The sequence below is a fragment of the Nocardia sp. NPDC004151 genome (assembly GCF_042874235.1).
Taxonomy (GTDB): domain Bacteria; phylum Actinomycetota; class Actinomycetes; order Mycobacteriales; family Mycobacteriaceae; genus Nocardia.
Window position 1 is genome coordinate 54,136 of sequence record NZ_JBIAMR010000018.1, and the last position, 53,880, is coordinate 108,015.

The 53,880-nt window shown below is 68.1% G+C and carries 64 protein-coding genes, 1 tRNA gene and 1 pseudogene (2 of these 66 cut by a window edge); 41 read left to right on the top strand and 25 right to left on the bottom strand.

Annotation, left to right across the window (positions count from 1 at the left end):
• On the top strand, positions 1-356 hold the 3' portion of the coding sequence (locus ACFYTS_RS30845) for a hypothetical protein (protein WP_387309027.1). The gene continues 319 nt to the left of window position 1, outside the view; the window shows 356 of its 675 coding nt (coding positions 320-675); its start codon lies beyond the left edge, outside the window; its stop codon occupies positions 354-356.
• Here ACFYTS_RS30845 and ACFYTS_RS30850 read toward each other — a convergent pair.
• The 4 genes from ACFYTS_RS30850 to ACFYTS_RS30865 all read right to left on the bottom strand — a co-directional run bounded on the left by ACFYTS_RS30850 (position 341) and on the right by ACFYTS_RS30865 (position 2,426).
• Complete coding sequence (locus tag ACFYTS_RS30850; RefSeq protein ID WP_387309028.1) at positions 341-751, bottom strand: PIN domain-containing protein; 411 nt, start codon at positions 749-751, stop codon at positions 341-343. The genes ACFYTS_RS30845 and ACFYTS_RS30850 overlap by 16 nt on opposite strands.
• A complete protein-coding gene (locus ACFYTS_RS30855; protein WP_387309029.1) occupies positions 748-966 on the bottom strand; it encodes a type II toxin-antitoxin system VapB family antitoxin in 219 nt (72 codons plus the stop codon). The genes ACFYTS_RS30850 and ACFYTS_RS30855 overlap by 4 nt, the downstream gene beginning before the upstream one ends.
• A 75-nt stretch (positions 967-1,041) precedes the next feature.
• Positions 1,042-1,506 carry a hypothetical protein gene (locus ACFYTS_RS30860; RefSeq protein WP_387309030.1) on the bottom strand — a complete coding sequence of 155 codons (465 nt, stop codon included), beginning with the start codon at positions 1,504-1,506 and terminating at the stop codon, positions 1,042-1,044.
• 323 nt (positions 1,507-1,829) lie between these two features.
• Positions 1,830-2,426: a TetR/AcrR family transcriptional regulator gene (locus tag ACFYTS_RS30865; protein WP_387309031.1), complete on the bottom strand. Its 597-nt coding sequence runs from the start codon at positions 2,424-2,426 to the stop codon at positions 1,830-1,832.
• A 106-nt stretch (positions 2,427-2,532) separates the two neighbouring features.
• Between ACFYTS_RS30865 and ACFYTS_RS30870 the strand changes: the two genes are divergently transcribed.
• From ACFYTS_RS30870 to ACFYTS_RS30915, 10 genes and pseudogenes are all read left to right on the top strand, one after another.
• Entirely contained in the window at positions 2,533-4,272 is a 1,740-nt protein-coding gene (locus ACFYTS_RS30870; RefSeq protein ID WP_387309032.1) for an amidohydrolase, read from the top strand.
• Positions 4,269-5,585, top strand: a complete 1,317-nt coding sequence (locus ACFYTS_RS30875) for an ArgE/DapE family deacylase (RefSeq protein WP_387309033.1) — start codon at positions 4,269-4,271, stop codon at positions 5,583-5,585. The genes ACFYTS_RS30870 and ACFYTS_RS30875 overlap by 4 nt, the downstream gene beginning before the upstream one ends.
• Before the next feature lie 38 nt (positions 5,586-5,623).
• Positions 5,624-6,481: pseudogene (locus ACFYTS_RS30880) on the top strand (nitrilase-related carbon-nitrogen hydrolase); the annotation flags it as partial.
• 69 nt (positions 6,482-6,550) lie between these two features.
• Positions 6,551-6,763 carry a hypothetical protein gene (locus tag ACFYTS_RS30885; protein WP_387309105.1) on the top strand — a complete coding sequence of 71 codons (213 nt, stop codon included), beginning with the start codon at positions 6,551-6,553 and terminating at the stop codon, positions 6,761-6,763.
• A gap of 42 nt (positions 6,764-6,805) precedes the next feature.
• The gene (locus tag ACFYTS_RS30890; RefSeq protein ID WP_387309034.1) at positions 6,806-7,117 is read left to right on the top strand and encodes a transposase; all 312 of its coding nucleotides are present in this window, start codon (positions 6,806-6,808) and stop codon (positions 7,115-7,117) included.
• A gap of 294 nt (positions 7,118-7,411) precedes the next feature.
• Entirely contained in the window at positions 7,412-7,642 is a 231-nt protein-coding gene (locus ACFYTS_RS30895; RefSeq protein ID WP_387309035.1) for an IS3 family transposase, read from the top strand.
• Positions 7,643-7,777: 135 nt separating this feature from the next.
• Complete coding sequence (locus ACFYTS_RS30900) at positions 7,778-7,915, top strand: hypothetical protein (protein ID WP_387309036.1); 138 nt, start codon at positions 7,778-7,780, stop codon at positions 7,913-7,915.
• 360 nt (positions 7,916-8,275) lie between these two features.
• Complete coding sequence (locus tag ACFYTS_RS30905) at positions 8,276-10,057, top strand: alpha/beta fold hydrolase (RefSeq protein ID WP_387309037.1); 1,782 nt, start codon at positions 8,276-8,278, stop codon at positions 10,055-10,057.
• Positions 10,058-10,432: 375 nt separating this feature from the next.
• The gene (locus ACFYTS_RS30910; RefSeq protein ID WP_387309038.1) at positions 10,433-10,729 is read left to right on the top strand and encodes a hypothetical protein; all 297 of its coding nucleotides are present in this window, start codon (positions 10,433-10,435) and stop codon (positions 10,727-10,729) included.
• Between the two features lie 94 nt (positions 10,730-10,823).
• A complete protein-coding gene (locus ACFYTS_RS30915; RefSeq protein ID WP_357285511.1) occupies positions 10,824-11,330 on the top strand; it encodes an STM3941 family protein in 507 nt (168 codons plus the stop codon).
• Here the strand turns inward: ACFYTS_RS30915 and ACFYTS_RS30920 are convergent.
• Both ACFYTS_RS30920 and ACFYTS_RS30925 read right to left on the bottom strand, forming a co-directional pair.
• Complete coding sequence (locus ACFYTS_RS30920) at positions 11,318-11,779, bottom strand: MarR family transcriptional regulator (protein ID WP_357285509.1); 462 nt, start codon at positions 11,777-11,779, stop codon at positions 11,318-11,320. The two genes, ACFYTS_RS30915 and ACFYTS_RS30920, sit on opposite strands and share 13 nt — an antisense overlap.
• Positions 11,780-11,875: 96 nt before the next feature.
• Complete coding sequence (locus ACFYTS_RS30925) at positions 11,876-12,448, bottom strand: hypothetical protein (protein ID WP_357285506.1); 573 nt, start codon at positions 12,446-12,448, stop codon at positions 11,876-11,878.
• Positions 12,449-12,824: 376 nt separating this feature from the next.
• Here ACFYTS_RS30925 and ACFYTS_RS30930 point away from each other — a divergent pair, with 376 nt between their 5' ends.
• Both ACFYTS_RS30930 and ACFYTS_RS30935 read left to right on the top strand, forming a co-directional pair.
• Entirely contained in the window at positions 12,825-13,814 is a 990-nt protein-coding gene (locus ACFYTS_RS30930) for an endonuclease/exonuclease/phosphatase family protein (RefSeq protein ID WP_387309039.1), read from the top strand.
• Positions 13,815-13,842: 28 nt separating this feature from the next.
• Positions 13,843-14,520, top strand: coding sequence for a cytochrome P450 (locus ACFYTS_RS30935; RefSeq protein WP_387309040.1), 678 nt, complete (start codon positions 13,843-13,845; stop codon positions 14,518-14,520).
• Here ACFYTS_RS30935 and ACFYTS_RS30940 read toward each other — a convergent pair.
• A complete protein-coding gene (locus tag ACFYTS_RS30940; RefSeq protein WP_387309041.1) occupies positions 14,441-14,665 on the bottom strand; it encodes a hypothetical protein in 225 nt (74 codons plus the stop codon). The two genes, ACFYTS_RS30935 and ACFYTS_RS30940, sit on opposite strands and share 80 nt — an antisense overlap.
• Positions 14,666-15,003: 338 nt before the next feature.
• Here ACFYTS_RS30940 and ACFYTS_RS30945 point away from each other — a divergent pair, with 338 nt between their 5' ends.
• Complete coding sequence (locus ACFYTS_RS30945; RefSeq protein ID WP_387309042.1) at positions 15,004-16,203, top strand: cytochrome P450; 1,200 nt, start codon at positions 15,004-15,006, stop codon at positions 16,201-16,203.
• A gap of 113 nt (positions 16,204-16,316) precedes the next feature.
• Positions 16,317-16,388: transfer RNA gene (locus ACFYTS_RS30950), tRNA-Val, on the top strand.
• A gap of 219 nt (positions 16,389-16,607) precedes the next feature.
• On the opposite strand, the gene ACFYTS_RS30955 is transcribed toward ACFYTS_RS30950, so the two are convergent.
• Positions 16,608-17,057: a hypothetical protein gene (locus ACFYTS_RS30955; protein WP_357285496.1), complete on the bottom strand. Its 450-nt coding sequence runs from the start codon at positions 17,055-17,057 to the stop codon at positions 16,608-16,610.
• A gap of 261 nt (positions 17,058-17,318) precedes the next feature.
• Between ACFYTS_RS30955 and ACFYTS_RS30960 the strand changes: the two genes are divergently transcribed.
• Complete coding sequence (locus ACFYTS_RS30960) at positions 17,319-17,918, top strand: DUF4822 domain-containing protein (protein ID WP_357285493.1); 600 nt, start codon at positions 17,319-17,321, stop codon at positions 17,916-17,918.
• Between the two features lie 69 nt (positions 17,919-17,987).
• Here ACFYTS_RS30960 and ACFYTS_RS30965 read toward each other — a convergent pair whose 3' ends face one another.
• On the bottom strand, positions 17,988-18,269 hold the full coding sequence (locus ACFYTS_RS30965; RefSeq protein ID WP_387309043.1) for a hypothetical protein: 282 nt from the start codon (positions 18,267-18,269) through the stop codon (positions 17,988-17,990).
• Between the two features lie 154 nt (positions 18,270-18,423).
• On the opposite strand from ACFYTS_RS30965, the gene ACFYTS_RS30970 reads away from it, so the two are divergent.
• Positions 18,424-18,648, top strand: coding sequence for a ribbon-helix-helix protein, CopG family (locus ACFYTS_RS30970; protein ID WP_387309044.1), 225 nt, complete (start codon positions 18,424-18,426; stop codon positions 18,646-18,648).
• The gene (locus tag ACFYTS_RS30975; protein WP_387309045.1) at positions 18,645-19,079 is read left to right on the top strand and encodes a type II toxin-antitoxin system VapC family toxin; all 435 of its coding nucleotides are present in this window, start codon (positions 18,645-18,647) and stop codon (positions 19,077-19,079) included. Before ACFYTS_RS30970 ends, ACFYTS_RS30975 begins: the two co-directional genes overlap by 4 nt.
• Positions 19,080-19,103: 24 nt before the next feature.
• Here the strand turns inward: ACFYTS_RS30975 and ACFYTS_RS30980 are convergent, their stop codons facing one another.
• The 4 genes from ACFYTS_RS30980 to ACFYTS_RS30995 form a co-directional block, all read right to left on the bottom strand.
• A complete protein-coding gene (locus ACFYTS_RS30980; protein ID WP_387309046.1) occupies positions 19,104-19,811 on the bottom strand; it encodes a S1 family peptidase in 708 nt (235 codons plus the stop codon).
• A gap of 186 nt (positions 19,812-19,997) precedes the next feature.
• A complete protein-coding gene (locus ACFYTS_RS30985) occupies positions 19,998-20,306 on the bottom strand; it encodes a hypothetical protein (protein ID WP_357083903.1) in 309 nt (102 codons plus the stop codon).
• A gap of 122 nt (positions 20,307-20,428) precedes the next feature.
• Complete coding sequence (locus ACFYTS_RS30990; RefSeq protein ID WP_387309047.1) at positions 20,429-20,578, bottom strand: hypothetical protein; 150 nt, start codon at positions 20,576-20,578, stop codon at positions 20,429-20,431.
• Between the two features lie 94 nt (positions 20,579-20,672).
• The gene (locus tag ACFYTS_RS30995) at positions 20,673-22,052 is read right to left on the bottom strand and encodes an MFS transporter (protein ID WP_387309106.1); all 1,380 of its coding nucleotides are present in this window, start codon (positions 22,050-22,052) and stop codon (positions 20,673-20,675) included.
• Between the two features lie 208 nt (positions 22,053-22,260).
• Here ACFYTS_RS30995 and ACFYTS_RS31000 point away from each other — a divergent pair, with 208 nt between their 5' ends.
• Both ACFYTS_RS31000 and ACFYTS_RS31005 read left to right on the top strand, forming a co-directional pair.
• Complete coding sequence (locus ACFYTS_RS31000; protein ID WP_357285476.1) at positions 22,261-22,467, top strand: heavy metal-associated domain-containing protein; 207 nt, start codon at positions 22,261-22,263, stop codon at positions 22,465-22,467.
• A 208-nt stretch (positions 22,468-22,675) separates the two neighbouring features.
• Positions 22,676-23,065, top strand: a complete 390-nt coding sequence (locus tag ACFYTS_RS31005; RefSeq protein WP_387309048.1) for a helix-turn-helix domain-containing protein — start codon at positions 22,676-22,678, stop codon at positions 23,063-23,065.
• A 96-nt stretch (positions 23,066-23,161) separates the two neighbouring features.
• Here the strand turns inward: ACFYTS_RS31005 and ACFYTS_RS31010 are convergent, their stop codons facing one another.
• Positions 23,162-23,944, bottom strand: a complete 783-nt coding sequence (locus ACFYTS_RS31010) for an SDR family NAD(P)-dependent oxidoreductase (protein WP_379097335.1) — start codon at positions 23,942-23,944, stop codon at positions 23,162-23,164.
• A gap of 115 nt (positions 23,945-24,059) precedes the next feature.
• Here ACFYTS_RS31010 and ACFYTS_RS31015 point away from each other — a divergent pair, with 115 nt between their 5' ends.
• The 12 genes from ACFYTS_RS31015 (at position 24,060) to ACFYTS_RS31070 (ending at position 35,558) form a co-directional block, all read left to right on the top strand.
• Entirely contained in the window at positions 24,060-24,683 is a 624-nt protein-coding gene (locus tag ACFYTS_RS31015; protein ID WP_357285467.1) for a TetR family transcriptional regulator, read from the top strand.
• Positions 24,684-24,755: 72 nt separating this feature from the next.
• Entirely contained in the window at positions 24,756-25,163 is a 408-nt protein-coding gene (locus tag ACFYTS_RS31020; protein ID WP_357285465.1) for a DUF6153 family protein, read from the top strand.
• A 103-nt stretch (positions 25,164-25,266) separates the two neighbouring features.
• On the top strand, positions 25,267-26,823 hold the full coding sequence (locus ACFYTS_RS31025) for a multicopper oxidase family protein (RefSeq protein ID WP_387309049.1): 1,557 nt from the start codon (positions 25,267-25,269) through the stop codon (positions 26,821-26,823).
• Positions 26,824-26,994: 171 nt separating this feature from the next.
• Positions 26,995-27,567 carry a TetR/AcrR family transcriptional regulator gene (locus tag ACFYTS_RS31030; protein WP_387309050.1) on the top strand — a complete coding sequence of 191 codons (573 nt, stop codon included), beginning with the start codon at positions 26,995-26,997 and terminating at the stop codon, positions 27,565-27,567.
• 482 nt (positions 27,568-28,049) lie between these two features.
• The gene (locus tag ACFYTS_RS31035) at positions 28,050-29,015 is read left to right on the top strand and encodes an AraC family transcriptional regulator ligand-binding domain-containing protein (protein ID WP_387309051.1); all 966 of its coding nucleotides are present in this window, start codon (positions 28,050-28,052) and stop codon (positions 29,013-29,015) included.
• Between the two features lie 227 nt (positions 29,016-29,242).
• Positions 29,243-29,995 carry an SDR family oxidoreductase gene (locus ACFYTS_RS31040; RefSeq protein ID WP_387309052.1) on the top strand — a complete coding sequence of 251 codons (753 nt, stop codon included), beginning with the start codon at positions 29,243-29,245 and terminating at the stop codon, positions 29,993-29,995.
• Between the two features lie 8 nt (positions 29,996-30,003).
• Positions 30,004-30,987: an NADPH:quinone oxidoreductase family protein gene (locus ACFYTS_RS31045; protein WP_387309053.1), complete on the top strand. Its 984-nt coding sequence runs from the start codon at positions 30,004-30,006 to the stop codon at positions 30,985-30,987.
• Between the two features lie 18 nt (positions 30,988-31,005).
• Complete coding sequence (gene fabG / locus ACFYTS_RS31050; protein WP_387309054.1) at positions 31,006-31,767, top strand: 3-oxoacyl-ACP reductase FabG; 762 nt, start codon at positions 31,006-31,008, stop codon at positions 31,765-31,767.
• A gap of 36 nt (positions 31,768-31,803) precedes the next feature.
• The gene (locus ACFYTS_RS31055) at positions 31,804-32,256 is read left to right on the top strand and encodes a MaoC family dehydratase (RefSeq protein WP_387309055.1); all 453 of its coding nucleotides are present in this window, start codon (positions 31,804-31,806) and stop codon (positions 32,254-32,256) included.
• Positions 32,256-33,299 (top strand): phosphotransferase family protein, encoded by a 1,044-nt coding sequence (locus ACFYTS_RS31060; protein WP_387309056.1) that lies wholly within the window; start codon positions 32,256-32,258, stop codon positions 33,297-33,299. Before ACFYTS_RS31055 ends, ACFYTS_RS31060 begins: the two co-directional genes overlap by 1 nt.
• 385 nt (positions 33,300-33,684) lie before the next feature.
• Positions 33,685-34,917 carry an acyl-CoA dehydrogenase family protein gene (locus ACFYTS_RS31065; RefSeq protein WP_387309057.1) on the top strand — a complete coding sequence of 411 codons (1,233 nt, stop codon included), beginning with the start codon at positions 33,685-33,687 and terminating at the stop codon, positions 34,915-34,917.
• A gap of 41 nt (positions 34,918-34,958) precedes the next feature.
• Positions 34,959-35,558 (top strand): TetR family transcriptional regulator, encoded by a 600-nt coding sequence (locus tag ACFYTS_RS31070; protein WP_387309058.1) that lies wholly within the window; start codon positions 34,959-34,961, stop codon positions 35,556-35,558.
• A gap of 1 nt (position 35,559) precedes the next feature.
• On the opposite strand, the gene ACFYTS_RS31075 is transcribed toward ACFYTS_RS31070, so the two are convergent.
• Positions 35,560-36,750 (bottom strand): Ig-like domain-containing protein, encoded by a 1,191-nt coding sequence (locus ACFYTS_RS31075; protein WP_387309059.1) that lies wholly within the window; start codon positions 36,748-36,750, stop codon positions 35,560-35,562.
• A 150-nt stretch (positions 36,751-36,900) separates the two neighbouring features.
• A complete protein-coding gene (locus ACFYTS_RS31080; protein WP_357285431.1) occupies positions 36,901-37,386 on the bottom strand; it encodes a DUF4232 domain-containing protein in 486 nt (161 codons plus the stop codon).
• A 504-nt stretch (positions 37,387-37,890) separates the two neighbouring features.
• Here ACFYTS_RS31080 and ACFYTS_RS31085 point away from each other — a divergent pair.
• The 3 genes from ACFYTS_RS31085 (at position 37,891) to ACFYTS_RS31095 (ending at position 40,400) form a co-directional block, all read left to right on the top strand.
• On the top strand, positions 37,891-38,730 hold the full coding sequence (locus ACFYTS_RS31085; protein ID WP_357285429.1) for a helix-turn-helix domain-containing protein: 840 nt from the start codon (positions 37,891-37,893) through the stop codon (positions 38,728-38,730).
• Positions 38,731-38,769: 39 nt separating this feature from the next.
• Complete coding sequence (locus ACFYTS_RS31090) at positions 38,770-39,624, top strand: universal stress protein (RefSeq protein ID WP_387309060.1); 855 nt, start codon at positions 38,770-38,772, stop codon at positions 39,622-39,624.
• Positions 39,625-39,785: 161 nt separating this feature from the next.
• Positions 39,786-40,400 carry a hypothetical protein gene (locus tag ACFYTS_RS31095; protein WP_357285422.1) on the top strand — a complete coding sequence of 205 codons (615 nt, stop codon included), beginning with the start codon at positions 39,786-39,788 and terminating at the stop codon, positions 40,398-40,400.
• A gap of 29 nt (positions 40,401-40,429) precedes the next feature.
• Here ACFYTS_RS31095 and ACFYTS_RS31100 read toward each other — a convergent pair whose 3' ends face one another.
• On the bottom strand, positions 40,430-40,918 hold the full coding sequence (locus ACFYTS_RS31100) for a hypothetical protein (protein WP_357285419.1): 489 nt from the start codon (positions 40,916-40,918) through the stop codon (positions 40,430-40,432).
• Between the two features lie 287 nt (positions 40,919-41,205).
• On the opposite strand from ACFYTS_RS31100, the gene ACFYTS_RS31105 reads away from it, so the two are divergent.
• From ACFYTS_RS31105 to ACFYTS_RS31120, 4 genes are read left to right on the top strand one after another with little or no spacing between them, the layout of a single operon-like run.
• Complete coding sequence (locus tag ACFYTS_RS31105; protein ID WP_387309061.1) at positions 41,206-42,114, top strand: ATP-binding cassette domain-containing protein; 909 nt, start codon at positions 41,206-41,208, stop codon at positions 42,112-42,114.
• A gap of 31 nt (positions 42,115-42,145) precedes the next feature.
• Positions 42,146-42,847: an ABC transporter permease gene (locus ACFYTS_RS31110; protein ID WP_387309062.1), complete on the top strand. Its 702-nt coding sequence runs from the start codon at positions 42,146-42,148 to the stop codon at positions 42,845-42,847.
• Positions 42,848-42,875: 28 nt separating this feature from the next.
• Positions 42,876-44,003: a histidine kinase gene (locus ACFYTS_RS31115; protein WP_357285410.1), complete on the top strand. Its 1,128-nt coding sequence runs from the start codon at positions 42,876-42,878 to the stop codon at positions 44,001-44,003.
• A 37-nt stretch (positions 44,004-44,040) separates the two neighbouring features.
• Positions 44,041-44,688: a response regulator transcription factor gene (locus tag ACFYTS_RS31120; protein ID WP_357285407.1), complete on the top strand. Its 648-nt coding sequence runs from the start codon at positions 44,041-44,043 to the stop codon at positions 44,686-44,688.
• 10 nt (positions 44,689-44,698) lie between these two features.
• Here the strand turns inward: ACFYTS_RS31120 and ACFYTS_RS31125 are convergent, their stop codons facing one another.
• Complete coding sequence (locus tag ACFYTS_RS31125) at positions 44,699-45,319, bottom strand: class I SAM-dependent methyltransferase (RefSeq protein WP_387309063.1); 621 nt, start codon at positions 45,317-45,319, stop codon at positions 44,699-44,701.
• A 213-nt stretch (positions 45,320-45,532) separates the two neighbouring features.
• Here ACFYTS_RS31125 and ACFYTS_RS31130 point away from each other — a divergent pair, with 213 nt between their 5' ends.
• Complete coding sequence (locus tag ACFYTS_RS31130) at positions 45,533-47,089, top strand: amino acid permease (protein WP_357285401.1); 1,557 nt, start codon at positions 45,533-45,535, stop codon at positions 47,087-47,089.
• Here the strand turns inward: ACFYTS_RS31130 and ACFYTS_RS31135 are convergent, their stop codons facing one another.
• From ACFYTS_RS31135 to ACFYTS_RS31155, 5 genes are all read right to left on the bottom strand, one after another.
• Entirely contained in the window at positions 47,090-47,854 is a 765-nt protein-coding gene (locus ACFYTS_RS31135; protein ID WP_357083809.1) for a 3-oxoacyl-ACP reductase, read from the bottom strand.
• 37 nt (positions 47,855-47,891) lie between these two features.
• The gene (locus tag ACFYTS_RS31140) at positions 47,892-49,253 is read right to left on the bottom strand and encodes an aldehyde dehydrogenase family protein (protein WP_357285399.1); all 1,362 of its coding nucleotides are present in this window, start codon (positions 49,251-49,253) and stop codon (positions 47,892-47,894) included.
• On the bottom strand, positions 49,250-49,993 hold the full coding sequence (locus ACFYTS_RS31145; RefSeq protein ID WP_387309064.1) for a gamma-glutamyl-gamma-aminobutyrate hydrolase family protein: 744 nt from the start codon (positions 49,991-49,993) through the stop codon (positions 49,250-49,252). The genes ACFYTS_RS31140 and ACFYTS_RS31145 overlap by 4 nt, the downstream gene beginning before the upstream one ends.
• Positions 49,974-51,329, bottom strand: coding sequence for a glutamine synthetase family protein (locus tag ACFYTS_RS31150; RefSeq protein WP_387309065.1), 1,356 nt, complete (start codon positions 51,327-51,329; stop codon positions 49,974-49,976). Before ACFYTS_RS31150 ends, ACFYTS_RS31145 begins: the two co-directional genes overlap by 20 nt.
• A 288-nt stretch (positions 51,330-51,617) precedes the next feature.
• On the bottom strand, positions 51,618-51,914 hold the full coding sequence (locus ACFYTS_RS31155) for a DUF222 domain-containing protein (protein WP_387309107.1): 297 nt from the start codon (positions 51,912-51,914) through the stop codon (positions 51,618-51,620).
• A gap of 14 nt (positions 51,915-51,928) precedes the next feature.
• Between ACFYTS_RS31155 and ACFYTS_RS31160 the strand changes: the two genes are divergently transcribed.
• A complete protein-coding gene (locus tag ACFYTS_RS31160) occupies positions 51,929-52,912 on the top strand; it encodes an AAA family ATPase (RefSeq protein WP_387309066.1) in 984 nt (327 codons plus the stop codon).
• Positions 52,913-52,945: 33 nt separating this feature from the next.
• Here ACFYTS_RS31160 and ACFYTS_RS31165 read toward each other — a convergent pair whose 3' ends face one another.
• Positions 52,946-53,494, bottom strand: a complete 549-nt coding sequence (locus ACFYTS_RS31165; RefSeq protein WP_357285388.1) for a hypothetical protein — start codon at positions 53,492-53,494, stop codon at positions 52,946-52,948.
• Positions 53,491-53,880: the 3' end of a hypothetical protein gene (locus tag ACFYTS_RS31170; protein WP_387309067.1), read on the bottom strand. The gene runs 732 nt beyond the window's last position; only the last 390 of its 1,122 coding nucleotides appear in the window; its start codon lies off the right edge, out of view — the gene reads right to left on this strand; the stop codon is at positions 53,491-53,493. The genes ACFYTS_RS31165 and ACFYTS_RS31170 overlap by 4 nt, the downstream gene beginning before the upstream one ends.

Genomic DNA, 53,880 nt, shown 5'->3' on the forward strand with positions numbered 1-53,880 from the left:
CGGGCGGCGACTTCCTCGTCTGCTACAGCACCAGCATCATGACGCCGGACACCGCATACTGGGCGAGCGTCCCCGAGGAGATCTTTGTCCCGGGTGAGAAGCGAATCAACTCGTGCCGATACCCCTACAGTGGTGCGCTCGGATACCAGTTCGCCACCGCGGACGGGCGCCATAACGGCTCGCGGGTGATGCGACCGGGCGACCAGCACGGCATCGGCGAGCGCCAGAGCCGTCGACGAACACAGGTCAGTGATCTGCGGCTTTGTTGCTTTCGTGTAGTTACCCGAATCGTTCGCACGAAGGGGACTGGCCGGCGGCCGGGGCAGAGCGGGCAGGGTCTTCAGGCGATGTCGTGAATGTTGTGCTGCCGCAACTCGGGTGCGTGGCGTGCCACGGTCGCGAAGTCGTTGTCGTCGTGCAGCACGGTCAATCCGTGGTGCGCGGCGGTCGCGGCGATGATGAGATCGATTGCTGCGGCGCTGCGGTGTTCGCCTGCCCGCGACATCCGATACTGCGTTGCCGCAACCCATCGATCGGCATGCTTGGGAACCGTGACGTCGGGGTACAGGTCGGAGAACATCTCAGCGATTTCGTCGTATTCGGTGCGATCCCGAGCGCTGTACAGGAACTCCGCACGCTGCGGAAAGCAGGAGCCGATGGCTTCGGCATCGATCGCGTCGAACCACGTATGCTGCAATTTCTCGTTCGACAGCAGCCGGACCAGGGCCGAGGTGTCGAGCAGGTAGATCACCGGGCCTTTTCCTCCTCGTGTCGGCGAGCAGCGTCGTCGATCGCTCCCCAATGCCGTGCTCGCTCGAAGTGGTGGGCGATGCGAGCGGCACGCTCCTGCTTCTCCGCGTAGAACCGCAGGGCCAGGTTCACCGCGTCCTTTTTCGTTTTCGCTTTCGATAGGGCCATCGCGCGCTGTAGAGCGTCGTCGTCGAGGTCGATCTGCGTGACCGTCATGGCAAGCCTCCGCCCATGTTGGTGATGTACAAGCGACTGTACATCACCAACATGGACTCCTCGAGAGAATGTCGATCATCGCCCGATCCGGCGCGTGCGTACCTGCTTGACCTGGAGTTCTGGTCCCGCGCCCGTAGGGTGGTTCGGGTTGATCATGGTTAGGACCACCATGAGGGGCTTATTCCAGCCGGCGTCCGCTCGCTGGTTCGAGTAAGCCCCTTTCTGCTTTCTGCTTTCTGTGCGGTGGGGGACTGGTGCAGGTGCGGCCGGCTTGATGGGGGGCGGCGAACAGGTCGGTTTCTCGTCGCTGATCGTCGGTTCGATGGTGTCCTGATGATCGTCGATGTAGAAGCGTTGGTAGAAGGTTTCGTTGAGCAGGCGGCGGACGTCGGTGCTGGCGTCGCGGTACAGGACGTAAGGGTCGGCAACGAGGTCCAAGGCGTGCCGGAGCACTCCCGCGCCGATGGTGAGCTCTTCGGAGGTGTTCGTGAGCCCGGCTTCGAGGCGTTTGCGTTGGGTCTTGATGTCGATCAGCTTCATGCGGACTTTTGCTTGGGGCATCGAGCCGTCGGCGAGCAGGTCGATCAGGCGGTTTTCCTTGTCGTCGAGCTGTTTCAGTTGACGGTTGAGGCTGGCGTGCCGGTCACGGACGGTGGGCCAGCGCCGGGTGCGAGTACACCACGCGGGGGATGAGGTCGTTGGTGACCGTGGATCAGGGACTCCCGCCCAGCTATCGGCCGTTGCCGGACCGCCAGCTGGGCGGCTTCGACGTCATGGGTGTGTACTCTGCGAACGCGGCTACCCCTGACTGACGTGGCACAGGTCCACCCTCGGAGATCGAATGATCCTCCACAGCCGCCCGGTTATGACAGCCCAGGAAAGAACCGGGCGATGGCCGGTCGGAGGCGGGCGGATTCGAAATCGTCGGCGGGCAGGGCGAGTTGTTCGAGGATCAGGCCGTTGATGAGGTTGAGGAGGTCGGCGGCGGCGGCCTCGGGGTCGGCGGCTCCGGCGCCGCGGAGTTCTGCGGCGAAGGCGGCGCGCTGGGTGGCTCCCCATTCGTCGAGGCTGGCCCGGAGGTTGGGGCGGCGCGCGACTTCGAGGAAGAACTCGTAGCGGGCGATGCTGGAATCGCGGTCGCCTGCCAGGGTTCCGGCGACGTATCGGGTGAGCCGCGTAATCCGTTGGGGGACATCCACATCGGGCAGGCCTTCGAACAGGGCGCGGACCTCGTCGATCTGCCGGGCGGCCAGTTGGCGCAGGGCTTCGTCGAGCAGTTGGTCGAGGGTGCCGAAGTAGTAGCGGGCGTTGCCGTGGGTCGTTCCCGCCTCCGCGGCGACGGCGCGGTGGGTCACGGCGCGGGCGCCTTCGCGGGCCAGTAGTCGGATCGCGGCCTCCAGCAGGGCCTCGCGGCGGGCGGCCCCCCGGGCCATCCGCGGCTCGCGCATGGGAGTCGTCATGGGGGTCATCGTACTGGCGACCGAAAATCAAAAACTTCTCCGTTTGGAGAAAAGTTGCGGTACGGTGTGCCCAGTAGACACAACCGGTTGGCAGCGGAGGACAGCTATGACCAACACGATCATCACCGGGCGGGTACGCACGCTCGATCCGAACACCCCGGAAGCCGAGGCACTCGTGCTGTCCGGTGGACGCGTTCTGGCAGTGGGGGACCGGGACGCCATGCGGGCGGCGGCGGGACCGGACGCCCGGCACGTCGATGCCGGCGACGGCGTGGTGCTGCCCGGACTCATCGACACCCACCCGCACGTCATGCACTTCGGGATGCTGGCGGGCGGGCTGGTGGATCTGACCGACGCGGTCGATCACGCGGACATCGTGGCGCGGATCCAGTCCAAGGCCGCGCACACGCCGCCGGGGCAGTGGATCATGTGCACGCCGGTGGGCGAGCCGCACTACTTCATCCGCCGTTCCGAGCGGGATCTGCTCGAGCGTCGCCTGCCCGATCGGTGGACCCTCGACACGGCGACCGACGCGCATCCGGTGCTCATCCAGGCCTGGGCGCCGCGCATGCCGAATGTGGTGGCGTTCAACACCGCCGGGCTGCGTGCGGTCGGGCTCACCGCGTTCATCCCGGACCGGGTCTGCGATGTCGAGATCGAGAAGAACGACTCCGGCGACCTGACCGGGATCCTGCGTGGACCCGTGACGAACTACTACACCTACGACCCCTTCTGGGGTCAGATCCTCACCAAACTGCCTCCGCCGGACATGGCGAACGCGGTCGCCGGGACGACGGCGGAAATGGCCCGCTACTCGGCGCAGGGTGTGACCAGCGTGTACGAGGGGCACGCCGTGGAACCGGAACACCTTGCGCTGTACCGGCATCTGCGCGCCACCGATGCCCTGACCCTGCGCGTCCAGGCGACGCTGGATGCCGAGTCGGTCATCTTCTATCCGTTCGATCCGCTGACCGGCGCCGAGTTCGACGAACGGCTGCGCCACCTCGCCGAGCTGTCCTCGGATCTCGGCGACGATCTGCTGCGCGTCGACGGCCTCACCCTGAGTCCCGGCGGTCCCTGTTTCTCGGGCTATTTCGCCACCTACGAGACCTACTCCGACCCGTTCGGCCGTCCCACGCGCGGTGCGCGTTTCGTGTCGCTGGAGAAGGAGGAGGCGTTCATCAGATTCTGCGCCGCCAACGACATTCGCGCGAACCTGTGTCTCGGCGCCTACCGTGAGCACGACGACTTCCTCGACATCGCCGAACGCGTTGTGCGCGAGTACGATTTCCGCGACCGGCGCTGGATTCTGCAGCACGCCATGACGATCACGCGGCGGCAGGCCCGCCGCTACGCCGACCTCGGCTTCCAGGTCACCACCAGTGCGGGCTTCGCGTGGGGCAAGGGCGCGATGTACGGCGAGCGCATGGGCGAGCACGTCTGGCGCGACCTGGAACCGCTGCACCGGCTCACCGAATGCGGCCTGGACCTGGCGGGCGGATCGGATTGGGGACCGAAGAACCCGTGGGAGCAGATCGAACTGGCGCACACCCACCGGTTCGCCGGCAGCGATCACCGCAATGACGGACCCGACCAGAAGGTGTCCCGCGCCGACGCGCTGCGCATGTGGACCACGGGGGCGGCGAAGGTGCTCGGTTGGCCCGGAATCGGTTCGCTCGCACCGGGAAACCACGCCGACGTGGTGATCGTGGACCGCGATCCGGTGACGTGCCCGATCGACGACCTGCGGGACACCAAGGCGCTGCGCACCTATCTGGGCGGCACGGTCGTCCACGACAGCGGCGATCTCGCCGCAGCCACCGAGACTCAGGAGGTGCACGCGTGAACGCCCGGGCAACAGATCGTGTGCTTGCTCGGATCGACGGCCTGCGTGACGAATTGGTGGCCGCGCTCGCCGAGGCCATCGCCATCCGCAGCGTGAACCCCACCTACCCGGACCAGGACTACGAGGACCTGGCCGGCGGCGAATCGGCGGTCTCCGGGCTGCTGGCCGGGCTGTACCGGCAGGCCGGAGCGGAGACCGAACTGTTCGGCAAGGCCCCGGGCCGCGACAATGTCGTCGGGGTGCTGCGCGGGCGCGGCGGCGGGCGGTCGCTGATCTTCAACGGTCATGTCGATGTCGTTCCGGCCGATGACACCGCGCAATGGACGCACGACCCGTTCACCGCCTTCGTCGACGACACCCACGTGTGGGGCCGGGGCTCGGTGGACATGAAGGGCGGGCTGATCGCGCAGGCGTTCGCCGCCATGGCATTACGGCAGGCCGGGGTGCGGCTGCGCGGCGACCTGATCCTGCAGGGGGTGGCGGGCGAGGAGAATCTCGAACACCACATGGGGACCTCCGCGGTCCTCGAGCGCGGCTACACCGCCGACGCGGCGATCATCGCCGAACCCACCGGCGCCCGCGTCCCGCTGACCGTCATGCCCGCCACTCCCGGCGTGCTGGTCATGCGCATCTCGGTCACCGGGCGTTCGGCGCACGCGTCGATGCGGTCCCACATGCGGGCCGGGCATCCCGGCGAACCTGTTGCCGCCAGCGCGATCGACGCGGCCCTGCGCATCCACGACGGGTTGCGCCGATTGGAGGACGAGTGGGTGGCGAGCCGGGTCGATCCGCTGTTCGACAAGGGCGAGTTCACCATCGGTCTCGATGTGATCGACGGTGGTGCGCGTGGCAGCCGCAATGTCGCGTTCATTCCCGACGACACCACTCTCGACTACGCGATCTTCTATCCGCCGGCCGCGCCGGTGGCCGAGATCCAGTCGGAAATCGTGCAGACGGTCACCGGCATCGCGCAGCAGGACCCGTGGCTGCGCGCCAACCCGCCGCGGATCGACTGGCCCATGCACTATCCGGGCGGGCGCACCGAGGGGGATCATCCGTTCATCCGGACGGTTTGCGCGGCTCGTGAACGGGCCGCGCTCGACACCGCCTTCGCGGGTGTGCCAGAGGTGCGGCCGTTCCCATCGGCCACCGATCTCACCTGGTTCAGCGCCGCCGGCATCCCCGCCGTCGGGCTGGGGCCGGGTGCCCTCGCCATGGCTCATACTGTCGACGAGCGGTGCGTGATCGATGAACTAGTCTGTGCCGCAAAGACATACGCGGTCACCGCGATCGACTGGTGCGGTGCGGAATGAGCGGCCGAGCCGCCGGGGCAGCACCGGTCGCACCGTATATGGCGGTTGGGTTGTCGACCATCGTTCACGGCATCGGGGCGCGCGACCACGTCGCGCGCAACCTCGACACGATCGAGGAGACCATGCATGCGGCGGTGTCGGTCGTCGGCATCAATCTGCCGGTGAAACTCGTCGCTCTGGCCGAAGGGGCCCTCACCGGCTTCACCGACGAGATCTTCGATCTGCCGCACAGCCGGTGCGCCAGAGAGCTTTTCATCGATATACCCGGCCCGGAGACCGATCGTCTCGCTGCGCTGGCCCGGCTGTACGAAACCTATCTCATCGTCCAGTGCAAGGCCCGCTGGCCCGAGGTTATCGCGGACCGGTTCTTCAATGTCATGGTGGTGATCTCGCCGCAGGGTGAGATCGTTCATAGGGCCGCCAAGAACCATGTGTGGTGCCGGGAGCACTCGTGTACCCCGCACGATGTCTACGATCGGTGGGTCGAGCTGTTCGGCGACGGCATCGACGCCTTCTATCCGGTGCTGCGGACCCCGGACATCGGCAATATCGGCACTCTTTGCTGCAGCGACGGCGAGTACCCGGAAGCCGTTCGGGCACTCGCGTTCAACGGCGCCGAGGTGGTGTACCGGCCCAGTGAGGCCGTGCCGATGACCGCGGCCGGTCCGGACGCCGGTGGCACTTGGCTGCTGCAGAATCGGGCGCACGCGCACTTCAACGGGGTGTACATGGTGTGCCCGAACACCGGGCCGGTCTACTCCAGCCCCGCCGCTGAGCATCCCGTGGATATCGCCGGTGGCAACGGGCACATCGTCGACTATCACGGTCAGGTGATCGGGCGGGTGACGTCGGGCGCCAACACGATCATCGCCGCGCCGGTGGATGTCGAGGCGCTGCGTCAGTATCGGATGATGAATCTGAATTCGAACTGGCTCAAAGACATTCGCACTGAGCTATTCCAGCGCATGTACGACCGGCCGATCCATCCGGCCAATCTTTGGCTCGACCGTGAGCCTGGGCGACACGCCGAGGTGGACGACATATACCGGGCCAATATCGCTCGCCTGGTACAGCAGCGCGCGTATACCGAACCCGCACAACGATTTCCCGGCGCACGCCATATCCCCGGGCCGGGCGACGGTGACATGGACGCCGTCGTGGCCTGGTGGCGGCCGTAGCCGTCGCGAGAGCTGAGGCAAAGTGATCCATGGGAGGTCACTGTGCCGAAGTCGTATTCGTCTTCTGTGCGTCGTCAGGTGTCTGCGCGGCTGCGCAGCGGGGAACCCGTCGCTGACATCGCTTCGGAGACAGGCATTTCGCCGGCCACATTGTTCCGATGGAAGGCCCAGGCGCTGATCGACGCGGGAGTCCGCGAGGGAGTGCCCAGTACGGCCGCAGACGAGCTGGCCTCCGCGCACAAGCGCATCGCCCAGCTGGAGTCCGAGCTGGCGCTGACGCGCGACGCGTGCGCGCTGTTCGACGAAGGGGTGGTGATCGCCCCAGAAGGAAGATTGCGATCGTCCAAGGATTGATCGCACTCGGCCATTCGACTCGGTCGGCGTGCCGGATAACAGGTTTGAACCGATCGACCTTTCAATTCCATCGCAGCCGGCCAATGCCGACCCGCCAGGTGCGGCGCATCGTCGTGGCCGATGCGATCGAGGAGATCCACCGACGTTCTCGCGGGATCTATGGGAAGCGTCGAATCCGCGCAGCTCTGCTGGTCGAACACGACATGATCGCGCGCCGATCGCGGCACCCAGTTCACGTCGTGGGCGTTCGGTGAGAACCTGCGTCGGTGGAATCTGCTGGAATCGTTCGGGACTGTGGGTGACTGCTTCGATAACGCAGTCATGGAGTCGTTCTGGGGGCGTATGCAGACCGAGTTGCTCGACACCCGGAAGTGGTCCACCACACTGGAGTTGACCATCGCGATGGCCGACTACATCGACAACTTCTACAACGTGCAGCGCCGGCACAGCTATCTCGGCCACGTCAGCCCCGCCGAGTATGAGATGCTCTGGCACGACATCCAACCCAGCCCTCAACTCTCATAACGGTGGCCTACCGCCAGGGGGCCACATCAGGTGGACCGAATCAGGGGGTCCGGTCAGCACCTCAAAGGTGTGGCCTGCCCTTTTGTGTCCGGGGCAAGATCGGCGCCAGGTACCGTTGGGCGGTGCTTGGTCGCAATGCTGGATCGCAGACAGCAGATGGCCCGCGGGCAAGCGGTGATCGCCCTGGGTGTGCTCGGCGACGAATCCCTCGTCCCGCCCTCTGCTGCCAGGCCGCAATCGCAGCCCGCGAATCTCGCCCGGATCTCGCTGTAGCCCTGCGAGGTATGGGCGTTTCAGCCCTCGGTTGTGACCGCCTCTCCATCGGCATGTCGACCGGCCCAGCGGTTGCCTCGGAGGGTTGCTCGGGATTCCGAAGGTCTAGCTCGGACTCGTTTCGCTTTCCCTCGATGGACCGACCGTCGTCGCGACCAGTCGGTTGAATTCATTGCATTGTTCGCCGACATAGCTCGGCGAAATGCGTTCTGCGAGAGCATGAGTCGCGGTATGTTTCGCCGGTTCGCCACGAGGTAGTGTGATCCGCTCCTACGATGAATCAGTGCCAGATGCTTTTCCTGGCACGGGTGTTCACCTTTTCATCATGCACGACATGAGTGGAATCGAGGTGTGTCGATAGTGACCGAACCTGTCCAGAACGTAACCAATGAAACCCTGGAAAGTATTGCGGCCAATGGCATGTGGGCCGATGGGCTGACCTTCACACCGGAGGTGGTGCAGGTCGCGCGGGCGCTGCTGGCGGCGGTGCGCGGGGTCGCGCCGGCTGGGGTGTTGCCGCCGGAGTTGCAGGAGGCGGTGGATACCGTCCGGGGTGGCGCCGGGGTGGAGATCACGCAGATTTCCGGGGCCGACGGGGTGCTGTTGTCGGCGTTGACCGTGAAGCTGAACGGGGACGAGCCGCGTCCGGTGGTGGTGGTGCCCGCGGGCTGGAGTCCGCTGGGCTGGCTGCCGTTCGTGTGGACCTATCTGACATTGGCCGTGGCGGGTTATCACGTGCTGGCCTACACGCCGCGCGGTCTCGGCACGCCGGGTGAGATCACCACGTCGCAGGGGTTCATCGACGTCGCCGGCGAGAAGGACCGGGCCGACGGCCACCGCGTGCTGGACTACGCGCAGGAACTGTTCGGGCCCGGTCCCGTCGGCATGCTCGGCGAGTCCTACGGCTCGGGGCTGAGCCAGTTGATCGCGGCCACCGACCCGGGGGAGCGGGTGTCGGCGGTCGTCGCGCTGAGCACCTGGGGCAACCTGGCCACGTCGCTGTACGACAACGGAACCCGGCACCTGGCCGCGATGCAACTGCTGGTGGATTTCACCGGTGGCACGCGCGAGGAGAAGTTCGACCCGGACACCCTCCGGATCCTCGACCTTTTCGAGCGGGGCGAGAACATGGACGAGGTCGTGGCCTGGGGGCTGGACCGCTCGCCGGAAACCTTCGTCGAGCTGACCAACTCGCGCGGCATCGCCACGTTCATGTCGAACACCTGGCACGAGACCCTCTTTCCGGTCAACGAAGTGCTCGACACGTTCAACCGGTTGACCGTGCCGAAGCGACTCAACGTGTGGATCGGCAATCACGGCGCACCCGAAGCCGCCGGACTGGTCGGAATCCCATTGGGATTCCCCTTCCCCGGCCTGCTCACGCCGATGCGAGAAGCGCGTGACTGGTTGGACATTTACCTGCGGGGCATCGACCCTGGTCCATCCGAACCGGTCAGCGATCAGATCATGTTCACCTACCGCACCCAGCCGATCGCCGGTGGCGCGCAACGGATCACCGAGCCCGCGCCACGCGAAGCCAAGCTCGACTGGAGCGAGGTCAGCACCGAAACCGAACGCTGGTATCTCGGTAATGGCGGCGCGGACGGCACCCTCGTGCCGAAGCCGGACACCGGGTGGACGCGCAGCTTCACCATCGGCGACAAGGACTCTCCGGCCACCTCGGCCACCGCGGTCGCCGAGTTCCTCAAGAGCGGGCAGCGGGAGTGCTACGGCAATCCGCAGCTCTACCAGGTCGGGGACTTCGAGCGGGACCGCCTGCTGGTCTGGCAGACCGAAGCGCTGACCGGTGGTCGCCGCCTGCGCGGCATCCCCACCTTGCACCTGTCGGTGGGCAGCACGGCCCCGGCGGCCACACTGGTGGCCTACTTGTTCGACGTGGCCCCCGACGACACGGCCCGCATCATCACCCATGAGCCCTTCACGATGTTCGAGCTGGGTCAGGGGGAGCAGCGCGCCGTCCGCTGGCGACTGCAAGGCGCCTGCTACGACATCCCGGACGGGCACCGCCTCGCACTGGTCGTCAACAGCTACGACAAGCTCTACTCCTACAGCCCGCCCGGCACCACCACCATCACCTCACCCGAGCACTCCGAGTCCTACCTCGACCTCGACCTCGGCTGAGTAGTCCCGTCTCTCGCGTGTCCGGTGTGGATCGACGATCCTCGATCCACACCGGACACGTCTCTCTTGCCGGATGCCGCGCCGGACCATCAGCCCGAGAATTACAGCGCCTCCACCACGACGGGCGCGGTTGTGCGAGCCGAGCGTTCGGCGCGGCGCACCACGGCGACCGCCGTCACGACCGTGACGACGTCACCACCTGCGGCGAGCCGGTCAGATCGAACGGAAGCGTCGCGGGTCGGGACGACGTGACAGCAGGACGGTTCGAAGTCCGCACCGTCCCCCCTGTCGCCCTTAGAAGTGTGGGCGTTTCACCAGTTGTTTCGACGACTAATGTTGCGGCTCTCTAGTTTTCGCAATGAAAGATGGATCTATATGACGCACGCTCTGGTGAGATCGGCCGTGGCGGTGGGCCTCTCCGGTGGCCTTCTGCTGTCGGGGCTGGGAGCGGCGGCAACGGCTTCCGCGGATGCGCCGGTCGGCGCGCCCATCGCCGACGCGGGATCGTCCACCATCGCACAGACCGGGTTCGGCACCGGCTCGGCGGGACTGGATCTGGCGACGGCGATGCTGCTCTGCAAGCTGACCGGTGGCGACTACCGGCTCTCGATCGGCATGTTGACCGGGCCCAGCGGCTGCCTGGGCGGGCTGCTCGGAATTCCGAAGCTCTAGCCGTGACCAGCCGTGGGGTGCGCTCGGTTTTTCCCGGCGGTGCGGGTGACGCATACTGACGCCGTAGTGGTGAGGGCTGATCAGGTGGAGTGTGGTGACTGAATCCGACGGGCGGGGCGGAAAGCTGGAGACGACAACGGTTTACAAGTCGTCGATACTGCGCACGCTGCTGCTGGCGGCGGGGGCGGGATTCTTCGTCCTCGTGGGGTGCGTGCTCATGCTGACCACCGAGGCGAGCTCGATGGTCGTGGGCGCGATGGCGTTCGCGTTCTTCGGCTCGTGCTGGGTGCTGCTGGTGTTGCAACTGCCGCGGCGGAAGCCGGAGCTGGTCATCACCGATCGGGGCTTCACGCATCGTCGGCTGGGGTCGGTCGACTGGGCAGACGTCGACCGGGTGCAGGTGTCGAGCATCGGCGGGCAGCCGTTCGTCGATGTGGCGCTCCGGGATCCGGCGGCGTTCCTGGCCCGCTCCTCACTGCTGATCCGAGTGCTCGGGCGGCTGAATCAGGCCTTCGGCTTCAGTCCGGCGGTGTTCTCCACGCAGACGATGCCGGCCTCGCCGGACGAGGTCGTCGCGGCCATGCGCCATCACCGCGGGTAGGGATCCATATCGCGCAGCCGTTCCCGGTGGACGCGCTGCAGTTCGCCAACCCGGCAGAGAAATCCCGCGATCAGTTCGAGTTCGTCGGGGTCGTACCAGTTCAGCATCATCTTGAAGCTCTCCTCGGCCAACGGGCGGATGAGCTCGCGCACGCGGCGCGCGGTCAGATCGGTGGCCACCACGATCACGCGACGGCGATCGGTGGGGTGCAGTGAGCGCGTGACATAGCCCTGCTTCTCCAGCCGGTTGAGCAGGACGGTGGCGCCCGCGGCGGTCAGGCCGAGCCGTTCGGCCAGCATGCCGGGTGTCGTCGACCGTCCGCCGACGAGGACGATTTCCAGTGCGCGCCGGTCGGTCTCGTTCACCCCCAGCAGCCGGAGCAGTTCACGCGCCAGATCCTCGACCGTTCCGTGGTAGAGCTCCAGGGCCTTTCGGAGCTCCACTGCCATCCGAGCGGGTTCGGTGGACAATACAGGGACCCCATCCGATGGGCGGAACCTGAACCGGGCTGGTGGACACAGCCCGGTCCAGGCATTCTTACGGACTCAGCTGACGGTCGTGGTGGTCAGCGTCGGGGACGGGTTCGGGTAGCACGACGTCGCGACATTGCCGATGAACGCCACCTTGGTCGTCATGGTCATGCCCGGGTTGGCGAAACTGGTCCCCGCGTATTGGCTGGTGATCGGGGTGCCCGGGCTGCCGGCCGTGACATTGATGGTCACCGCCGGCGGGGTGAAGCTGGTGCCGCCCGCGATCGGACCCGGCACGGTCAGAACGACATTCCCGCCCGAGGTGGACACGGTGCCGGCCACGGTGCCGCCGGAAGCGGTGGCCGAGACCAGCGTCGAGTTCGCCGGGGTCGGGAAGGTCATCTTCAGGTTGCTGATGTTCGTGACGGAGAAGCCCGAGGCCGAACTGGGGACCGTGGAGGAGCCCGGGGTGAGGGTGATGGCCACGGCCGATCCCGACGCCGCCGAGCCCGGCGCGGTGCCGGTGACCGTGGTGGTCATGCTCGAGGTCTGGCCGATACCGAAGATCGTGCCCTGGCAACTCCAGTTCACGGTGACGGGCGCCGCATTCGCGGGCGCGGCCAAACAGAAAACAGTGGCCAGAGCCACCGGAGAAACAATACCGGCGCGAAGCAGTGTGGAGGCGGTCGTTCTCATAACTTACTCCCGAAATAGTGAAGCAACAGCGCGTTCCCGGTGGGGTGTGCCGCAACTTCAGGGGTTTGAAATGTAACCTGTTCGCATCATGTGGCGGCCGGTATTTGAAATAACGGTTTGGTATCGATGGCCGGTCAGGGGGCAGTTCTGGCAGATCGTTAACTGCAATTAGATATTTACGGTGGAAAGTTAATTTCATCAAGACTTCGATGTCATTCGACCGAACTCGGCGAGTATCCGGCAACAATCTTTATTCTCGTGAATAGGGGCGGTTTTCGTGGATCGGACCGGCATCGCGTAGCGTGATCGGCGAATAGGGGAGGACTGAATGGTCAACGCGTTGGGGCAGCAGCAGGCTGCCGTCGAGCCGATCGCACGCCGCCGCGGCCTGCCCCGGTGGGTGCTGCCGGTACTCGGCTGGCTACTGCTCGCCGCGGGCGTGGCCGGGATCGGGCTGCACTACAACTCGCGGGTGTGGGAACCGGCCGTGCTGGCGGCGTCGTTCGCGTCGTACCTGATGGTCGGCGCGCTGGTCGCGGTCGTGGTGCTCGGACTGGCCCGCCGGTGGGTGAGCGCCGCGGTGGCCATGCTGGTGTCGGCCGCCGCGCTGTGGTCGCACGCGCCGATGCTGTGGCCGGACGGGAGTGCCCCGCCCGGTACGGATCTGGTGATGATGCAGTCGAATCTGTTTCTCGGCCACGGGTCGGCCGAAGCGGTGGTGCAGGCGGTGCGTGAGCGCTCGGTCGAAGTCCTGACCCTCGAGGAGTTGACCCCGGAACTTCTGGGCAAGCTCGACGCCGCCGGACTGGCCGACCTGCTGCCCCACCGATTCACCGCGCCCTCCGGCGGCGGGCAGGGGACCGGCATCTTCAGCCGCTACCCCTTGGAGGACGGCGTCAAGTTCGACGGCTTCTGGCTGAACAATCTGCGCGCCACCATGATTCACCCCGGCCGCGGCCCGGTATCGGTCTTCGCTGTCCACCCGATCCCGCCGCTCCTCAACGCCGGGGTGTGGGCGAACGAACTCGGCCGGATCCGGGACATCCTCGACCGGACGACCGGCCCCGTCGTGGTCGGCGGCGACTTCAACTCCACCTACGACCACGTCGCCTACCGAAACCTGGTGAGCGGCCGCTACGCCGACTCCGCCGAACTCCTCGGCGTCGGCGCCCTGCCGACCTGGCCGACCGACCGCTGGTGGGGACCGGTGATCGGCATCGATCGCATCCTCGTCGCCGACGGTCACGCGGTCGCGCTGTCCTCGCACACGATTCCGGACACCGATCATCGTGCGGTGATCGCGCGGCTTCGCCTCTGACGCGAGCGCGGCGTTCGGCGGATTCGTCGTGAGAGCGCAAATCCTCAGCGTAGAATCGCCTTTCGGGAGTGCCTCCGCCAATCCTGGGAGTCAGCTCGACATGAAAGCCGAACTCCACGCGATGACCTCGGCGGTGACGGCGGCGACCCTGTTCACTCACTCCGTCCCGCAGCCGGTTCCGCGGCAGATGCTGCGGGACATCGATTACGTCGTGCGGATGCTGATGGCGCGGACCCTGCTACCGGCTCCGCTGCTGAAACTGCCGACTCCGGGCAACCGGGCCTACGAACGCGCGATCACCGATCTGCATGCCGCGCCGGCCGAGATCATCACCACGCGTCGCCGGGCGGGTGTCGATCAGGGGGACCGACTCTCGGCGTTGATCGCCGAGCAGGACGAGGACAGGGGCGGGCTCAGCGACCTCGAGATCAGCGACCAGGTCATCACCTTCTTCGTGGCGGGCACCGAGACCACTGCGACTGCGCTCGCGCGGGCGCTGGGCCTGCTCGACGCGCACCCCGATATCGCGGAACAGCAAAGGGCGGAGGTCGATTCAGTGTTGGCCGGACGGCCCGACAGGCGAAATGGCCGGTCCGTCAGGCGGACCGGCCATTCGCGTCACCGGGTCAGCGATGCTGGAGCTTGCGCTTCATCTCCTTGTCCAGGCCCTGTGCGTCCGACCGTGCCTGCTGGGCTTCCCGTTTGATGCCGGCGCCCAGGCGGTCCATGTCGCGCCGGGCGTCGTCGGCCATCTGGTCCATGTCGGATTCCATGCGCTGGGCCTGGCCCTTCATGCCCTTCTTGGCCTTGTCGGCGACCTGGCTGGGTTTTCGGCCGTGCTTGCTAGACATTCCAACCTCCGAATAGGTAGGTCTCGGGTCCGAACTGAAGGAAAAGGGACGCATCCGCGTCCGCCGAATCTCCGAGCGCTGTCGACCGGCGTTCACCAACCGGGCGGGAACGCCGACAGCCGGGATATCGCAGCAATTGTTGAGCAACAATTGTGCCTCGTAGAGCCTGCCCCTGCGGACCGCCGCTGTCAATCACTTTCCCGAAATCGGTCCCTGACCGTGGGGTCGTCGAAACGACGTACGCCGATGCGGTCGCGTCGGTAGTGTTGATCTTCCGCGTCCGGGATGTGCGCTGGCCGGCAGCGGTGGAGTGTTGCGCACGGTGTGAAGTGGGTTCGATGTCAGAGCAAGTCGGTACGCGCGTACCGATGTACACCCCCGAGTTCGCCGCGGACCCGCACCGGGCCTATCGCGAGATGCGGGAACAGTATGGGTCTTTGGTTCCGGTGGAGCTCGCGCCGGGGGTGCCGGCCACGCTGGTGGTCGGATACCGCACGGCGGTAAGGATTCTCAACGATCCCGAACGGTTCCCCGCAGACCCGCGGGCCTGGCAGGCGGGCGTGCCCGCGGACTGTCCGGTGCTGCCGATGATGCAGTGGCGGCCGAATGCGTTGCGCAACGCGGGATCCGAGCACGCGCGGTATCGGCAGACCAATACCGCCGGGCTCGCCGGCATCGACCATTACGGGTTGCAGGGCACCGTCGAGCGGGCCGCGGTGGCGCTGATCAACTCGTTCTGCACGGCCGGGTCCGCGGATCTGGTGCGCGACTACGCTTTTCCGCTGGCCTTCCAAGTGCTCAACACCCTGCTCGGGTGCCCGGTGGAGATCGCGGCTCAGGCGGCCGAGGGAATGCGCGCCATCTTCGAGGGCGTCGGCGCTGAACATGGCAACACCCTGCTCATCGGAGCCCTCCTGCGGCTGACCCAGCACAAACGCGCCCACCCCGCCCACGATGTCACCACCCGCATGCTGCGCCACCCCGCCGGCCTCACCGACACCGAAATGGTGCACCAGCTGGCCACCCTCTACGGCGCGGGCATCGAGCCGCAACAGAACCTGATCGTCAATACCCTGGTCCTGCTGCTCCTCGACGACCGCTTCCGTGGCAGCGCCCTCGGCGGCAGCCTGTCTACCCGCGACGCCCTCGACGAAGTCCTCTTCAACGACCCGCCGATGGCCAACTTCTGCATCAGCTTTCCGCCCCGGCAGGTCCTCATCGACGACACCTGGCTCCCGCCCGATCAGCCGGTCGTCATCTCCATGGCCGCCTGCAACACCGACCCCACCATCCGCGGCGCCGGGTTCTCCGGCAACCGCTCCCACCTCGCGTGGGGCGTCGGCCCCCACGCCTGCCCCGCCAGCTCCCTCGCCTACCTCATCGCCCAGGAAGCCGTCGACCAACTCCTCGACGCCCTCCCCGAACTTCACCTGGCCATCCCCGCCCCCGAATTGTCCTGGCGCCCAGGCCCCTTCCACCGCGCCCTCCTCTCTCTTCCCGTCACCTTCACCCCCACCCCACCCCTCCCCGAACGCTGACCTCCCCCACCGCCCCGGCGTCGATTTGGCAAACGGGCGGGGTAACGCGCTAGTGTTGTCTCACTCCGACACGGGAAACCCCGAGCCGGACAGCCGCTTCGGCGGCGAGACCCGGTTCTATAGCTCAGCGGGAGAGCACTCGCTTCACACGCGAGGGGTCGCTGGTTCGATCCCAGCTAGAACCACAAAGAAACGGCCGGTCATCGCAGGTTTTGTGATGACCGGCCGTTTTTCGTGCAAGATACGTGCAGTATCGCGGTCGGGATGCGCGGGCGGCGGCCACGGTGTCGACCGGCCATCGGGCTACAGTCAGCGCCGCTGTGGGGCATGACGATTCCCGGCCACCGTCGTGATGCGACATGGGTCCGGCGACCGTCCACCGACCCACTGCCCCGGCTGGTCGGTCAGAGTTGCGTGTGCCCGGAGCCGGTGAGGATGATCAGCGGCATCATCAGAACGCCGAGAATATCGTTTGCGGTGCATTGGGCCGAGGCACTGGAGCTGCCGGTCGGCTGGCTGCCGCAGTTCTGCACCGTCATGGACTTGGTCGACGAACCCTGCGTGGCGGTGAGGCTGTAGACGCCTTCAGGAAGCTTCGAGCGATAGACGTACTCGATGGTCCCGGTACCGGCCTTGGATCCGGCTTGTGGGGTGAACGTGCCGACGTTCTGCCCGTCCAAGGTGACAGTGACCGGTGCCAGGGCGTCCGCGCCGCTGGTGCTCACGAAGATCGTGCAGGTATTGCCTGCCCCCTCACATCCTCCGATGCCGGTGTAGATCTGTGTCAGATTCACACCGTCGACCGCGGCCGACGCCGATGCCGCCGCGATGACCGGTGCCGCCAGCGTGGCCACCGTGACTGCGGCCCAACTCATTTGCCTCATCTGTACTTTCCCGTTGAAGTTGTCGTTACCGGCACCTGCGTGCCGCTCCGACGGTAACCGCGTAGCGAGGCCCCGTGCGTACGAATCGAAAAGAAGGTATTTCAGTATGTCCCGCGCTCCGCATGCGCGTCCGCGCTGTTGTCCAGGCGTTCGAGCGTCAACCCATCAGCGCGTCCAGGTGTAGCCGATCGGTTGATGTGGGAGCCGGGCCCGATTCGTAGCGTTGAACACGTGAACATCACCTCGCTGATCTCCCGCCGCACCGTCGTCGTCGCCTCAGCCCTCGTGGCCGCCACGGTGGGTGTTCTCCCCGCCGCTTTCGCCGCTCCCGAGGCTCCGGGCATCACCGCGGTCGCCCAGGACGAGGCCTCGCCGTCCGCGGTGCTGGCCTCCACCCCGTGGAAGACCACCGACGCCCTCGACCAGAACGGCAACCGCGTCCCCCTGGACAACCCGGCCGTGTCGAACTTCGTGGGCTGGGCCTACTTCAAGGCCGACGGGACGTTCACCATGTACAACCTCAACGACACCCCGAAGATGCACGGCGACTGGACCGTAGCCCCCGACGGCTCCTCCCGCTGGATCGCCGCCAAGAATGACGCCGGCGATGTCCTCTTCACCCGCGTCGTCCCGATCATCCAGCTGGACAAGCACGCCTTCACCTACCGCGTCACCCCCAACGCCGCCGACCCGAGCGTCTACTACGACATCGTCCACACCCCCACCAACCACGCCGAGCCGGGCACCGACGACCGCGGCCCGGGTGCGCACGGCACCCAGGGCAATCAGGGCGAGGGCGGCTACCACCACAACAACGGCAACCAGCACTGACCCGCGAGGTCCACAGGAATCGAGCCCCAGGTCATATCGACCCGGGGCTCGATTCCTTTGCTGGACAGCTCAGTTGGCCTTACACAACCATTCGGTGCCGTAGTGGGCGGCATTGCCGCCATCAAGGTGCACCCAGGTTCCTCGGCCGCCATCACACGGCTCGCCCTCGACGTGCGCCGGCGTCGGAGGCTTCGACGGCGTCACGCCCGCACTCCCGGTGACCAGGCCGTCTGGCAACGGAACAGAGATCCCCGGCACCGGCTGCCACACATCCGCACCGGCGGTAGTGGAGGTGAAGAACGGTACGGCTACCGCGACCCCCGCCGTCAGAACTGCTGCGAAACCCTTCACAGGCGACCTCCCCGGCCGATGGTTCATCAACACTTGGACATCTGATCTATAGATAGCCGGTCGGTGACCATTACAGGCGCCCTGCGGTTGTGTGGCCCAAGGTGATCGGACGCACGTCCCACGTAGGTGGTATCACGGGTGGTATCGTGAACATATGGCCTGGACGATGCGCTTTCCCAGCGATGAAGAGGCCGCGCTGGAGGCGCAGGCCGAGGCCGAGGGGCGGTCGAAGCATGAAATCACCCGTGACGCTGTACGCGAGTACCTGATGAGGCATCGGCAGTGGGATGAACCGTTGGTCGAGGACGAGGACACCTTCGATATGGGTGGTCCGATCGGCAAGGATGACATCCACGATGCGCTGAATCGGCCCGCGTGATCGTAGTCGCGGATACCTCGGGCCTGCTGGCGCTGTTCAATCGCACCGACCCGGAGCACTTTGCGGTGCGGCGGGCGGCGGATGCCGCCAGTGCGTTGGTGGTGAGCCCGTTGGCGTTGGCCGAGGTCCATCATGTGGCGAGTGTTCGTGCCGGGCGTAAGGTCGCCGACGCGGTGCTGGGCACACTGGCCGATCGAATCGCCGCCACCCGCGTCGTTCTCGGGGAAATCGGTGCGGCACAGTTGCGTTCGGTCCTGGATATACGGTGCACCTACAGTGACCTCAACCTCGATATCGTCGATGCGACCTGCGTCGTACTCGCCGACCATTTCGCTACCGATCGCATCCTGACGTTGGACCGCAAGGACTTTCGCGTCCTGCGCCCTCTGAGCCGGTACTCCGCCTTTCGAATCCTGCCCGACGACATGTGAACGGGCCCGACTCGTCCGGGTCGATCAGATGGGGTGGTAGCCGGCGCCGGGGCGGCCGGCGATGTTGATGTCGGCGAGGATCTGGTCGATGGGGCGGTAGAAGGCGGGGGAGTGGAGGGGGTTGGCGGGGGTGATGCAGGGGAAGTCGAAGGAAATGTTGTCGTAGCCGATGATGCCGCCTTGGAGCATGCCGACCAGGCGGTCGCCGGCGGTGATGGGGCCGCCGGAATCGCCGTGGTTGGAACAGGTTTGGCTGAGGGTGACTTCCTCGAACGGGCCCCAGTTGATGCTGCAGTTGAAGCCGGTGCTGCGGCCGTTGACGCAAACCTGGGCGCCTGGGCCCGGGGCCGGGGCGGTGCCCGCGATGGTGCTGCCGCCGACGGTGCGGGTGGGAACGACACGGGCGGGGTCGAATTCGATGACGGCGTAATCGAGGTCCCGGCCGTTGTCGGAGTAGGCGACCGTGCCGACGGGGCCCGCGCCGCGGTTGACCTCCGCGGCCACCTTGGTGCCCGTGGGCGCGCAGTGGCCCGCGGTCAATCCCACCAGCCTGCCCGCGTCGTCGTATCCGATGGTGGTGAGCGAACAGATCGCCCTGTCGCCGAGCACGATGCCGGAGCCACCGCCCAGCGGCACCGTCACGTCTGCGGAGGCCGTGCCGGCGGTCAGCGTGCCGACGGCAATAGCTGCGGTGATCAGGCCCGATGCCAGCGAACTCCGAGCAATCGACATCATTCGAGAATTCGCGATCGCGCACCCGGGGGGAAGAGAGTGTGACGCACATCACACCCACTGCTTGGTGTTCATCCGGATTCGCATGAGGTGACCGGGCTCGATCCACCCTCTCGGGGCGGAGACGCTGCGGGCCGGGTCCCCGTCTGGTGACCCGGCCCGCAGCGTGCTGCGGAATGCGGAGGACTAGCCGCGGCCGCAGATGCCGTTGAGGAGGACGCCCATGCTGCTGATCTGGGCGACGTCGCCGTTGGCGAGGGCGTTGGCGAAGTTGTCGATGGCGGTGCGCTCGTCGCCGGAGGCCTCGATGGCGCGCAGGCGGTCGGCGACCTCGCGGCGCTGCTGCGGGCTCGGGCCCAGGGAGCCGTAGCTGTTGTAGATGTCGCCGGCGGTCTGGCAGGCGGGGGAGAGGGCGCTGGCGGTGCCGGCGGGGAGGACGAGCATGGCACCGATGGCGCTGGCGGCCAGGAGGGAAGCGGGCAGGATTTTGCGCATATGGATACTCCTCGAAGCATGGTTCGGTTTATCGGCTCCGAGTCTGCCTGATGGAGTGGTGAATCCGATCATCCGCCGCCGTCGAGTCGGCGTGGTTGGCGGATTCCGGCCGTGGGATCGGTTCAGTGGCGGCCCGCGGCGTCCAGCTCGGCGGCCGTCGGGGGAGTGCCCGATGTGCTCCGGTACTCCCGCAAGGTCGCCGGCTCGTCGAGCACCAGCCAGGTGACCGCGTCGCTGAGCCCGCCGCGCCGCTCCCACACCGTCACGCCCACCGCTGCTCTGTACCCACTCGCCAGTGTCGGTCCGGTGGGCAATACAGAAACGGCAGGCACCCGGGGCTGGGCGCCTGCCCTCGGTCGTCCGGCCTCAGGCCGCGGTCGGAACCTCGAGTCCGCGCCGAGTCCGGACCGGCCACCGCAGGTGATCGGCGTCGATCACGTACGGGTGGGTGTGGACGTAGAAGCCGTCGGCCCGCAGTTCCGCGTCGCCCAGCCGCTCCGGATCGATGCTGCCGGCCGGGTGCAGGTGCGTGATCACCTCCGGATCCTCACGCGGCCACAGCCGCGCAGCCACGGTGACGCCCGCCGTCGCCAGCACCGCCAGGGTCACCCACGTGACGGTGAATCCCGCTGTGGTGGTGAGCCATCCGGTGACCGGGTAGGTCAGCAGCCACGCCAGGTGCGAGAGCGAGAACTGGGCCGCGAACAGCGCGGGACGGTCCGATGCCTGCGAGGAGCGGCGCAGCACCTGACCGGTCGGGGTCAGGATGGCCGCGGTCCCGGCGCCCACGGTGGCCCACACCGCCAGGGCCGCGAACCATCGCCAGTCGCCCGCGTCCGCCAGCGACAGCGCGATGGCGGCGGCCAGGCCGGTGAGCAGGGTGACCGCGCCGGTCAGCATGACCGGGCGCGCGCCGATCCGATCCAGCACGCGGGGAAGTGACAGCGCCACCAGCATGGTGCCGAAACCATTGGCCGCCAGCAACATCGCCACCCCGGACTGGGTGCCGCCGAGGGTGTCGCGGACGTAGTTGACGGTATCGACCATGATCACCGAACCGGCCGCCGCGACCACCAGGTTCAGGCCGAGCAGGCCGCGCAGCCGCGGGGTCGCGACGAAGATCCGCACCCCGGCCGTGATCCGCTCGCGGAACGAATCACCGGCGGTGGCAGTCGAGTTCGGGATCCGGGTGGCCAGCACCAGGGCGGCCGAGACCGCGAAGCCGATCGCGGTGCCCACGAACAGCCAGTGGAAGCTCATGACCGTCAGCGCGGCCGCGGCGAGCATGGGGCTCAGCAGCGTCTCCATGGTGGCGGCCAGCTGCGCCGCCGACAGCGCGCGGGTGTACTCGCGCTCGTCGGGCAGAATGTCGGGGATGACCGCCTGATAGGTGGGTGTGTATGCGGCCGAGGCGGTTTGCAGGATCGCGATCAGGACGTAGATCTGCCAGATCTGATCGATGAACGGCAACGCCAGCACGACGGCGGCCCGCACCAGGTGCAGCCCGGTCAGGAAACCGCGGCGGGGCAGGCGATGCGCGTAGGCGGCGACCACCGGGGCGACGGTCACGTACATCAGCATCTTGATGGTGAGCGCGGTCCCCAGCACCGCCGCGGCCGCGCCGCCCGCCAGATCGTAGGCCAGCAAACCCAGTGCGACAGTGGTCAATCCGGTGCCGAACAGGCCCGAGACCTGTGCGGTGAACAGCCGCAGATAGTCCCGATTGCGGAAGAGGGAGCTGAGCATGGGAGCGGATCGCATCGGAATTCTCCTCTTCGTGGTGTTCGACAAAAGGGAGGTTAATACCCCCTGGGGGTATATTCAAGACCGGTTCCTGTGATGCGTCCCACGGTCCCCGGGAAGCTCGAACCTATTGACTAGATACCATAGGGGGGTATGGTAACGACGAGTAGCGGCCGGAACCGGCTGTCCGAGCGAAGAGGAGCGCCAAGTCATGAGCACCACCACCGTCACCGTCACCGGAATGACCTGCGGTTGCTGCGCGAACTCCGTGAGCAAGGAGGTCGGCAAGATCTCCGGCGTCACCGGTGTGAATGTCGACGTCGACAGCGGCCGCGTCGTCGTCGACAGCGACGCCCCGATCGCGCCCGGCATCCTCGCCACCGCGGTCGCCGACGCGGGTTACGCCCTCGCCGACTGATCCGGCACTCCCCCCGAAAGCGGCAGATACTCCTCGGTATCTGCCGTTTTCGCGTGTTGCCACGCCGACATTCGCCGATGGCGAGGGATTCTCGCGAACTTATGGCAACCTATCCGGTGCTTCAGCGAAGGCTGGGATGCGGATCGAGGAGCGGTGTATGGGGAAGATGGGTAGGCGGAAGCGGTCTCGGCTCATTACGCAGGGACTGATGGCTTCCGGGAAGACGCGGCCGGAGGCCGCGCAGGTGAAGCGGGACGCGGCCGTCGCCGCCGAGCCGGTGGCCGTGGTGGCCGTCGCGGCGCAGCCGGTCGCGGAGCGGGATGCCGCGCCCGCGGCTGTGGCTTCGGAATCCACCGCCGGGCGGCGCGATATCAAGGCGCTGGCCGAACGGGTCAAGGCCCGTCGCAAGGAGAACGGCTGGACGCAGGCCGATGTGGCGAAGAAGGGCGGCCCGTCCGCCGGGTCGATCAGCCAGATCGAGCGGTGCCTGATCGAGGAGCCCGCCGAGGATCTGCTGGCCAAGCTCGACGCGGCGCTGGAATGGCCGTCGGGCACCGCGGACGGCATCGTGCGCGGACTGGTCGGCGCAGCGAGTTAGTCGTGCCGGCCGCGAACGCGCGGTCCGGGTGACGAGGCCCCGATCGGATCGCCGATCGGGGCCCAGCCGTATTCGAAGCGATTGTGCGCCAGATGATTACGTGTGCGCCGCGCCGTCGATGCGGATCTCGGTGCCGCTGATGAAGCGGCCGTCGTCGGAGACCAGCATGGCGATGACGCCCGCCACGTTCTCCGGCCCCGCCAGCTCTTCCGGGTTGTCCTGCGGCAGCACGGCGATCAGGCGGCCGAACAGCGACCAGTCGGAGTCCTGCGGCAGGTAGCCGGGAGTCGCGTCGGTGATGCCGGACTTGATGCCGCCGGGCGCCACGCACACCGCGCGCAGACCCTGCTTGCCGTATTCCAGGGCCAGCGTGTGGGTCATGCTCTGGATGCCGCCCTTGCTCGCCGAGTACGCCGCCATGTACGGGTGCGCGAAGCTGGCCGAGGTGGAGCTGAAGTTGACGATGGTGCTGCGCGGGTTGGCCAGCAGCGCGGGCAGGGCCTCCCGGATCACCAGGAAGGTGCCGGTGAGGTTGACGGCGATGATCTGGTTCCACAGATCCAGCGACGTTTCGTGTGTGTGGGCCGCGCGCAGGATGCCCGCCGCGTTCACCACGGCGTCCAGCCCGCCCAGCGCCTCGATGGCGGTGCGTACCCCGGCGACGACCTCGGCCTCCTGGCCGACGTTCAGCTCGACCGTGGTCAGCCGGGCGTCGGTACCGGCCTCGGCGGCCTGCTTGCGGGTCAGTTCCAGGCCCTCGACATTGACGTCGGCCCCGGCGACGACCGCGCCTTCGGACAGCAGGCGGAGGACGGTGGCCTGGCCGATGCCGGATCCGGCACCGGTAACCAGAATGCGGCGCTGCTCGAGACGGTTCATGGGTCACTTCCTGATCGGTGGCACCAGCTTCGTCGGTGAAGCTAGTTTCTGACACGATATGCCGAAAATGGCACGCGACGCCAGGAAACGTTTTCGGCCTCGGTACAGTTCCCGGGTGAGCAGCGAGCGAAACCGCGCCGGGCGACCGGCCCTGAGCGAGACCCGTCGCGCGGCCACCCGCCGCGAAGTGGCCACGGTGGCGGCGCACCTGTTCATCGAAAACGGTTACGCCACAACCACGGTCGAGGAGATCGCGGCGGCCGCCGGGATGGGGTTGCGCACCTTCTACCGCTATTTCGCGGGCAAGGAGGACGTGGTGGCGCCGCTGCTGGCCATCGGCACCCAGGCCTGGGCCGACGAACTGGCCGCCTGCCCGCCGGAACTGCCGCTGCGTGAGGCGCTGAGCCGGTCCTACCGGGTCGCGACCCTGGGCACGCTGGCCGCGGAGGGCATCGTCGAGAACCGGCTGCGGCCACTGGTGCGGGCCGCCACCCAGCTCCCGGCGCTGCGCGCGACCTGGCTGCGCGTGCAGTACGACTGCGAGACCCAGCTCATCCCGATCATCGCCGCCCGCACCGGCCGCACCGACGACGACCTCGACGTGGCCCTGGCCGCGGCCATGGCCAATACCGCGGTGCGGCTGGCCACCGAATTGTGGGCCGCGGGCGAGGAATCCGGTTCCGCCGCCGATGTTCTCGACACCTGCCTGGCCCGGCTGGCCACCGACAGCCTGCTGTAGCCGCCGATCCGGGCACTGTGGCGTTCGATACCCCTGGGGGGTTGCCGCCCGTCGGCGGTTATCATGGCGGACGTGGCTGATCAGCGCGTTGCGCCGGGAGCGACCGGATACGTCCGGCTGCTCGGTGTGCTGGCGCTGCTGCTCGGGATCGCGGCCATGCACGCCGGGGTGTTCTCGGCCGGCCACGCTATGCCCGCGGCCTCCGGGTCGAGTGTGGTGATGGCCGAATCGATGACGGCCTCGGGTCACGCGCCCGATCCCTCAGGTGATCATTCCGGCGGGCACACGAGCTCGCACGGGTGTGACTACCTGATCCTGTCGGGTCTGGCGCTCGGTATCGGCCTGGTCCTCCTGCACTGGATCGCCGATCGGTCCCGCGACATCCGTCCGCCCGCGTTCGCGTCCTGGCGGATTCACCGGGAACGTCCCCCGCCCTGGACCTCACTGTCCCTCTCCGAACTGTCGATTCTGCGGATCTGACAGGTCGTGCGCCGCGCCCGGACCCGGGTTCGCGGCCGACCTTCCGATCCCGGCCGACGCCCTGCGTGGGCGCGCCCAGAACTCGACGACTCAGGGAGAAATCATGTCCTCCAACCGTTCCCCGCTCGCGCGTCCGCTGACTCGGCGCGGGCTGTTCGCCGTCGGCGCCGGCGCCGCGGCCGCCGCGACGCTGGCCGCCTGCTCGAAGAACCCGGCCCCGACGCGTGGTCTCGTGACACCCGATTCCGAGGCCGTCCGCGCCGCCGAGGCCGCTCGCCGCGCGGTGGGCGCGGGCGTGCGCGAGGTGAGCCTGCGCGCCGAACCGACCGTGGTCGACCTGGGTGGCGTGCGGGTGCCGACCTGGGCCTTCGGCGGCCGGGTGCCCGGACCCGAAATCCGTGTCACCCAGGGCGAAGTGGTGCGCGCCGACCTCACCAACGCGCTGCCCGCCCCGACCACCGTGCACTGGCACGGCATCGCCCTGCGCAATGACATGGACGGCGTCCCCGACGTCACCCAGCCGCCGATCGCGGCCGGCGGGACCTTCCGCTACGAGTTCACCGCGCCCGACCCCGGCACCTACTTCTTCCACCCGCACGTCGGCGTCCAACTCGACCGCGGCCTGTACGCGCCGCTCATCGTGGAGGACCCGGCCGACGGCAAGGACTACGACGTGGAAGCCGTAGTGGTACTGGACGATTGGCTCGACGGCGTCGACGGCCGCGACCCCGACCGGGAGTTGCGGCAGTTGCGGGACAAGGGCATGGCCGGGATGAACATGGGCGGTTCCGGCATGAACCACGGCGGTATGACCATGGGCGGAGGCGGTATGTCCATGTCGGCCGACCCCAACGCGCCGCTCGGCTCCGACGCCGGGGACGTCACCTACCCGTACTTCCTCATCAACGGCAAACTCGGTACCGACCCAACGGTATTCACCGCCCGGCCCGGTCAGCGCATGCGGCTGCGGATCATCAATGCCGCCGCCGATACCGCGTTCCGGGTCGCGCTGGGCGGGCATCGACTGCGCGTCACCCACACCGACGGCTCCCCGGTGCGGCCCGTCACCACCGCGAGCCTGCTCATCGGCATGGGCGAGCGCTACGACGCCATCGTCGAACTGACCGACGGCGTCTTCCCGCTGGTCGCCGCCGCCGAAGGCAAGAGCGGCCGCGCCTTCGCGCTGGTCCGCACCGGCGGGGGCACCCCACCTCCGGCCGATGCGCAGTCCGCCGAACTCGCCGTCGCCCCGCTCACCGCGGACCGCCTGACCTCCGCCGAACCCGTTCGGCTCCAGGCGAAACAGCCCGACCAGACCCTCGACGTCACCCTCGGCTCCGACATGAAGAACTACGTCTGGACCATCAACGGCAAGGCCTACCCCGACCACGACATGCTGAACGTCTCCCAGGGTCAGCGCATCCGCCTGCGCTTCCGCAACCAGTCGATGATGTTCCACCCCATGCACCTGCACGGCCACACCTACCAGGTCGTCAACCGCGACGGCACGGGCCCGCGCAAGGACACCTCCATCGTCACGCCCATGCAGACCGTGGAAGTCGACTTCGAGGCCGACAATCCCGGCCAGTGGATGCTGCACTGCCACAACGCCTATCACGGCGAAGCGGGCATGATGGGCATCCTGTCCTACGTGCGCTGAGGATCGGTCATCGGCCGCTGGTCCGACGGGGGATCGGCGGCCGAGCCGTTCGAGGGCGCGCTCGATGTTGCCCTGAATCCGTTGCGGGGTGGCAACATCCGTCTCATCGAGACAGAGTGTCCATGATCGATACTCTCTGTTCGGATGGAGGTCAGTCCGTATAGTCGAGCTGTGCCGAAGTTGTGGAACGAGACGATCGAGGCGCACCGGGGTCAGGTGCGGGAGGCGATCCTGGACGCGGCGGGCGCGCTGGTCTCCGATCGCGGGCTGCGCGGGGTGACGATGTCGCAGATCGCGCAGCGGGCCGGGATCGGGCGGGCCACGCTGTACAAATACTTCTCCGATGTCGAGACCATCCTGCGGACCTGGCACGTGCGCCGCATCGACGGGCATCTGCGCGAACTCGCCGCGGTACGCGACGGTGTCGGCACGCCGGGGGACCGGCTGGCGGCGGTGCTCACCGGTTACGCGCACATCGTCCGGCGGAGCCGAGGTCACGACCGGGAATTGGTGACCTTCCTGCACCCCGACGAGCAGGTCGTCCACGCGCACAACCAGCTTCGCTCGTTGATCGGTCGATTGGTCGAGGAGGGAGTGCGTTCCGGCGACCTGCGCGACGACGTGCCCGCCGCCGAACTCGCCGCCTACAGCCTGCACGCCCTCGGCGCGGCCGCCGAGACGGGCGACGACGCGGGCATCGCCCGGCTGGTGGCGCTCACGATGGGCGCGCTGACGTGCACATAGCGCGGGTCGGTCGGTGATGCGGGGGAGTTCCTCGGTGGGCGGGTCTTCACCCGGGTCCGAAGGGGCTGCGGGTCCTCGGCGGGCGCGGCAGGATGTGCCTGGTTGGGTACCGCGCCCGCCGAGGGGGACTGCCGTGTTCAGCGTCCGGTCCCGTTGTGCGGAACCGTGGAGGCCGTCAAGGGCGAGCGGCCAACGTCGACAAGGCTAGGGCGAGGGTCGTCGCGTCCGGGGTGTACCGCGGGGCCACGCCTCTGCGGATTTGGGCCACGCCACGGACGCGCGTGCCGTGCGGCGCGCTGGGCCCGGACCGGGGGCGCGCGGGCGACACGCCCAAGCTCGATCGAAATTAGCTGAATAATTGCTCAATTGGGCCAGTCGCGGGGATCGGATAAGCGATCATCTGCGACATGCTCGACGACTCCTGGTGTGTCCGTTCGATACACAGCGCTGCCGTGCTGGTCGAGTTCGCCACTAGCCGCGCGATGACCAGAGCCGCCGTCCTGGCCGGGACGGGGCTCACCGAGGCCGATCTGGACGACCCGGACATCGAGATAGATATCGCCCAGGAGTTCCGGCTCATCGAGAATATTCTGGACGCCACCGGCGACGAGCCGGGTTTGGGCCTGCTGGCCGGGTTTTCGGTGCATCTGAGCATGCTCGGCAGCCTCGGCATCGCCCTGAGCAGTTGCTCCACCGTGCGCGAGATGGCCGAGCTGTGGGCGCGGCACGCCGAATTGTCGTTCGCCTACTGCCGATTCGGCATCGAGGACGCGCAGGACCGAGTGCTGGTCACCCTCGACACCGGGCCGGTGTCCCGACGACTGCGCCGCTTCGTCATCGAACGCGACCTGGCGGCCCTGCGCATCATCCAGCGCGAGCTGCTGAACTGGGACATCCGGGTGCACCGCCTGGAGCTGACCCTGCCCTACGCGCCGGTCTACGAGGCGGTCGGCATACTGCTCGGGATCGGCGATATCGGCTACGACCGGCCCGCCGACATGCTGGTCCTCGACGCCGCCGACCTGCGACGCCCTATGCCGCAGGCGAATTCGATGCTGCGCCGCCAGTACGAGCGGCTGTGCGCCGAGATCGTGGAACGCCGCCGCGCCCGGGTCGGCCTGGCCGGCCAGGTGCGCGCCCTGCTCATGCGCCACGGCCGCGCCATCGACCAGGCCGCCATCGCCGCCGACCTGCACATGAGCGTGCGCACCCTGCGCCGCCGCCTGGCGGACGAGGGCACCACCTTCCGGGAACTCGCCTGCGAGACGACGGGCCTGCTCGCGGAGGAATTGCTGGCCACCGGATTCACCGTCGACACGGTGGCCACGCGCCTCGGCTACACCAGCGTGTCGGCGTTCGCGACGGCGTTCCGCGATTGGAAGGGGCAGACCCCCGGGCAGTTCGCGCGCTCGGAGCCCGCGCCGCCGAACCGGCGTCTGCGCCGCTAGCCGCGTGAAGTCGCGCGGACTGCCCCAGATCTGAATCAGGTTTCAACAATGGCCTGATAGCCGGTGTATGAACTGCACTTTCACTCGCCATGTGCGACAGATCACACGCGGGGTTCGATGCGGCCGGTATTGACCGGGATGTGCTTTTCCAGCATGGTGTCCGAAGAACTAAGCGCTTAGTAAGTTGCCTGCTCGCTGGACCGCACCGACCATCGGAGGACTCTCACATGACCAGATTCGAGGGCAAGACCGCCATCGTCACCGGCGCGAGCCGCGGGATCGGGCTCGGCATCGCGCAGCGCCTGGTGGACGAGGGTGCGCGGGTCGTCATCACCGCCCGCAAGCAAGAGGCGCTCGACGAGGCGGTGGCCGCGCTGGGCGGACCGGACAAGGCCCTGGCCGTCGCCGGGCGCGCGGACGATGTGGCTCATCAGGCCGAGGTGGTGAAGTGGGCCGTCGACACCTTCGGCAGCGCCGACCTGCTGGTCAACAACACCGGCATCAACCCGGTCTACGGGACCATGATGCAGCTCGACCTCGAGGCCGCCCGCAAGATCGTCGAGGTCAACTGCCTGGCCGCGCTGTCGTGGGTGCAGCAGGCGTACGGCGCGTGGATGAAGGATCACGGCGGCGCGGTCGTGAACGTCTCCTCGGTGGCCGGGCTCAAGCCCGCGCCCGGGATCGGCTTCTACGGCGCGAGCAAGGCGATGCTGACCCACATCACCCAGGAGCTCGCGGTCGAACTCGGCCCGGACATCCGGGTGAACGCGGTCGCTCCGGCGGTGGTGAAGACCAAGTTCGCGACCGCGCTCTACGAGGGACGCGAGGAAGCCATCGCGGCGACGTACCCGCTCAAGCGCTTGGGTGTGCCGGAGGACATCGCGAGCGTGGTCGCGTTCCTGCTGTCGGCCGACTCCGCCTGGCTCACCGGGCAATTGCTTGTCGTCGACGGCGGCATCACCCTCACCGGTGGCGTCTAGTGGCGGACATGCCGGCGTGGCGGGTCCACGAACTGGGTGAACCCGCGACGGTCATGCGACTGGACACGGTCGCCCGTCCCGAGGCCGGGCCGGGGCAGCTGGTCGTGCGGGTGCTCGGTGCGGCGGCGAACTTCCCCGATGTCCTCATGTGCCGCGGCCGGTACCAGGTGCGGCCGGAGTTGCCGTTCACCCCGGGCATCGAGCTGTGCGGGGAGGTGGTGGCCCTCGGCGAGGACGTGATCGGATTCGCCGTCGGCGAGCGCGTGCTCGGCGGGGCCGCCCTGCCGCACGGCGCGTTCGCCGAATACGCGGTGATGAACGCGAACCAGACCTTCTCCGCGCCACCGGATCTCGACGACGCCGAGGCCGCGGCCCTGTACATCGGCTACCAGACCGGATGGTTCGGCCTGCATCGGCGCGCCGCCCTGCGCCCGGGGGAGACCTTGCTCGTGCACGCGGCCGCGGGCGGTGTCGGCAGTGCCGCCATCCAGCTCGGCAAGGCCGCCGGCGCCCGGGTCATCGGCGTGGTCGGCGGTCCCGAGAAGGCGGAGTACGCCCGCGAGCTCGGCGCGGACATCGTGATCGACCGCAGGACACAGGATTTCGTCGAGATCGTGAAGGCCGCCACCGACAATCGCGGCGCGGACGTCGTCTACGACCCGGTCGGCGGCGACACCTACGCGCGGTCGACCAAGTGCGTCGCGTTCGAGGGCCGCATCCTGGTGGTCGGTTTCGCGGGCGGAGAGATCCAAAGCGCCGCCCTGAACCACGCGCTGGTGAAGAATTATTCGATCGTCGGACTGCACTGGGGTCTCTACAACACCCACGACCGCGCGGCGGTCGCCCACTGCCACCGGGAGCTGACCCGGCTGGCCGCTGACGGCGCGATCCGACCCCTCGTCAGTGAGCGACTGGCCCTCGCGGACCTCGCCGACGGGGTCCAGCGCCTGGCCGACGGCAAGACCGTCGGCCGCGTCGTCTACACCCCCTAGTCCCCTCGGGAGAACCCTATGAGCAACGAAACACAGCGGGTAGCGATCGTCACCGGGGCCGCGCGCGGCATCGGCGCGGGCGTGGCGCGGAGGCTGGCGGCCGACGGGATGGCCGTCGCCGTGCTGGACCTCGACGAATCCGCCTGCAAGCCGGTGGTCGCCGAGGTCGAGGCGGCCGGTGGCCGGGCCGTCGCCGTCGGCGCGGACGTGTCCGACGAGCAGTCGGTGACCGCCGCGGTGGAACGGGTGGCCGCCGAGCTCGGCGCCCCGACCGTGCTGGTCAACAACGCGGGCATCATCCGCGACAACATGCTGTACAAGATGACCGTCGACGACTGGGACGCCGTCATGGGCGTGCACCTGCGCGGCGCGTTCCTGTGCACCAAGGCCGTGCAGAAGTACATGGTGGAGCAGAACTTCGGCCGCATCGTGAACCTGTCGAGCACCTCGGCGTTGGGCAATCGCGGCCAGGCCAATTATGCCGCCGCCAAGGCCGGGATCCAGGGCTTCACCAAGACCCTCGCCGTCGAACTCGGCAAGTTCGGCGTCACCGCCAACGCGATCGCGCCCGGCTTCATCGAGACCGAGATGACCCACGCCACCGCTGAACGCCTGGGCATGTCCTTCGAGGACTTCCGCCAGGCTCTGATCGCCACCATCCCGGTGGCGCGGTCGGGCAAGCCGGAGGACATCGCGCACACCGTCTCGTTCCTGGTCAGCGAAGGAGCGGGGTTCGTGTCCGGCCAGGTCATCTACGTGGCCGGCGGGCCGAAGAACTAGCGGCGCAGCGCAATCGGAACGGAAGGAACGCGAGCGATGCAGGTATTCGAGGGTTTGCCCGAGCTGGAGAAGGCGGTCGGCACCCATCTGGGTTACAGCGACTGGCATACGGTGACTCAGCTTCAGATCGACATGTTCGCCGACGCCACCGGCGACCACCAGTGGATCCACGTCGACCCCGAGCGCGCCGCCGCGGGACCGTTCGGGGCGACCGTGGCGCACGGCTTCCTGACCCTGTCGCTGCTGCCGATGCTCGCCCACGGCGTCTACGTCGTGGAGGGGCTGTCGATGGGAATCAACTACGGGACCAACAAGGTTCGCTTCCCCGCTCCGGTACCGGTGGGCTCCCGGGTCCGGGCCGGAGTGGAGCTGGTGTCGCTGACTCCGACGAACGCGGGCGTGCAACTGGTCTCGCGGGTCACCGTGGAGATCGACGGCTCGGCCAAACCGGCCTGCGTCGCCGAGCACGTCGCCCTGCTGGTGCCGTGATGAGCGCGCCGAACAGCGCCCCGGCGGGTGGCGAGCTGCCCGGGCTGGACCTGACCCGGCTCGCCGCGTGGCTCGAGCGCGCCCGGCCCGGCTTCGCATCCGGTCCGCTGGCCGGACGGTTCATCTCGGGCGGCCGCTCCAATCTCACCTATGTGGTGGGAGACGGTGTCTCCGAATGGATTCTGCGCCGCCCGCCGCTGGGGCACGTGCTGGCCACCGCGCACGATATGGGTCGCGAGTTCCGGGTCATGAGCGCCCTGGCCGACACCGCCGTCCCGGTCCCGCGCACGTATGTGCTGTGCACCGATCCCGATATCCTGGGCGCGCCGTTCTATCTCATGGAAAACGTTGCGGGCGTGCCCTATCGGGAGGCGGCCGAACTCGAGGCGCTCGGACCGGAACGGACCCGCGTGATCTCCGAGGGCATGGTCGACGCGCTGGCCGCACTGCACAGGGTCGACCCGGAATCGGTGGGGCTCGGGGACTTCGGGAAGGCGAGTGGCTTCCTGGCCCGGCAGGTGCACCGCTGGAAGAAGCAGCTCGACGCCTCCTACACCCGCGACCTGCCCGCCGCCGAGGCGCTGTACGCGCTGCTCGCCGCGGAGCAGCCTCAGCAGTCGCCCGACGGCATCGTGCACGGCGACTACCGGCTCGACAATGTCCTCGTCGACGCGCAGGACCGGGTGGCCGCCGTCGTCGACTGGGAGATGGCCACCGTCGGCGACCCACTCACCGATGTCGCGCTGCTGGTGCTGTATCAGCGGCTGGGCGATCTGGGCGTGCCCGGCGACATGTCCGGCGCCCCCGGCTATCTCACCGAGGACGAGACTCTCGCCCGCTACGCCGAGCGCAGCGGCCGCGACCTCGCGAACCTCGGGTTCTATCAGGGTCTGGCCGCCTTCAAACTGGCCGCCATCCTCGAAGGCATCCACTACCGCTACCTGCACGGCCAGACCGTGGGCGCCGGATTCGACACCATCGGCGACGCCGTCGAACCCCTGCTGCGGGCCGGGATCGCCGCCGTCAAGGAGAGCGGCCGATGACCGGCACGGTCCGAGACGAACTCCGGCGCGCGGTGGAAACCCGGCTCCGTACCCCGAGCGCGCCGAGGTAGACCGGATCGGTCTGGGAAGCGCAGGGCGTCACCGCGCGACGCTCGCCACTCCGATCGATCCGCCGATGGCGGGGCACGGAGCCGGGGATCAGGTACATCCGACTCCGGCCGCTCCGCCCGAGGCGGTGCCGTGACACCCGGTGTCACGGCACCGTTTTCGTCTCCGCTCGGCGTCAGGTCGCATCAGGAAATTGCGAAAGCTGTTGGTGCACAACCTGGATGGCGCACAGGAGAACCATACTTGAATCCGGAATCAAGTTCGGATAGCGTACCTGGCGAGACAGTAACCACTGTGTGCGACCCACGATCAGGAGTTGTCGATGTTCGAGCTGTCGGAGCGGGCCCGCGGATACCGGGACGAGCTGCTCGCCTTCATGGACGAGCGCGTCTACCCGGCCGAAGCGGTGTACGAGGCGCAGATGGCGGAATCCGGGGATCCGCACTTCCATCCGCCGGTGCTCGAGGAGCTCAAGACCGAGGCCCGCAAGCGCGGGCTGTGGAACCTCTTCCACCCGCACCCGGAATGGGGTCCGGGCCTGACCAACCTGGAATACGCGCACCTGGCCGAGATCATGGGCCGCAGCGTGGGTCTCGCGCCCGAGGCCACCAACTGCAACGCCCCCGACACCGGCAATATGGAGGTGCTGACCCTGTTCGGCACCCCCGAACACAAGGAACAGTGGCTGCGGCCGCTGCTCGACGGCGAGATCCGCTCGGCGTTCGCCATGACCGAACCCGCGGTCGCCAGCTCCGACGCCACCAATATCCAGCTGCGCATGGAACGCGACGGCGACGAGTACGTGCTCAACGGCCGCAAATGGTGGACCTCCAATGCCCTGCACAAGAACTGCAAGGTCATGATCGTGATGGGCAAGACCGATCCGGACGCGCCCACCCACCGCCAGCAGTCGATGATGGTCGTGCCCATGGACACCCCCGGCGTCACCGTGCTGCGCGGACTGCCGGTCTTCGGCTATCAGGACCGCGAGGGCCACGCCGAAGTGCTCTTCGAGAACGTGCGCGTCCCCGTCACCACCCTGCTCGCCGGTGAGGGCGACGGATTCATGATCAGCCAGGCCCGCCTGGGCCCCGGCCGCATCCACCACTGCATGCGTGCCGTCGGCATGGCCGAACGCGCGCTGGACCTGATGATCGACCGGGCGCAGTCGCGCGTCACCTTCGGCGAGCCGGTGGCCAACCGGGCCAATATCCAGGACTGGATCGCCGAAGCGCGCATCGAGATCAATATGGCCCGGCTGCTCACCCTGCAGGCGGCGTACCTGATGGACACCGTCGGCAACAAGGCGGCCCGCACCGAGATCGCCGCCATCAAGGTCGCGGCCCCGAACGTGGCGCTGAAGGTGATCGACCGCGCCATCCAGGTGCACGGCGGCGCCGGCGTCTCCGATGACTTCCCGCTCGCCAATATGTACGCCCACATGCGCACCCTGCGTCTGGCCGACGGACCCGACGAGGTGCACAAGCGATCCATCGCCCAGTGGGAACTGCGCCGCCGCGACCCCGACTGGGGAAAGCGCGCCCGCTAGCCGCGCGCCGGAAGTTCTCCGGTGGCTGCGAGACTGTACCGGTGACCGGATCAGAGGATCGCTCGCGCGCGGACGAGACGCGGGCACGGCTGCTGGACGCTGCGATCGTCGCCTTCGCCGAGCGCGGCTTCCACGGCTCCACCACCCGCGACATCACCTCGATCGCCGGATTGAGCACCGCGGCCATCTACGTGCACCACCGGTCCAAGGAGGAACTGCTCTACCAGGTTTCGCGCGCCGGGCACGAGAACACCCTGGCCCGGTTGCGCGGCGCACTGTCCACCTCCGACGACCCGGTGGAGCAATTGGTCGCGGTGATGCGGGATTTCGCCATCGACCACGCGCGCGGGCACACCGGCGCGCGGGTCGTCAACTACGAGCTCGCCGCCCTGAGTCCCGAACATCAGGGGGAGATCAAGGACGTCCGCCGCGTCATCGATGCCGAGATGCGGCAGCTCATCGAACGCGGCGTCGCCGCGGGCGTGTTCGACAACCCGAATCCGCGCATGGCCGCGGTGGCGTTGCTGTCGCTGGGCATCGACCTGGCCCGCTGGTACCGCGACGACGGGCCGCTCTCGCCGGAGGAGATCGGCGACTACTACGTCGATCTCGCGCTGCGGATCGTCGGCGCGCGCCGCTAGGTCAGGGCTGGGCCCGGCCCTGCTGCCACTCCGGCCACGGGACCGACCAGTCGCCGTTCTGCCAGATGTCGAGCGGCTCGCCGCCGGTATTGCGGACCTCCACCACGTCGCCGGGGACGACGAAGTCGAAGAACCAGGTGGCGTCGGCGGGGGAGATATTGAGGCAGCCGTGCGAGACATTGGTATTGCCCTGGGCCCACATGCTCTGCGCCAGTTCGTGGACGTAGATGCCGTCGTGGCTGATCCGCACCGCGTGATGGATGGTGGTCCGGTATCCCAGGCTCGCATTGGTGGGCAGGCCGTAGCTCGCCGAATCCATGATGACCGGATCCGAGCTGTCCAGCACCGTGTAGATGCCCGGCCGGGTCCAGAACGACAGCTGGCGTCCGCCGATCACCGCGGAGCCGCCCATGCCCATCGAGGTCGGCATGGAGCGCACCAGGTTTCCGTTGTCGAAGACGTCGATCATCTTGGTGTCGTCGTCGGCGATCGCCACGTGGGCCGCGCCGATGGTCACCGACACCCGCTGATCACGCAGGCCGAACGCGGCGTCGCCGAGCGGGATGCCGAACAGGTCCGCCGTCACCGTGATCCGGGTGCCGGGCGCGTGATAGAGCTCTGGCCGCCAGTGCGCGTTGCGATCGTCGAGCCAGTACCAGGCCCCCGCGACAGCGGGCGCGGTCACGACTTTCAGCGCGGATTCGGCGGCCCTCCGGTCCACGGCCTCGGTGAAATGCGCGACGAGCACGAAACCGACGCCGTACGTATCGTTTTCGGAGAGCTCGACCTGATTCGCCGACCGCAGCGAGACGTCGACGAGCCGATCGGGCCGGGGCGTCGTGTAATTCGCGGTGGCGGTGATGTCGCCGGTCTCGCCCTTGGCCACGGCCTTCACCGTGTAGGTGTGGCCGTAGCCGAGCGGTTCGGCGCTGACCCAGCTCTTCTGATCGGCGGCCGGTGCGCCGGGCAGCGGACGGCCGGTCTCGTCGAGCCATTCCACCGAGGTCAGGGTCCCGTCGGTGACGGCGACCGTGCCGGGCGCGCGGGCCGACACCGGCTGCGGGGCCGGTGCGGGCTCGAAGTGGATCTTGGCGGGCGTGCGCGGTGTCGAGGGCTCCCGGCCGCAGCCCGCGAGTACGAGCCCGCCCGCTCCGGCGAATCCGAGCAGTAGTTGACGGCGTCGCACTGCCATCGCGTGCCTCCTTCACCGGGTGCCGATGATCATGATCAGTGGATCAGCATCGGTCGGCGTGACGCGGCAGCCACGCCGACGGGCTGTGTCTCCACCGATCCGTCGTCCAACCGACACCATTTCTCGACACGCCGCCGGGGACAGCGGGAGTCAGGCGCGCAGCGGGCCGATGGTGACCGAGCCGGGCTGGCCGAAGGTCACCGCGCCGAGCTTGCGCCAATCCCAGTACAGGCGCAGCGGGCGGGTGTTGTCGGGCGGGGTCACGATCAGTTCGTTGGCGATCCAGTCGGTCCCGCCGTAGGTGTAGGTGAGCGTGGCCGACGCCGATCGTCCCGGCGCGAGCTCGATCGGGTAGCCGGTCGCGCCGTTGCGTGCCGCGTGCTGCCCGGGCTGTCCCCACACCGCCAGGTCCACGCCCGGGTAACCCTGCGTGCGGCAGGTCTGCGCGGAGACATTGCGCAGCGTGATGTTCGCGGTGCGCAGGTTGGAGCCGAGCTGCTCGCCCGCGGTCACCGAGGCCTGGATGCGCGAGGTGCTGCACCACGGCGCGGTCGCGCCGGCCGCGCCGGTGAACGCGGCGGTCGAGCCCGCCAGCGCCGCGGCGGCGAGGGCGAGGGTCAGAATCCGGTATCGCATGATGTCGTCCCTTGATCGTTCGGTACCGGTGGTCGTTCGGTACGACCCGAGATTCGCCGGGCCCGCCAACAATCGACCAATGGCCCACTAATGACCGCGCGGAATACCTTCTCCCACAGCCGGTTTCGTGAGTCGCGCACGGGTTGCCGCCGGCATCGCGGGCAATGGATTCGGGCGCGGGCCGGGAAACCGCGTCGCGGTGGTTGCCCGCCACCGCGGAATCCACCCGTGCGGAGAGGGGTTCGGTGATCGGCATCCATGGCTATCGGGGCGTATCTACTCGACTGATCGCTTGTCATAGGGGGCTGGACACCCGGTGAGGATCGACCCGGTCCGTTAATTCCGCCCGTCACGGCCGTATTTTCTGTCCGAAACTGTAAATTCGCAGCTCTGCCCCAATTTTTGCTGGATTCCCGACTTGCCGACCCGGTAGCAGGCTGCTAGGAAGTAGCCACATGTTCAGGGTCCATCCATGGCGGATGGGCGAATTCCGGGGGCGGGATGATGACCGAGTCGACCATCGGCAGCGCAGGGCATGAGCATCGCGGTGGGGTTCACGACCCCGGCCCTCCCGTGCCGCCGAATTTCGGCGGCACGCTGCGGCGACTGCGCGAGCGGCGGGGAGTCTCGCGGGAACGGCTGGCCTTCGGAGCGGGGGTGAGCGCCAGCTACATCACCCGGATGGAACGCGGGGAACGCGGCCGCCCCACCGAACAGGTGCTCACCGCCATGGTCCGCTACCTGGACCAGGTCGCCCGCCTGACCATGGCCGAATACCGGCACCTGCACGACCTGGCCGCACTCGGGCAGCACGCCCCGCCGCGCGACGAGCCGCCGCTGACCGCGGCCATGCTGGAGAACCTCGACGTCCACCTGCCGCATCCCGCGGCCTATCTCGACCGTCGCCTGAACGTGCTGGCCGCCAACGCCGTCCATCTGCGCACGTTCCCCGGGCTCGGCGACGACGGCAATTTCCTGCACTGGATGCTCACCGACGACCTCGCGCGGCATGTCCTCGTCGACTGGACCGGCTCACTGCGCCATGCCATCTCGACCCTGCGCGGGCTGCTGGCCATGGAGGAGGGCGAGACCGAGGAGGACGCGCGGGTGCTGGCCGAACTCGGGCGGTTCGAGCCGTTCCGGCGAATCTGGACCGGCGATCATGGCATTCTCACCGGCGCGCCCACGGTCATGCGGCTGCGTGACGCGGTGACCGGGGTGCCGTATTCCCTGATGTGGCAGATCCTGCGGGATCAGTCGGCGACGATGAGCCCGGGGCAGCCGATCTTCGTGGTCGGACTGCCCACGGCGAGTCAGCCGCGAGACCGGGTGGTCGGTCCGTAGGATCGCCGAGGGAGGGGGCCTGGGAGGAGGCGGAACGCGGTGCCTGCCAACAGTCTCGACCGGTCGATCGTGGTGGGCGTCGACGCCTCCGAATCCGCGCTGCACGCGGTGCGCTGGGCCGCGGTCGACGCCGCCCTGCGCGGCGCGCCGCTGCACCTGGTGTTCGCGGTGCCGCCGGTCGCCGACGTGCCCCTGGACGAGAGCCCGATCCGGCTGCTGCACGACCGGCTGCGCGGCACCGCCCAGGACGCGCTCGACCATGCCGCCGAGATCGCGCGGAAAGCGGTGGGAGGCAGGCCGGTTCCCGACATTCGCACCTTCCTCGTCGACGCGCCCGCGGTCACCGTGCTGTCGGCGCAGGCCGAGACCGCCTACTTCGTGGTGGTCGGCGTGCGCGGCATGAGCGCCTACCACCGCAGCCTGCTCGGCTCGGTGAGCACCGGCGTGGCGCGGCACGCGCGGGGGCCGGTGGTGGTGGTTCCCGGTGGGACCGAGCCGATTTCGGACCGACCGGTCGTCGTCGGGGTCGACGGGTCGGTGCACAGCGTGCGCGCGCTCGAGATCGCCTTCGACGAGGCCTCGCGGCGCGATGCGCCGCTGCTGGCGGTGCACGCGTGGGAAGAACTGTCCGGCGACACCCACGCCGACGCCGCCGACCTGCTGACCGGCATGCTGGACCGCAATGCCGCGGCCTTTCCCGGTGTCGAGGTGAAAACCCTTGTCATGGAGGGGCATCCGGCCCGCATCCTGCTCGACGCCGCCGCGGGAGCGCAATTGCTGGTGGTCGGCAGTCACGGCACCCGCGGATATCCCGGGATGGCGCTCGGATCGACCGGTCACGCGCTGCTGCACGGCAGTGAATGCCCTATCGCGCTGGTCCGTCTGCGCAATTGACCCGCTGTCCGGGCGATTTCGCGGCGACATCGCGGTACGGCCTACAAAACCGGCGCGGATGTAACCGTTTCGCCAGGAATCAGACACCTCAGCAATTTCTGGGTACATCCTGCTGAAGCCGGGCTCGCCCCGGAGGCAAGACAATTCAGAGAGTTACGACCATGCGTAGAGCAACGGCGCTCTTCGCCGCATTACTGTTGGCCATCCTTTTTTCCATCACACACCTGACGGCTCCGCGGGCCCATGCCGATGACTGCACCGGTGATTGGGCCATCGGCATCGGCGGACTGGGCGACAACACCTCGTCCATCTTCGCACCGTTCGTGAATCAACCGGTGGGTTACAACTCCGCCGACCCGATGTCGGGGTTGAACGAACTCAACCGGTTGTTCTGGCAGCATCGCAACGAATGTCCCGGCGACCACATCCGGTTGATCGGGCACAGTGAGGGCGCGGGTCTCGTCCACGCCTGGGTCACCGCACACCAGGGCGTCGACAATGCCAATGCCATTCTGCTGTCGGATCCCAAGCGGGCTCCGGGTCCGGGCTGGGGCGGTTTGTCCTCCACGCCCGGCAGCGGCATCATCGGCTACCCGCTCGCGGGCGTCGACGACTGGTTCGGCGGCTTCCCGGTCCTGACGGTGTGCAACCACGACGACCAGATCTGCGACACTTCGGCCGGCTGGTGGGGCTACCTCTTCGGAGGCGCCCATGGTCGTTACGATTTCAATGTCTGGGACTACGGCGACTGGGATTCCGGCGTCTGGTACCGGTGACATCGGTCATCGAACGATTCCGAAGGGGATCAGTAGCCGAAAGGCTCTGGTCCCCTTTGGCTGAACCCATGCCCCATCGAAGTGCACACGGCCGCACCGGAATAGGTGATCTGACAGGTCGCTCCGGCAAAGGAGACCGAGAATTGCGGATCGTGCCCGCTCACCTGCGCGATGGGCGCCAGCGCCGGATTACCGCCCGGCAGTGTGTGACTGCCGTTGGAGTTCCACTCCGGGTGTGCCGGGGCCGCGGTCGAATCGATGACGATCGCGGGCACATTCGGCAGCGGGACCTGCGCGCCGAGGTAGAGCACATTCATGACGGCGGCCGGGACCATGAGATCGCATCCCACCGCGCCGTCCGTGGCGATGGAACAGTTCCACCCGCCCAGGCTGAAATATTGAGCATCCCCGACCTGCACCGGGCCGCCCGCCGTGTCGGCGGACGCACCCCCGGCTCCTGACAAACCGGCAACAATCCCGAGAATGCCCCCGCAAACCCATGCGACGGAAACCTTCACAGTTCTGGACACGCCATCTCCCTGATGCGCGAAGAAGAGTTAATGGGTCGAATCGACCATAGAGAAAAGGTATCACTCCAGGCTGCGGGCCTGGAGTTCTGTCGAGGGGGCTAACCACAATTGCGCCCTGCATTTCGCATCCGTGCGAACCGCGAAAGGCCCGGGGTAAGCCGAAAGTGGTACACGGCCGTGTGCTGTCGTCTGATTTCCGGGCCGCGCCCACCCGGCAATCTCGGAGAGGACAGGCGGCGCACCGGGCGTCGCCCTCCGAAGACGAGGTGAGCGGAATGATCCAGGCGCGCGGACTGGGCAAGCGCTACGGCGACGTGGCGGCGGTGCACGAGCTGTCCTTCGACGTGCCGCCGGGCGTGGTGACCGGATTCCTGGGCCCCAACGGCGCGGGCAAGTCCACCACCATGCGGCTCATGCTGGGGCTCGACCACGGCAGCGGGCGCACCCTGTTCGATGGGCAGACCTACGCCGAACTCACCGATCCGCTGCGCTCGGTCGGCGTCATGCTCGACGCCCGCGCCGTGCACCCCAAGCGCACCGCCATCGCGCACCTGCAGATGATCGCCGACGGCGCGGGCATCGGCCGGGCCCGGGTCGAGGAGGTGCTGGGCCAGGTCGGACTGTGCGACGTGGCCGGGAAGCGGGCCGGCGGTTTCAGCCTCGGCATGCAGCAGCGGCTCGGGCTCGCGGTCGCGCTGCTGGGCGATCCGGCGACCATCATCCTCGACGAGCCCGCCAACGGCCTGGACCCCGAGGGTGTGCGCTGGCTGCGCGATCTGCTCAAAGGCCTGGCGCGCCAGGGCCGCACCGTGTTCGTGTCCTCGCATCTGCTCAACGAGATGGCGCACCTGGCGGATTCGCTGGTGGTCATCGGGTGCGGGCGGCTGCTGGCCGCGGAGTCGGTGCGCGAGTTCATCGGCCGCAACTCCGCCTCCACCGTCGTGGCCCGCACCGACCGGCCGCACGAACTGGCGCACCTGCTGGGCCGCAACGGATTCCGGGCCCGCGTCGAGGCCGACGGCGCGGTGCTGGTGGACGGCGACGACCGCCAGGCCGTCGCGGCCCTCGCCCTGCGGGCCGGGCTGCTCGTCACCGAGCTGACCCTGGCCCGCAGCAGCCTCGAGGACGCCTACTTCCACGCCACCGCCGACGCGGCGCGGTACCGCGGCCACGTCGCGGCCTGACCGACCGCATCCTCCGAAGGGAATCACTCTCATGCTCAACGCCATTCGTTACGAAGTCGCCCGCCTCGCGACGGTCCGCTCGACCTGGGTGCTGCTCGCCGCCGGGCTCGCCCTGCAAGGGGTCATCGCCTACTTCTCCGCGATCCGCGACCACGCCACCCCGAGCGAGCAGTTCACCGCGTCGACGTCGGGCCTGCCGCTGCTGCTGGGCGCGCTGTTCGCGACGGCGGTGGCCGTCAACGCCTTCGGCCACGAATACCGCTACGGCACCATCACCACCACCATGCTCACCCTGCGCCGTCCGGGCCGGGTGCTGGCCGCCAAGGCGGTGACCACCGGCGCGCTCGCCGCGGTCTACGGCCTCGCGCTGATCGGCGTGACGGTGCTGGTCCAGCTGGTGACCTCGCAGCTGCCCGCCGAAACCTCGGATATCACACGGGCATTCGCCGCCGCGCCGGTGTACGTCACCCTGGCCGCACTGGCCGGGATGGGCATCGCCGCCGTGACCCGCAACGCCACCCTCGCCATGGTCGCCGCCCTCGGCATTCCGACCGTCGCCGAGACCGGCGCGGTGGTGGCGGGCGCCAGTCCGAAGCTGATGCCCTTCCTGGCCGCCGGACAGCTGGGGACGCCCGGCAATGGCAATCCGGTCCTGCTCGCGCTGCCGCTGACCGCGTTGGCCGCCGGTGTGCTGGCAGTCGGCGGCGTCCTGCTCGCGCGCCGTGACGTGTAGGGATCGCGTGCCGACTAGGGTTGCCAGAATGAGCACGACACGACGGATCGGCCTGCTGATCCTCGATGTCGTGCTCGCCGTCGCCTTCGGCGCGGTCGGCTTCTCGGAGGTCCATACCTCGCCCATCGGCCTGCTGCCCGCCGCCGCCGGACCGGCGGTGGCGATCGTGGCCGGGGTCGCCCTGCTGTTCCGCCGCTACGAGCCGTCGGCGGTGCTGGCGGTCACGCTGCTCGGGCACGTGCTGTCCGGTGCGCTCGCGCCCGCGCTGCCGGCGTTGTACACGGTCGCCCGCCGCTACGGCACCCGGCGACCGACGGTGCTGGCGTCGGTGACCGCGCTGATCGTGGCCGTCGTGCCGTGGGGCGCGGGATCGTCGTGGGGACTGTTCTTCGCGCGCGGGGTGATCGTCGCCGTCACCATGGTCGTCCCGCTGCTGTACGGCCTGTGGACCAACCAGCGCGCCGAAACCCTTGCCGCCCTGCGCGAACGCGCCGAGCAGGCCGAACGTGAACAGGGTCTGCGCGCCGCCGCGGCCGTGGAAGCCGAACGGCTGCGCATCGCGGGCGAGCTGCACGATATTGTCGCGCACCGGATCTCGCAGATCACCGTGCTCGCGGGCGCCCTGGAGGTCTCCGCCGACGGCAGGCCCGCAGAGATCGCGGGCACCATCCGCGCCACCGGATCCCTTGCGCTCACCGAGATGCGGGAACTGCTCGGCGTACTGCGCGCCCGCGACGGCGGGGAGCAGGCGCCGCTGCGACCCGCCCCCGACCTGTCGGCCATCGCCGAACTGATCGCCGAGGCGACCGAAGCCGGGCAACTGGTGGACCTGTCGACGCCGCCCGAACTGCCGCCGGTGCCGGGGCCGGTGGGCCGCGCGGCTCACCGCCTGGTGCGGGAGGCGCTGACCAATGCCGCCAAGCACGCGGCCGGGGCCGAGGTGCGGGTGGCGCTCACCGTGGACGGCGAACACCTCGACGTGGACGTGCGCAACGGACCCGGTGAGCGGACCGCGCTGGCCGCGGCGGGATCGGGGTTCGGGCTGCTCGGCATGCGGGAGCGGGTCGAACTCGCCGGGGGCACGGTGCATTCCGGGCCGTTGCCCTCGGGCGGGTATCGGGTGCACGCGAGCTTCCCGCTGGCGGTGACGGAATGACCGGTCGGGCGAACGATGGTGCGGTGAGGGAGGTTTCGTGATCCGGGTGGTGCTGCTCGACGACGAGGAGTTGGTGCGCTCCGGCATCTCCATGATCCTGGAGGCGGGCGGCGGGATCGAGGTGGTGGCGCAGGACGGGGACGGACGGTCGATCGTGGACCTGGTCGCCAAGTACCGGCCCGACGTCGTCGTCACCGACATCCGGATGCCGCACGTGGACGGACTGGAGGTGACCCGCCGGGTGCGCGCCCTGCCCGCACCGCCCGCGGTCGTCGTGCTGACCACGTTCGGACTCGACGAATACGTCTATGCCGCACTGGAATCCGGTGCGGCCGGATTCCTGCTCAAGGACACCCCGCCCCGGGAACTCGCCCGCGCGGTCGAGGTGGTCGCCGCCGGTGACGCCATCCTGGCCCCCTCGATCACCAAACGCATGCTCACCGCGTTCACCCAGGGTCCCGGCGCGCAGCAGCCCGACGCCCTGGCCCGGCTCGAGGCGCTCACCGACCGGGAACGTGAGGTCGCCCGGGCGGTCGCCACCGGCGCCGGCAACGCCGAGATCGCCCGCACCCTCCACATGAGCGAGTCGACCGTGAAGGTGCACATCAGCCGGGTCATCGCCAAGCTCGGGCTCGAGAACCGCACGCAGATAGCGATTCTCGTGCTCCGCGCCGGATTGGCCTGAGCGCGGCGGTTCAGATCCGGGTCAGCGCCGCGAGCCAGGCCGCCACGGGGGTGGGGTCGGGCAGGATGTCGAGCGTGGCGGGCTCGAGCGAGTCCAGCCGCCAGCCGTCGGTGAAGGCGGACTCGATATCGCTGCGGCGCAGGCGATGCGGTCCCCAGGTGCCGGGCTGGCGGTCGCTGAACCCCAGCAGGAAGTAGCGGCCGCCGGGGCGCAGGATCGCGGCCAGGCCGGTCACCAGGGCGGCGCGGTCGGCGCCGTCGAAGAGGTGGAACAGGCCGCAGTCCAGGACCGTGTCGAAGGTTTCGCCGAGGGCCGGCAGTTCGAGGGCGCTGTGGCGGCGAAACGTGGCCTGCAGGCCGCGGTCGGCGGCCTTGGCGCGGGCCAGTTCCAGGGCGTGGGCGGACTGGTCGATGCCGGTGGCGTCGAGGCCGTGGCTCGCGGCGAGCAGGGCGTGTTCGCCGGTGCCGCAACCCAGGTCGAGCACCCGGCCGCGCAGTTCACCGGCGTCGGCGAGGTCCGCGAACGGGCGCTGCGGGCGGTCGATGTCCCAGGGGGGTTTGGTCGCGTAGAGGGTGTCGGCGGCGTCCGGGTCGTGGTACTCGGGATGCGGATCGCGTGGGGGAGGTGTCACCGGAATCTCCTGCCGGGAGAGTGGTCGTGCGGGACTCCTCGAATTTATCGAGACGCTCTGTCTACGGTCAAGCTTCGTTGTCTCCGCGCGCCGGGGCGGCGACCTTACCGGGCGACCGGTTTCGGCGTTGACCCTGCGGCCGCGGCGGGATTGCCGCACACTGGGCTCCTGGCAAACGCCGTGTGAGGGCGGCGTTTTCACTCGGGAGTGCCCATGACCGCAACCCAGTCTCGATCCGATGATGACGAACGGCGGCTCGCCGAACTCGGCTACAAACAGGAATTGGCCCGATCCTGGTCGGGATTCTCGAATTTCGCGATCAGCTTCACCATCGTCTCCATTCTCACCGGCGGCCTGGCCAGCTACGGGATCGGACTCGCCAACGGCGGGCCCATCACCATGGCGTGGGGCTGGCCGCTGGTCTCGGTGATGGTGCTGTTCGTGGGCCTGGCCATGGCCGAATTGGCATCGGCCTACCCGACTTCCGGCGGCCTGTACTGGTGGGCGTCGGAACTGGGCGGGCCGGTGTGGGGCTGGTTCACCGGCTGGTTCAACCTGATCGGGCAGATCGCGGTGACCGCCGCGATCGATTACGGCGCGGCCATTTTCACCACCGCCGTGCTCAATGTGATCGGCATCGACATCGGCACCGACCGCACCGCCATCTTCCTGGTGTTCTCCGGAATCCTGGTGCTGCACGCGGTGCTGAACGTGATCGGCCCGCACCTGTCGGCGGTCATCAACAATGTGTCGGCCTGGTGGCATGTGGGCGGCGTCGCCATATTCGTGGTGGTGCTGGGATTCGGTGCGCAACACCATCAGAGCATCGGGTTCGTGTTCACCAAGACCGTCGACAACAGTGCCGTGGGCTTCGGCGGGGTGGCGTTCAGTTTCCTGCTCGGATTGCTGCACGCGCAGTACACGTTCACCGGATACGACGCCTCGGCGCACATGTCGGAGGAAACCCACGACGCCTCGCGAATGGCGGCCAAGGGGATCATCAACACCATCGTGGTGTCGGCGGTCGCGGGCTATCTGCTCATCATGGCGGTGACGTTCGCGATCCCGAATCTCGACGACGCCCTGGACCCGACCAAGAACAGCGGATATCCGGTCATCTACATCCTGCAGAATTCCCTGAATTCGTTCTGGTCCGGGCTGCTGCTGATCATCGCCGCCATCGCCCAATTGTTCTGCGGCTATGCCTCGGTGACCGCGGCCTCCCGCATGCTGTTCGCCTTCGCCCGCGACGGCGCGGTGCCGGGATCCAAGCTGTGGGCGACGCTGTCCTCGCGGCGGGTGCCGGTGAACGCGGTCATCTTCGTGTCGGTGTTCGCGTTCATCCTGCTGATTCCGTCGATGCTGGTGCCCGCCGCCAACGCGCCGACCGCTTACGCCGCGGCGACCTCGGTGGCCACCATCGGCCTCTACATCGCCTACGGGATTCCGGTGCTGCTGCGGCTGCTGCGCGGTGATCGATTCCAGGCCGGGCCGTGGCAGCTCGGCCGCTGGCACCGGCCCGTCGGGATCATCGCATTGATCTGGATCGTGCTGATCAGTGTGCTGTTCATCCTGCCGACCGACGATCACGGGTATCCGTGGGTGGACGGATTCACCTGGAACTCGGTGAATTACGCGCCCATCACCCTGGTCGGGGTGGTCGGCGCGATCGCCATCTGGTGGTTCGCCTCGGCCCGGCGCTGGTTCACCGGGCCCAAGCGGACCGTGGAGGAGCCGCCGGAGGCAGAGGAGGCCCCCGTCAGCGCCTGACTACAGCGGGGTGACGTACGCCCCGGAGATGCCGCCGTCGACCAGGAACTGCGAGGCGGTGATGAAGGAGGAATCGTCGCTGGCGAGGAAGGCCACGGCGGCGGCGATCTCCTCCGGCTCTGCGAACCGGCCTGTCGGAATGTGCACCAGCCGGCGGGCGGCCCGCTCCGGATCCTTGGCGAACAGCTCCTGCAGCAGGGGAGTGTTGACCGGCCCGGGGCACAGCGCGTTCACGCGAATCCCCTGGCGCGCGAACTGCACTCCCAGTTCCCGGCTCATGGCCAGCACGCCGCCCTTGGAGGCGGTGTAGGAGATCTGCGAGGTGGCCGCGCCCATCACCGCCACGAACGACGCGGTATTGATGACCGAGCCCTTGCCGCGCTCGAGCATGTGCTCGATCGCGTACTTGCTGCACAGGTACACCGAGGTCAGATTGACCTCCTGCACGCGGCGCCAGGCGTCGATGCCGGTGGTGAGGATCGAATCGTCGTCCGGCGGTGAGATGCCCGCGTTGTTGAAGGCGATGTCGAGGCCGCCGTAGGTGTCCACGGCGGTCTGGAACATGGCCCGGACCTGGTCCTCGTCGGTGACGTCGACCTTCACGTAGAGCCCGCCGACCTCGGCCGCGGCGGCCTCACCGGCGACGGGGTCGATATCGCCGACCACGACCTTGGCGCCCTCCTGGGCGAACCGGCGGACGGTGGCGAGTCCGATGCCGCTGCCGCCGCCGGTGACGACCGCGACCCGATCCTGTAAGCGCTGCAACGTATCTCCTTCGGTTGATGGATGTCGGCGGTGCGGGTTATTCGGTGGCGAGGAAGACGTTCTTGGTTTCGGTGAAGGCCCTCGCCGCGTCGGGTCCCAGCTCCCGGCCCAGGCCGGACTGCTTGAATCCGCCGAACGGCGTCCAATACCGCACGGAGGAATGGGAATTCACCGACAGGTTCCCCGCCTCGACGCCGCGCGCGACCCGCAGGGCGCGGCCGACGTCGGAGGTCCAGATCGAGCCGGACAGACCGTACTCGGTGTCATTGGCGATGCGCAGCGCGTCGGCCTCGTCGTCGAACGGGAGCACCGCGACGACCGGGCCGAACACTTCCTCGGTGAGCACCCGGTCGGTGGGTGAGGTGGGCAGGACCACCGTTGGCGGGAACCAGAATCCGGGACCGTCGGGGCGGGCGCCGGTGAAGGCCACCTTGGTCGACGGTTCCAGGAATCCGGCGACGCGGTCGCGGTGGGCGGCGGAGATGAGCGGGCCCATCTCGGTGGACTCCTCGCCCGGATCGCCGACCCGCACGCCGTGCACGGCCGGTTCGAGGAGTTCGAGGAAGCGGTCGAAGACGCTGCGCTGCACCAGGATCCGGGAGCGGGCGCAGCAGTCCTGCCCGGCATTGTCGAACACGCCGTAGGGTGCGGTGGCGGCGGCGCGCTCCAGGTCGGCGTCGGCGAACACGATATTGGCGCTCTTGCCGCCGAGTTCGAGGGTCACCCGCTTCACCTGGTCGGCGCAACCGGCCATGATCTGCTTGCCCACCTCGGTGGAGCCGGTGAACACCACCTTGCGCACGGCCGGGTGGGTGACGAAGCGCGCGCCGACCACCGAGCCACGGCCCGGGATCACCTGGAAGACATGCTCGGGCAGGCCCGCTTCCAGGGCCAGCTCGCCGAGCCGGATCGCGGTCAACGGGGTGAGCTCGGCGGGCTTGAGCACCACCGTGTTCCCGGCCGCGAGCGCCGGCCCGAAGCCCCACGCCGCGATCGGCATCGGGAAGTTCCAGGGCACGATGATGCCGACGACCCCGAGCGGTTCGCAGAAGGTGATGTTCACCCCGCCCGCCACCGGAATCTGATTGCCCGTCAACCGTTCCGGCATGCCCGCGCTGTAGTGCAGCACATCGCGGACATTGCCGGCCTCCCAGCGGGCATTGCCGATGGTGTGGCCCGCATTGCTCACCTCGAGCCGGGCGAGCTGTTCGATCTCGGCGTCGACCGCCTCGGCGAAGCGGCGCAGCAGCCGCGCCCGATCGCCGGGGGAGACGGCCCGCCAGCCGGCCGACGCGCGGTGGGCGCGTTCGATGGCGGCGTCGGTGGCGGCCGCGTCGGCCGCTTCGATGGTGGCCACCACGGTCTCGGTGGCGGGGTTGACGACGTCGGTCGTGGTCACCGGTTGCGCTCCTTCGCGTACTGTGCGGCCTGATCGACCAGGGCCCGCATGAGGCGGTTCTCGGTCGCGTTCTCCTCCGGATGCCATTGCACGCCCAACAGGAACGGTCCGTCGAGGGTCTCGGCCGCCTCGACGATGCCGTCCTGGGCGTGCGCGGCGACGGTGAGCTCGGGGGCGAGGGTGTCGATGGCCTGATGGTGGTGGCAGTGCGCCTTCAACTCCGGGCCGGTGATCTCCGCCAGCCGGGTGCCCGGCACGGTGGTGACGGTCGTGACCGTGAAGACGCCGGGCGTGCGTGAATGATCGGTGTGGCCGACCACATCCGGGACGTGCTGGTGCAGGGTGCCGCCGAGGGCGGCGTTCACGAGCTGGAGTCCGCGGCAGATCGCCAGGATCGGCAGACCAGCCTCCCGCGCCAGCTCGAACAGCCCGAATTCCGATTCGTCGCGGTCGGGCCGCGGTCTACCGGTCTCGGGATGGGGCGCCGCGCCGTAGCGTGCCGGATCCAGGTCCGCGCCACCGGTGAGCACGAGGCCGTCGAGACGCTCGATCAGCTCGGGCCGCGCGGCGCCGGTGGGCGGCAGCAGGACCGGAATCCCGCCCGCCCGCTCGGTCAGGTCCACGTAGGTGCGCGCCAGCACGGCGGCGTCCACGTCCCAGTGGCCGAACCGGGTGCGTTCGGAGTAGGTGGGCAGGCCGATGATCGGCCGCCGTGCGGGGTCAGAGTCGTTCGAAGCCACGGATGCGCTCCCAATCGGTCACCGCCGCATCGTAAGCGTCCAGCTCGACCTGTGCGGCATTGCGGTAATGCCGCACCACGTCCGCGCCGAACGCCTGCTGGGCGACCTTGCTCTCGCCGAACAGGTGCGCCGCCTCGCGCAGGGTCTTCGGTACGCGCGGGCGGTTGGAGCTGTAGGCGTTGCCGTGGAACTCCGGCTCCAGGGGGAGCCGCTGATCGATACCGTGCAGCCCCGCGGCGATGACCGCCGCGACGGCCAGGTACGGGTTCACGTCGCCACCGGGGATGCGGTTCTCCACACGCAGCGACGGGCCGTGGCCGACGGTGCGCAGGGCGCAGGTGCGATTGTCGCGGCCCCAGGCCAGCGCGGTCGGGGCGAAGCTTCCGGCCTGGAAGCGCTTGTAGGAGTTGATGTTCGGAGCCAGGAAGTAGGTGAGGTCCCGCAGGGAGTCCAGCTGTCCGGCGATGAAGTGCCGCATCAGCTTCGAGGGGCCGTCGCCGTCGGCGAATACCGGCTCGCCGCCCGCATTGCGCAGGCTGATGTGAATGTGGCAGGAATTGCCTTCCCGCTCATTGTATTTCGCCATGAAGGTGATGCTGCGGCCGTCTTGCGCCGCGATCTCCTTCGCGCCGGTCTTGTAGATGCTGTGGTTGTCGCAGGTGACCAGCGCCTCGTCGTAGCGGAAGGCGATCTCGTGCTGGCCGGGATTGCATTCGCCCTTGGCGGACTCGACATACATTCCCGCGCCGGACATTTCGGTGCGGATGCGACGCAGCAAGGGTTCGATGCGGGCGGTGCCGAGCATCGAATAGTCGACGTTGTACTGGTTGGCGGGAGTCAGGTCCCGGTAGCCGCCGCGGAACGCGGACTCGTAGGTGTCGTCGAAGACGAGGAACTCGAGTTCGGTGCCGACGTAGGCGTACAACCCATGCTCGGCCAGGCGATCCAGCTGCGCGCGCAGCACCTGCCTGGGGGAAGCGGGCACCGGTCGTCCGTGGTCGCCGTGGGTGTCGACCTGCTCGACGTCGCACAGCACCAGGGCGGTGCCGGGCAGCCAGGGCAGCAGTCGCAGGGTGCTCAGGTCCGGGCGCAGGACGAAGTCGCCGTAGCCGGTGTCCCAGGACGACATGTCGTAGCCGTCGACGGTGGTCATCTCCACATCCACGGCGAGCAGATAGTCGCAGGCCTCGGTGGCGTGGTTCAGCACTTCCTCCACGAAATACCGTGCCGAGCAACGTTTTCCCTGCAATCTCCCCTGCATGTCGGTCATGGCCACCAGCACCGTGTCCACGGTGCCCGCCTCGACCGCGGCCACCAGGTCCGTCACGCTCAACATTCCGGCCCGCATCTTCGACCCCTCTCGACGCCAACGTGCTCACGCTAGGCGAACCGGACCGTGGGTGCAGTCGATACACGCAGAGATCATCGGCGTGTAAAGACAAAAGACGCCTGGAGAAGGGAGAGGGTGCCCGAGCTTGCGAGGCCCGCTCACGTACCAGCCCCACTCACGACTCGGCCGCGCGTCGTCCCGGGAAGACGAAGAGATGGGGCTGGGTGTTGTTTGTAGAAGGTGATCCGTGCAGTCCGTGGGACGGGATCGGTGGGGACGGCTCCGAACCTGGCGTCAGCTCGAGTCCGGTAGGGCAGGCGAGGTACCCCACTCTGTGTAGCTTTGCGGGTTGCACATGCCCGGCTGGGACAGGCTCGCGAAGATCGGATCCAGGACAGCTCGTGCGACAGGGGTCAGCTCGGCGGTCAGGGTGGACATCCCATCCACGCCCTGCTTGCCGAGGGTGATGCCGCGACGCCGCTGCCGGTCGGTGTCATCGGTGAGACGCCCATCGGGATCGAGGTAACCGAGGAGCCGGTCACCGATCTTGGGCAGGTCGTCGGGGGTGGAGGTGGCGGCGAAGTGGGCCAGCTGGAGGCGTCCGCATGACCGATCCGCAGCGTCTGCTCCAGGTACTTCGAAGTCCGCTTCACTCCGGCCTTCTCCGGCAACCCGCGATTCTCCACCTCGCGAATCATCTTGTGCTCGAAGGCGGCCATCCGCCGCCGCGTCGATTCCCAATCCCGCAACATATCCACGAGATCCTCATCGGAAAGCGAGTCCAGAGAATCGTGGACGAGCACGCTGAGGGCGTCAGAAACGAGCTCGGTGGCGTCTGCCACCGTGGCTTCGTCGCTGAGAACCTGCCCGCCCCAATTCATGTTTCTATTCTCTCAATTTCGGCTCTGTCGCGGATGCCAATTATGCTGTCCGGCAAGATGATTCGCGGGACATCTCCGTCGCGAATTGTCTTCTACCGGGCACTGAAGCTTCGCCCGTGGAAAGAGTGGTTCGGCTATGTTCGAATCGTGCCCGGAACCCACGAATCCCGTTCGGCCTCGCCCACCCCAGCGGTGTATCTGATCACCGGTATCCAGGCGTCGGGGAAATCGACTGTCGCCCAGGCGCTTGCAGAGCGGCTTCCACGGTCAGCTCATGTTCGAGGCGACGTCTTTCGCCGCTTCGTGGTGAGCGGTCGTGAGGACATGTCGCCCGATCCCACCCCCGAAGCGGTCGAGCAACTGCGCCTCCGCCACCGGCTCGCGGCCCGAACCGTCGACGCCTACGCCGATGCCGGGTTCACCGCGGTACTGCAGGATGTCGTGCTCGGTGCGATGCTGCCATATCTGATCGGCGAGATCCGTACGGATCCGCTGTACGTGGTGGTCCTGGCGCCGAGTCAGGAGGCGGTGGCGCGGCGGGAGTCGGGTCGCGCGAAGAAGGCTTACCGCACCTTCACGGTTGCCGACCTCGATACCGGGCTTCGCAACGACACCCCGCAATTGGGCCTCTGGCTCGACACGTCCGACTTGACGGTCTCCCAGACCGTCGACGAAATCCTCACCCGCGCCCGCCCGTTCAGCCGATAGTCCCGCCCTCTCGTCGGGACTATCGGCCAGCCATCAGGCAGGTTGCATGACCGGGGCCGGGCGGCGGTTGCGGCGCCACGCGTAGACGAGGAACGCGATCAGGCCGATCAACGGAAGAGTGCTGATCGCCCAGCTGATACCCAGTGGTGGACCGGGCTGTTCGAGGACCTGGAGGTTGGTGAGGTCGCCTTCACCGCGCCCCTGCGGGCCGTCGATGACGAAATGAAATTTCCAGGAGCCCTCTTGGTCGAGCGAGCGGACGTCCAACCCCCACACGTCGCGCTTGCGCGGATGCCGGGAAAGGGGTTCGGCGCGGCGGACTTTGCCATTGGGCAGGTATTCGGTGAGGGTGCCGGTCTTGTCGTCGACACCGCCGTCGGGGATGAAGGTGAAGTCCAGGGATTGCATGGCGCGCAGCGGCCATTCGCTGAATCCCACGGTTATCGAATACGGCCCTGCCTGCACGTGTTCGGTGTGCACGATATTCACCGGTTGATAAGCCGACGCCGTGCCCGCGGTGGCCGCGGTCAGTCCGATGATCGCGAAAAGCGTTGCGGCGAGGGTGACGAGGCGGTTGATCATGCGCTGACCTTCTCGGAGGGGGCGGCCAGACGCAGCATCTCGCCGAACGGCCGGCCCAGGTACCCGGCCAGCGCGCCGAGCACGGCGGCCGCGACGGTGGTGGCCACGATGACCGTGGCCCGGGGTAGGTGGGCGTCGTAGATGATGATCTGCTGGACGGGGTTGAAGCCGCCGATGATCGCCCCGCCGAGGGCGCCGGCCAGGATGGGCAGCAGGCGGGCGCGGGCGTCGGCGCGGCGCAGGAGCACGTCGATCACGATGCCGACGGGGATCAGGCAGAACGGGATGAGCGCCGGTGTCGCCGGAATACCCCGAATGTGTTCGCGCATGGGCAATCCCACGAAATCGGCGTAGGTCCGGGCCGCCCACGGCGCGAACCACCAGAA

What these genes read in the sequence shown, in the direction of transcription:
- ACFYTS_RS30855 (WP_387309029.1), bottom strand. Translation starts at nt 966, where the DNA reads ATGACGGTCACGCAGATCGACCTCGACGACGACGCTCTACAGCGCGCG.
- ACFYTS_RS30860 (WP_387309030.1), bottom strand. Translation starts at nt 1,506, where the DNA reads ATGAAGCTGATCGACATCAAGACCCAACGCAAACGCCTCGAAGCCGGG.
- ACFYTS_RS30865 (WP_387309031.1), bottom strand. Translation starts at nt 2,426, where the DNA reads ATGACGACTCCCATGCGCGAGCCGCGGATGGCCCGGGGGGCCGCCCGC.
- ACFYTS_RS30870 (WP_387309032.1), top strand. Translation starts at nt 2,533, where the DNA reads ATGACCAACACGATCATCACCGGGCGGGTACGCACGCTCGATCCGAAC.
- ACFYTS_RS30885 (WP_387309105.1), top strand. Translation starts at nt 6,551, where the DNA reads ATGTACGACCGGCCGATCCATCCGGCCAATCTTTGGCTCGACCGTGAG.
- ACFYTS_RS30900 (WP_387309036.1), top strand. Translation starts at nt 7,778, where the DNA reads ATGCTGGATCGCAGACAGCAGATGGCCCGCGGGCAAGCGGTGATCGCC.
- ACFYTS_RS30910 (WP_387309038.1), top strand. Translation starts at nt 10,433, where the DNA reads ATGACGCACGCTCTGGTGAGATCGGCCGTGGCGGTGGGCCTCTCCGGT.
- ACFYTS_RS30920 (WP_357285509.1), bottom strand. Translation starts at nt 11,779, where the DNA reads ATGGCAGTGGAGCTCCGAAAGGCCCTGGAGCTCTACCACGGAACGGTC.
- ACFYTS_RS30930 (WP_387309039.1), top strand. Translation starts at nt 12,825, where the DNA reads ATGGTCAACGCGTTGGGGCAGCAGCAGGCTGCCGTCGAGCCGATCGCA.
- ACFYTS_RS30940 (WP_387309041.1), bottom strand. Translation starts at nt 14,665, where the DNA reads ATGTCTAGCAAGCACGGCCGAAAACCCAGCCAGGTCGCCGACAAGGCC.
- ACFYTS_RS30945 (WP_387309042.1), top strand. Translation starts at nt 15,004, where the DNA reads ATGTCAGAGCAAGTCGGTACGCGCGTACCGATGTACACCCCCGAGTTC.
- ACFYTS_RS30970 (WP_387309044.1), top strand. Translation starts at nt 18,424, where the DNA reads ATGGCCTGGACGATGCGCTTTCCCAGCGATGAAGAGGCCGCGCTGGAG.
- ACFYTS_RS30980 (WP_387309046.1), bottom strand. Translation starts at nt 19,811, where the DNA reads ATGTCGATTGCTCGGAGTTCGCTGGCATCGGGCCTGATCACCGCAGCT.
- ACFYTS_RS30985 (WP_357083903.1), bottom strand. Translation starts at nt 20,306, where the DNA reads ATGCGCAAAATCCTGCCCGCTTCCCTCCTGGCCGCCAGCGCCATCGGT.
- ACFYTS_RS30995 (WP_387309106.1), bottom strand. Translation starts at nt 22,052, where the DNA reads ATGCTCAGCTCCCTCTTCCGCAATCGGGACTATCTGCGGCTGTTCACC.
- ACFYTS_RS31000 (WP_357285476.1), top strand. Translation starts at nt 22,261, where the DNA reads ATGAGCACCACCACCGTCACCGTCACCGGAATGACCTGCGGTTGCTGC.
- ACFYTS_RS31005 (WP_387309048.1), top strand. Translation starts at nt 22,676, where the DNA reads ATGGCTTCCGGGAAGACGCGGCCGGAGGCCGCGCAGGTGAAGCGGGAC.
- ACFYTS_RS31010 (WP_379097335.1), bottom strand. Translation starts at nt 23,944, where the DNA reads ATGAACCGTCTCGAGCAGCGCCGCATTCTGGTTACCGGTGCCGGATCC.
- ACFYTS_RS31025 (WP_387309049.1), top strand. Translation starts at nt 25,267, where the DNA reads ATGTCCTCCAACCGTTCCCCGCTCGCGCGTCCGCTGACTCGGCGCGGG.
- ACFYTS_RS31035 (WP_387309051.1), top strand. Translation starts at nt 28,050, where the DNA reads ATGACCAGAGCCGCCGTCCTGGCCGGGACGGGGCTCACCGAGGCCGAT.
- ACFYTS_RS31040 (WP_387309052.1), top strand. Translation starts at nt 29,243, where the DNA reads ATGACCAGATTCGAGGGCAAGACCGCCATCGTCACCGGCGCGAGCCGC.
- ACFYTS_RS31045 (WP_387309053.1), top strand. Translation starts at nt 30,004, where the DNA reads ATGCCGGCGTGGCGGGTCCACGAACTGGGTGAACCCGCGACGGTCATG.
- fabG (WP_387309054.1), top strand. Translation starts at nt 31,006, where the DNA reads ATGAGCAACGAAACACAGCGGGTAGCGATCGTCACCGGGGCCGCGCGC.
- ACFYTS_RS31055 (WP_387309055.1), top strand. Translation starts at nt 31,804, where the DNA reads ATGCAGGTATTCGAGGGTTTGCCCGAGCTGGAGAAGGCGGTCGGCACC.
- ACFYTS_RS31060 (WP_387309056.1), top strand. Translation starts at nt 32,256, where the DNA reads ATGAGCGCGCCGAACAGCGCCCCGGCGGGTGGCGAGCTGCCCGGGCTG.
- ACFYTS_RS31075 (WP_387309059.1), bottom strand. Translation starts at nt 36,750, where the DNA reads ATGGCAGTGCGACGCCGTCAACTACTGCTCGGATTCGCCGGAGCGGGC.
- ACFYTS_RS31080 (WP_357285431.1), bottom strand. Translation starts at nt 37,386, where the DNA reads ATGCGATACCGGATTCTGACCCTCGCCCTCGCCGCCGCGGCGCTGGCG.
- ACFYTS_RS31085 (WP_357285429.1), top strand. Translation starts at nt 37,891, where the DNA reads ATGACCGAGTCGACCATCGGCAGCGCAGGGCATGAGCATCGCGGTGGG.
- ACFYTS_RS31095 (WP_357285422.1), top strand. Translation starts at nt 39,786, where the DNA reads ATGCGTAGAGCAACGGCGCTCTTCGCCGCATTACTGTTGGCCATCCTT.
- ACFYTS_RS31105 (WP_387309061.1), top strand. Translation starts at nt 41,206, where the DNA reads ATGATCCAGGCGCGCGGACTGGGCAAGCGCTACGGCGACGTGGCGGCG.
- ACFYTS_RS31110 (WP_387309062.1), top strand. Translation starts at nt 42,146, where the DNA reads ATGCTCAACGCCATTCGTTACGAAGTCGCCCGCCTCGCGACGGTCCGC.
- ACFYTS_RS31115 (WP_357285410.1), top strand. Translation starts at nt 42,876, where the DNA reads ATGAGCACGACACGACGGATCGGCCTGCTGATCCTCGATGTCGTGCTC.
- ACFYTS_RS31130 (WP_357285401.1), top strand. Translation starts at nt 45,533, where the DNA reads ATGACCGCAACCCAGTCTCGATCCGATGATGACGAACGGCGGCTCGCC.
- ACFYTS_RS31150 (WP_387309065.1), bottom strand. Translation starts at nt 51,329, where the DNA reads ATGTTGAGCGTGACGGACCTGGTGGCCGCGGTCGAGGCGGGCACCGTG.
- ACFYTS_RS31160 (WP_387309066.1), top strand. Translation starts at nt 51,929, where the DNA reads ATGACCGATCCGCAGCGTCTGCTCCAGGTACTTCGAAGTCCGCTTCAC.
- ACFYTS_RS31165 (WP_357285388.1), bottom strand. Translation starts at nt 53,494, where the DNA reads ATGATCAACCGCCTCGTCACCCTCGCCGCAACGCTTTTCGCGATCATC.